Consider the following 57,308-nt stretch of genomic DNA (forward strand, 5'->3'; position numbering starts at 1 on the left):
GAATATGGGGGGACCATCCTCCAAGGCTAAATACTCATCATCGACCGATAGTGAACCAGTACCGTGAGGGAAAGGCGAAAAGAACCCCGGGAGGGGAGTGAAATAGATCCTGAAACCGCATGCTTACAAAAAGTAGGAGCCCTTTGGGGTGACTGCGTACCTTTTGTATAATGGGTCAGCGACTTACATTCAGTGGCGAGGTTAACCGAATAGGGAAGCCGAAGAGAAATCGAGTCCGAATAGGGCGAACAGTCGCTGGGTGTAGACCCGAAACCAGGTGATCTATCCATGGCCAGGATGAAGGTGCCGTAACAGGTACTGGAGGTCCGAACCGACTAATGTTGCAAAATTAGCGGATGAGCTGTGGATAGGGGTGAAAGGCTAAACAAACCTGGAAATAGCTGGTTCTCTCCGAAAACTATTTAGGTAGTGCCTCAGGTATTACCTGCGGGGGTAGAGCACTGTTTTGGCTAGGGGGTCATGGCGACTTACCAAACCAAGGCAAACTCCGAATACCGCAGAGTACAGCCTGGGAGACAGAGCACCGGGTGCTAACGTCCGGACTCAAGAGGGAAACAACCCAGACCGCCAGCTAAGGTCCCTAAAATTGGCTAAGTGGGAAACGAAGTGGGAAGGCTAAAACAGTCAGGATGTTGGCTTAGAAGCAGCCATCATTTAAAGAAAGCGTAATAGCTCACTGATCGAGTCGTCCTGCGCGGAAGATGTAACGGGGCTAAGCCAGTTACCGAAGCTGCGGATGCACAGTTTACTGTGCGTGGTAGGAGAGCGTTCTGTAAGCCTGTGAAGGTGCGTTGTAAAGCGTGCTGGAGGTATCAGAAGTGCGAATGCTGACATGAGTAGCGTTAAAGCGGGTGAAAAGCCCGCTCGCCGTAAGCGCAAGGTTTCCTACGCAACGTTCATCGGCGTAGGGTGAGTCGGCCCCTAAGGCGAGGCAGAGATGCGTAGCTGATGGGAAACAGGTCAATATTCCTGTACCGATTGCAAGTGCGATGTGGGGACGAATCTTAATAGGTGATCCGGGTGTTGGATGTCCCGGTTTAGGCAGAAGTAGGCGTGCAGTAGGCAAATCCGCTGCACATATACCGAGGCTGCCGATCGAGCGAGCATGGCTTGCGAAGTCACTGAACGGGGTTCCAGGAAAAGCCACTAAGCTTCAGCTTGCAACGACCGTACCGCAAACCGACACTGGTGCGCGAGATGAGTATTCTAAGGCGCTTGAGAGAACTCTGGAGAAGGAACTCGGCAAATTGACACCGTAACTTCGGGAGAAGGTGTGCCCTAGTAGTGTGATGAGAGCATCTGAGCATGAACGGGTTGCAAAAAATTGGTGGCTGCGACTGTTTATTAAAAACACAGCACTCTGCAAACACGAAAGTGGACGTATAGGGTGTGACGCCTGCCCGGTGCTGGAAGATTAATTGATGGGGTGCAAGCTCTTGATCGAAGTCCCAGTAAACGGCGGCCGTAACTATAACGGTCCTAAGGTAGCGAAATTCCTTGTCGGGTAAGTTCCGACCTGCACGAATGGCGTAACGATGGCCACACTGTCTCCTCCAGAGACTCAGCGAAGTTGAAATGTTTGTGATGATGCAATCTCCCCGCGGAAAGACGGAAAGACCCCATGAACCTTTACTGTAGCTTTGTATTGGACTTTGAACGGATCTGTGTAGGATAGGTGGGAGGCTTTGAAGGCAGGATGCTAGTTCTGCTGGAGCCGACGTTGAAATACCACCCTGGTGCGTTTGAGGTTCTAACCTAGGTCCCTGAACCGGGACTGGGGACAGTGCATGGTAGGCAGTTTGACTGGGGCGGTCTCCTCCCAAAGCGTAACGGAGGAGTTCGAAGGTACGCTAGTTACGGTCGGACATCGTGACGATAGTGCAATGGCATAAGCGTGCTTAACTGCGAGACTGACAAGTCGAGCAGATGCGAAAGCAGGACATAGTGATCCGGTGGTTCTGTATGGAAGGGCCATCGCTCAACGGATAAAAGGTACTCTGGGGATAACAGGCTGATACCGCCCAAGAGTTCATATCGACGGCGGTGTTTGGCACCTCGATGTCGGCTCATCTCATCCTGGGGCTGTAGCCGGTCCCAAGGGTATGGCTGTTCGCCATTTAAAGAGGTACGTGAGCTGGGTTTAAAACGTCGTGAGACAGTTTGGTCCCTATCTTCCGTGGGCGCTGCAGATTTGAGGAAGCCTGCTCCTAGTACGAGAGGACCGGAGTGGACACACCTCTGGTGTACCTGTTGTCACGCCAGTGGCATCGCAGGGTAGCTAAGTGTGGAAGAGATAACCGCTGAAAGCATCTAAGCGGGAAACTCGTTTCAAGATGAGATCTGCCGGGGGCTTGACCCCCCTGAAGAGTCGTTCTAGACCAGGACGTTGATAGGCTGGATGTGGAAGTGCAGCAATGCATTAAGCTGACCAGTACTAATTGCTCGTGCGGCTTGACCCTATAACTTTGGCTGGAAGAGCCAAGGATGTTATGCCAGGCGCAATCAAGATAAAGAAGCTGATGGATGACTCTATGAATTCGCTGTGCTGCTCGAGCAGCAGCATGGCACCCCGTTAAAGCCTGATGACCATAGCGAGTTGGTCCCACTCCTTCCCATCCCGAACAGGACAGTGAAACGACTCAGCGCCGATGATAGTGCGGATTCCCGTGTGAAAGTAGGTCATCGTCAGGCTACTTACAGCCAGGAAAAGCGCCCCGTGAGCACGGGGCGCTTTTTTGTTTTTGAGGCCTGTCTGCATTGCAGCATCATGCAGATCAACTCTTTATCTTGTAGCCACGATTTCAAATTTGGGGAATCCGCTGGCAAGGCTGCTTTATTGCGCCCAACTTCTCCGCGCTCTCTCTGCATACGAATGCGGCTTGCTAGCAGAGCATCATGTCGCATTTGTTTGATGTTTTTCGTGTTCCATGATCGTTTTGCTTGCCTTCTCTTGAGGCGGTGCCAGTCTCTCGCAGCGCACGGCAATATCAGCTATATGGAAAAATGACGGACGCGCCCGCTGCTTAGCAAAAAGGGGAAAGCCTGAGCTTTCCCCTTGATTTGCGTACGTTAAACTATTTGTGGGCCTTTTCCGTTAAATACCTCCTTATCGTGTTACCAAGAAAATCCTGAGCGCAGAAGTTCGCGGCTCATGTCGGGGTGGCGAGGAACAACGGGCATTGCTTTTGCCCAGCTGCTTTCGTTGTTCACTGCGCTGTTGCTGTTGCTGTTGCTGTTGCTGGTGCTGGTGCTGGTGCTGGTGCTGGTGCTTTCGGGAGCTTCGTCGAGCATTTCCAATTGGAGGAGTTGATAGTTTCCAGCGTCCGTGTCGTTTTCAGGAGTGCATGTGCGGTACCAGTTGAAGCCGTGTGCTGCGGTGAGCCGGGCGGCCAGTGTTTCCACAATGAAGGTCAGTGTGGCGGGGCATTCCCAGCCATGCACGTTCTTCAGGTTCCTTGCCTCTACAAGGACCTTGTAGGTGGTGTCGCCGGTACGTTCAAATGTATTGACCCAGCCCTTTCTGCACAGATCAGGCTGCTAAAGCATAAGCCTCAGCGGGGGTCTTCATACCCAGCGCCTGATGTGGGCGCTGGTGGTTGTAAAAGCGGATCCAGTCGCCAATCACACGACTGGCGTGTTGCAGCGTCTCGAACCGGTGGCGGTGCACGCATTGGTCCTTGAGTGTGCGGATCACGCGCTCGACCATGCCGTTTTGTTCCGGGCTGTACGGCGTGATGAACTCCTGCTGCAGCCCATAGCTTTTGACCAGGGCCGTATAACTGCGGCTGGTGAACACCAGCCCATTGTCCGAGCGCAGCAAGAACGGCTGCTTGACCTTGCCCAAACAGCCATAGCGGGCGATCAAGGCCTGTTCCAGCGCACTTTCTGCCGTTCTGGCCTTGCCGCTGCGGCTCAAGTGCCAGCCCAGCAGTTCCCGACTGTAGCAGTCGATCACCAGAGCCAGAGAGGCCCATCCGTCCTTGCCTGTCCAGGCGCGGCACAAATCTGTCGCCCAGCGCTCATCCGGAGCCTTGGCCACAGACGGCAAGGCCTGGATGCGCGGCCTGAACCCCACGGCCCGCTTCCTCACCTGCCAGCCCTTGAGCTGGAAGATGCGCTGCACCGTGTTCTTGTTCATCCCCAGCAGGTGCGCTACCGTGCGATACCCGAAGGACGGATGCTCCTCTATCAACACCTTGATCGGTGCCACCAAGTGCTCCTGTACCTTCGGGGCAGACTTGACGCTGCGGTAGTACAGCGTGCGGCGAGGCAGATCGAACCAGCGGCACAGCTTCACCAGGCTGACATGGAAACCATCAGCTGCCAGTCCCTGCTGCACATCGAGGATCATTTCTCGTCCTCTTCGCCCAGCAGGGACGCCAGCTTTTTTCTGGCACGCAGCTCCAGCATGGCTTCGCCGTAGGCTTCCTGCAGGTCACTGAGCTTCTTCTCATACTGCTGGCGCACATCAAGCGGGTTCGTACGCAAGGCATTCTCCATGCCACGTTTGCCTTCTTCCACCCATTGCTCCAGCTCTGAAGGCTGCAGGTCAAAGGCACGGCTGGCCTCTGCCACCGTGGTCTTGCCCTGGATGATCTCCAGGACCAAGGCCGTTTTACGCTTGGCCGTCCAGCGCTTGATATCGTCTTCCATCAGGGTACTCATCGTCGTTTCCTTCAACAATAACAACTGTGCAGGAATTCAGTGGGTCAATACACAAAGTGGATCGTGGCATCAAGCAGGAAATCCTTCATGGCATCTGGCCGCATGATGTTCCGGATCTCGAGGCTGAAGTGCGAACTATCCAGGTTCTTGACTAGATCCCTCCATCCTCCTGCGGAGTTGTTGTTGGTTCTGGTGTCCGTGTGGCAGGCGGCGAGTGAGGCATCCATGGTGTGTAGGAAAAAAAATCTATCTGACTATTCGTAACCGGATGAATTACGAAGAGCAACTAATGCACCAATACGAAGAGTACAAAAGGACTCTTCGAAAATTGGATGTAGCATGGTACAAAGATTTTTTTACAGAAAAATTACAACTGTCACTATGCCGCGTGGCATTGTATTGACCCAGCCCTTTCTGCACAGATCAGGCTGCTAAAGCATAAGCCTCAGCGGGGGTCTTCATACCCAGCGCCTGATGTGGGCGCTGGTGGTTGTAAAAGCGGATCCAGTCGCCAATCACACGACTGGCGTGTTGCAGCGTCTCGAACCGGTGGCGGTGCACGCATTGGTCCTTGAGTGTGCGGATCACGCGCTCGACCATGCCGTTTTGTTCCGGGCTGTACGGCGTGATGAACTCCTGCTGCAGCCCATAGCTTTTGACCAGGGCCGTATAACTGCGGCTGGTGAACACCAGCCCATTGTCCGAGCGCAGCAAGAACGGCTGCTTGACCTTGCCCAAACAGCCATAGCGGGCGATCAAGGCCTGTTCCAGCGCACTTTCTGCCGTTCTGGCCTTGCCGCTGCGGCTCAAGTGCCAGCCCAGCAGTTCCCGACTGTAGCAGTCGATCACCAGAGCCAGAGAGGCCCATCCGTCCTTGCCTGTCCAGGCGCGGCACAAATCTGTCGCCCAGCGCTCATCCGGAGCCTTGGCCACAGACGGCAAGGCCTGGATGCGCGGCCTGAACCCCACGGCCCGCTTCCTCACCTGCCAGCCCTTGAGCTGGAAGATGCGCTGCACCGTGTTCTTGTTCATCCCCAGCAGGTGCGCTACCGTGCGATACCCGAAGGACGGATGCTCCTCTATCAACACCTTGATCGGTGCCACCAAGTGCTCCTGTACCTTCGGGGCAGACTTGACGCTGCGGTAGTACAGCGTGCGGCGAGGCAGATCGAACCAGCGGCACAGCTTCACCAGGCTGACATGGAAACCATCAGCTGCCAGTCCCTGCTGCACATCGAGGATCATTTCTCGTCCTCTTCGCCCAGCAGGGACGCCAGCTTTTTTCTGGCACGCAGCTCCAGCATGGCTTCGCCGTAGGCTTCCTGCAGGTCACTGAGCTTCTTCTCATACTGCTGGCGCACATCAAGCGGGTTCGTACGCAAGGCATTCTCCATGCCACGTTTGCCTTCTTCCACCCATTGCTCCAGCTCTGAAGGCTGCAGGTCAAAGGCACGGCTGGCCTCTGCCACCGTGGTCTTGCCCTGGATGATCTCCAGGACCAAGGCCGTTTTACGCTTGGCCGTCCAGCGCTTGATATCGTCTTCCATCAGGGTACTCATCGTCGTTTCCTTCAACAATAACAACTGTGCAGGAATTCAGTGGGTCAATACAGCATTGTTGTAACATTTGTTTTCTTTTGATTGGATTGGTAAGTGTGGCAATGTGCACCTCCCCGAGGGGGATTGGGGGATGGACTCAGTAGTCCGCCCTGAAGATTCCCCAACCCGTTGACATGTCTAAGGTTTTTCCGGTTCATGGGGTACAGAATTTGCTGGAGAATGTGCTTCGGAGATTCGATTCCTTGCAAATCTCGACGGTGTTTCGAAGATGAAGCCACAGCCCACACTGCCTCAGACGCGCGAGTTGTTCCGCCCGCGTCTTGACGAGCAGCTCAACATGAAGCACCCGCTGGTGCGCCTGGCGGATCTGATGAATTGGGAAGAGATTGAACGCAGCTTCTCGGCCCATTTCACTTCCAGCCGGGGACGCCCGGCGCTGCCGCCCAGACTGGTGGCAGGGCTGCTGTACCTGCAGCATGCCAATGACGCATCGGATGAAGCCGTGGTCAACACCTGGCTGGAGAACCCGTACTGGCAGTTCTTCACTGGAGAGACCTACCTGCAGACCGAATTACCGATTGACCCATCCAGTCTCACGCGCTGGCGCAAGCGCATTGGTGAAGAAGGCGTGGAAACGCTGCTGGCTGTCACGATTGAGGCTGCGCATGCGGCAGGCCTGATCAAAAAGAGCAGCTTCGATCGCGTGATCGTGGACACCACCGTCATGCCCAAGGCGGTTGCGCACCCGACCGACAGCCGACTGCTGGAGACAAGCCGTCAACACCTGGTCAAGCTCGCTGCCAGCCATGCGCTCAAGCTGCGCCAGAACTACAACCGCGAGGCCCCGCGCATGGCTGCGCAGATTGGCCGCTATGCCCACGCCAAGCAGTACAAGCGCATGCGCAAGACGCTCAAGGCGTTGCGCACCCGTGTGGGCCGCGTGTACCGTGATGTGGAGCGACAACTGCACGCCTTGCCCGGGCATGCCCGAGACAAGGCTCAGGACTTGCTGCAGCGTGTGCAGCGCATTCTGACGCAAAAGACCAAAGACAAGAACAAGCTGTATGCCCTGCATGCTCCGGAGGTCGAATGCATCTCCAAGGGCAAGGCCAGAACGCCGTATGAATTCGGAGTGAAGGTGAGCACGGCCACGACGCTCAAGGAGGGCGTCGTGGTGGGCATGCGCAGCATGCCGGGCAACCCGTGGGATGGTCACACGCTGGCCGAAACCCTGGAGCAGGTAGGGATCCTGGCGGAACACAAACCCAAAACGGTCATCGTGGACAAGGGCTACCAGGGGGTACAGGTTGAAGGCGTGCAGATTCTGCGCTCAGGGCAGCGCCGGGGAGTGACACGGGCGATGAAGGCGATGATCAAGCGGCGCAGCGCGATCGAGCCGGCGTTCGGGCACATGAAAATGGATGGGCGGCTGGGGCGTAACCCTCTGAAGGGCGCGCTCGGCGATGCGTTGCATGCCGTGCTGTGTGGAGCCGGCCACAACATCCGGATGACCCTCAGGAAGCTGCGGCTTTTTTGTGCCCATATCGGGATGCCCCTCCAGGAGATGCTTGCCCTGCTGCGTCATGCAAACAGGGGTGAGAACCTCGTTGCTGCCTGAAAAGTGAATTGTTTAGGGTGGACTCAGTAGAGTGTCTTGCATCGGGAGGTTCCATGTCGCCTGCACGCGGAAGTTGCCTGGGTTTCCGTTCAGCACCACGCATCGGGCTTGCCATCAGCGGGAGGTTTCTGATTCACGCGGGATACTGCGTGGACGCCCCTCTTCATCGATTGCAACATAAGTGACCATGGCATCGGTCACTTTCAGATATCGTCCCTGATCACTGAAAGTTTCCGCGTAAACCTCCACGCAGATGGTGATGGATGTGTTGCCGATGCGTTGGACGGATGCATAGAACGAGAGGATGTCGCCGACACGTACCGGCTGCTTGAAGATGAATTCCTTGACGGCGACCGTTGCGGTTCGTCCGCGCGTTTTGCGGAAGGCGGCGATGGCGCCTGCGACGTCGACCTGCGCCATCACCCAGCCACCGAAGATATCTCCATTTGCGTTGCAATCTGCAGGCATAGGGACGACTTTGAGAACCAGTTCGTGTGTTTCGGTGGATTCCGGAAGACGGTCGAGGAATGGGCGGTTGGAGGGGGTATTGCGGGCAAATCCCGGCTTGTTGAGGGTCGGGAGGACGTTGGGATGTTGTTCTGTGTTCATGAGCGGCTTTCCTGTGTATTAGGGTGATTGTGCATTGAGGCAGAGCACAGTGGAAGTTTGCGGCGCGAATAGTCTGCCGGCTCTCGATGCCGCGCTTGCACATCGTTCGCATCACTGAATTCGGCGATGCATAGGCGCGATGGAGCATCGTTAGGCTATGCTGGCAGGAATGGTAATGGCTGGCAGCACATGCAGGGAGTGGTGGACATGCGGGGAATGGCGCGAGGAGGGTATGAGGAGGGGGCTTCGGTGCGGCCTGTGAAGCGCAATGACTGGAATACCCTCAAGCGCCTGATCCCCTATCTGTGGGAGTACCGCTGGCGGGTGCTGCTGGCCTTGCTGCTGATGGTCGGGGCTAAGCTGGCGAATATCGGTGTGCCGCTGTTGTTGAAGCAGTTGGTGGACGCGATGAATGTGAAGCCGGGGAGCGCACAGGCCCTGCTGGTGGTGCCGGTGGGCCTGTTGCTGGCCTATGGCTTGTTGCGGCTGGCGACTTCGGTGTTTACGGAGTTGCGCGAGCTGGTGTTTTCCAAGGCGACCGAGGGGGCGGCGCGCAGCATCGCCTTGCGCGTATTCCGGCATCTGCATAGCCTGAGCCTGCGCTTTCATCTGGAGCGGCAGACCGGGGGCATGACGCGGGATATCGAGCGCGGAACGCGCGCCGTGCATTCGCTGGTGTCGTTTTCGCTGTACAGCATTCTGCCTACGCTGATCGAGGTCAGCCTGGTGCTGGGGATTCTGGCGGTGAAATTCGATGCCGGGTTCGCCGTGATTACGGGCGTGGCGCTGGTGGCGTATATCGCCTTTACCGTGACTGTGACGGAGTGGCGTACGGAATTGCGGCGCGAGATGAACCGGCTGGATTCCGTTGCGCACAGCCGGGCGGTGGATGCCTTGCTCAACTACGAAACCGTCAAGTATTTCAACAACGAGGGTTACGAAGCGCGGCGCTACGACGCCCGCCTGCAGGAGTATCGCAAGGCGGCGATCAAGAGCCAGAGCACATTGAGCTTGCTCAACAGCGGACAGCAGCTGATCATTGCCACCGCGCTGGTGGCGATGCTGTGGCGAGCCACGCAGGGGGTGGCCGACGGGCGGCTGACGATTGGCGACCTGGTGATGATCAATGCCTTCATGATCCAGCTGTATATTCCGCTGAATTTCCTGGGGGTGCTGTATCGCGAGATCAAGCAGAGCCTGACGGATCTGGACAAGATGTTCACGCTGGTGGATATGCCAAGGGAAATCGAGGATCGAGCGGATGCGGCGCGGCTACGAATCGATCACGGCCTGCCGGCAATTCGTTTCGAGGATGTATCGTTTGCCTATGATCCGGCGCGCCCGATCCTGCATCGGGTGAGCTTTGAGGTACCGCCAGGCAAGACGGTGGCGGTGGTGGGGCCGTCGGGGGCAGGAAAGTCGACGCTGGCGCGCTTGTTGTATCGCTTCTATGACGTGCAGCAGGGCAGGATCAGTATCGATGGGCAGGATATCCGGGATGTGACCCAGGACAGCTTGCGACGCGCCATCGGCATCGTGCCGCAGGACACGGTGCTGTTCAACGACACGGTGGCGTACAACATCGGCTACGGCGATACGGATGCCGATCAGGAAGCTATCGTGCGGGCGGCCAAGGCTGCCCGGATCCACGATTTCATCGAGCGCACGCCCAAGGGCTATGCCACGATGGTGGGGGAACGCGGGCTGAAGCTTTCCGGAGGGGAGAAGCAGCGGGTGGCGATTGCGCGGGCGTTGCTGAAGAATCCGCCCATCATGGTGCTGGATGAGGCGACTTCGGCACTGGATTCCGCCACGGAGCGCGCGATCCAGGCCGAGCTGCGGCAGGTGGCCGACAACAAGACGACGCTGGTGATTGCCCACCGGCTCTCCACGGTGGTGGATGCGCACGAGATTCTGGTGCTGGATCATGGGCGGATGGTGGAGCGTGGCACGCATGCACAGCTGCTGGCCCGGCAGGGGCAGTATGCGGAGATGTGGGCGCTGCAGCAAAGCAGGGACTTTGCGGATTCTTTTTCAGCAAGTGGCTCTTCACAATAGAAACGGCATGACTTGCTGTTAAGGTGTTGGCGTGTGCGCCCGAAGGCCGGACTGGGGCTGATGGCGCGCCGGAACGTGATTTTCTTGCCGAGGAGTACGGCAATCCGCATGGAGTCAGGGTAAACCTGTACGTTCGTTCGGAAGGTTTGCGCTCTAATCGGTCCCTCTAATTCTTTCCTGACAGGAGTATGACTATGCGCACTCAATTGATGGCTGTCGCTGGCGCGGCAATGCTGGTTCTGGCTGGTTGCGGACAGAAGGATGCGGGCACTTCCGCTCCGGCGTCGGCGGCTGCTGATGCGGGTTCTGCAGCGGCTGCGGCACCTGCTCGCGCGGTTGATACACTGGGCAAGATCAAGTCCAGCGGCGTGGTGAATCTGGGCGTGCGCGAGTCGTCCGGCCTGGGCTATACGCTGGGCAATGGCAAGTACGTGGGCTTCCACACCGAGATGGCCGAGCGCATCGTGGATGACCTCAAGAAGGAGCTGGGCACCGAAGTCAAGATCAACTACCAGCCGATCACTTCGCAGAACCGCATTCCGCTGCTGCAGAACGGCACCATCGACTTCGAGTGCGGCTCCACCACCAATAACCTGGCGCGCCAGAAGGACGTGGATTTTGCCGTGACCACCTACGTGGAGGAGGTGCGCATCGCCACCAAGGCCAACTCCGGCATCAAGGGCATTGCCGACCTGAAGGGCAAGACGGTGGTGACGACGACCGGTACCACTTCCGTGCAGACGCTGCGCAAGAATGACCGTGCGCAGGGCCTGGACTTCAAGGAAGTGATGGGCAAGGATCATGCCGACAGTTTCCTGATGCTGGAGTCCGGCCGTGCAGATGCCTTCGTGATGGATGGCTCCATTCTGGCGGCCAATATCGCCAAGTCCAAGAGCCCGAAGGATTTCGTGCTGGTGGGTGACGCCCTGTCGGTGGAGCCGATCGCGTGCATGCTGCCCAAGGGTGACACCAAGTTCAAGGAGGCCGTGGACAACAGCATCAAGCGCCAGATTGCCGATGGTTCGCTGGCCAAGCTGTATGACCGCTGGTTCCTGCAGCCGATTCCGCCGGCCAACGTGACGATCGGCCTGCCGCTGTCGCAGAGCACCAAGGATGCCTGGGCCAATCCGAACAACAAGCCGATGGAAGATTACGCCAAGAAGTAAACCTTCCGGCCGGGCCTGTACCTGAGGGCAGGAGCAGGCCTCCCGGGAGATCGGGAGGCTGGCTTCTGCCCCCAATGTTTTCCGGGGATGGACATCAGAACAAGAACATGGACAAGGAGTGGCCATGATTGGGAATCTGGATTGGGCGGTGTTCTGCAAGGACATCGTCACGGGCGACCCGATAGCGGGCTGTCTGGGGAGCGGGCGCGACATCAGCTATTTGAACTGGCTGTTTTCGGCCTGGGGGTGGACGGTCGGCGTTTCGGTGACGGCGCTGCTGGTGGCGCTGGTGATGGGGTCCATCATCGGGGTGCTGCGCACCTTGCCGGATTCGCCCTGGCTGGTGCGCTTCGGCAACGCCTGGGTGGAGTGGTTCCGCAACATTCCGCTGCTGGTGCAGATTTTCCTGTGGTACCACGTGCTGCCGGCGCTGGTGCCGCTGGCCAAGAACCTGCCGCCGTTCATTCTGGTGGTGATGGCGCTGGGCCTGTTTACCTCGGCGCGGATTGCCGAGCAGGTGCGCTCGGGCATCCAGGCGCTGCCGAAGGGGCAGCGTTACGCCGGCATGGCGCTGGGGTTTACCACGCCGCAGTATTACCGCTATGTGCTGCTGCCCATGGCCTATCGCATCATCATTCCGCCGCTCACGAGCGAGTCGATGAACATCTTCAAGAACTCGGCGGCGGCGTTTGCGGTGTCGATTCCGGAGCTGACGCAGTTTGCCCTGCAGGCGGGTGAGGAAACGGCGCGCCTGATTGAGGTCTATGTGGCGGTGACGATTCTGTACGTGATTTCTGCGCTGGCCATCAACCGCATCATGGCCACGATCGAGAAGAAGGTGCGCGTGCCCGGCTTTGTCGCTTCGGGTAGCGGGGGAGGGCACTGATCATGAATCTGAGCTTCTCTTTCCTCGATGCCGAGTTTTTCGGCAACTATATTCTCAAGGGCTTGCAGTTCAGCATTCTGCTGACGGTGCTGGCGACCATTGGCGGCATTCTGTTCGGGACCGTGCTGGCGCTGATGCGCCTGTCGGGCAAGAAATGGCTGGATGCGCCGGCTGCGTTCTACGTGAACGGCATGCGCTCGATTCCGCTGGTGATGGTGATCCTGTGGTTCTTTCTGCTGGTGCCGATGGTGATCGGCCGTTCGATCGGCGCCGAGTATTCGGCCATCATCACCTTCATTGCATTCGAGGCGGCCTATTTCAGCGAGATTGTGCGTGCCGGCATCCAGTCGATTCCGCGCGGGCAGGTGTTTGCCGGGCAGGCGCTGGGCATGAGCTACGCCCAGAACATGCGACTGGTGATTCTGCCGCAGGCCTTCCGCAACATGCTGCCGGTGTTCCTGACGCAGACCATCATCCTGTTCCAGGATACGTCGCTGGTGTACGCTATCGGCGCCTACGATCTGCTCAAGGGTTTTGAAACCGCGGGCAAGAACTATGGCCGCACGACAGAAACCTATCTGATGGCGGCGGTGATGTATTTTGTGATCTGCATCAGTCTGTCGTGGGCGGTGAAGCGTCTGAACAAGAAGATTGCGATTATTCGCTGAAAGTGGAGATAGTCAAAAATGTCCGAACACATGATTCAAATCAAGAACGTCTCCAAGTGGTATGGTCCGGTACAGGTGCTGCAGGACTGCAACGTGAATATCAACAAGGGCGATGTGGTGGTGGTGTGCGGCCCGTCCGGCTCGGGCAAATCCACGCTGATCAAGACCGTCAATGGCCTGGAGCCGATCCAGAAGGGCGAGATCATCGTCAATGGCACGTCGCTGACCGACTCCAGGACCAATCTGCCCAAGTTGCGTAGCCAGGTGGGCATGGTGTTCCAGCACTTCGAGTTGTTTCCGCACCTGAGCGTGACCGAGAACCTGACGATTGCGCAGGTGAAGGTGCTGGGCCGCAGCGTGGATGAAGCGAAGACGCGCGGCCTGAAGATGCTGGATCGCGTGGGCCTGATGGCGCACAAGGACAAGTTTCCGGGGCAGCTGTCCGGTGGCCAGCAGCAGCGCGTGGCGATTGCGCGTGCGCTGAGCATGGACCCGGTGGTGATGCTGTTCGATGAGCCGACCTCCGCGCTGGATCCTGAAATGGTGGGCGAGGTGCTGGACGTGATGGTCAACCTGGCCAAGGAAGGCATGACCATGATGGTGGTGACGCACGAGATGGGCTTTGCGCGCAAGGTGGCCAACCGCGTGATCTTCATCGATGTGGGCGGCAAGATCCTGGAGGATTGCAGCAAGGAAGAGTTCTTCGGCAATCCGGAAGCGCGTCAGCCGCGCACCAAGGATTTCCTGAACAAGATCCTGCAGCACTGAGACAGAGGAGTGCGCGGGGGTGCAGTAGATGCGAAAATGGCAGGATGAGCACTCCCACCACCCTGACCATTACCCGACCCGATGACTGGCACCTGCATGTGCGCGATGGTGCCCCGCTAAGTACCGTGGTGCCGCATACTGCGGCTCAGTTCGGCCGCGCCATCATCATGCCCAACCTGAAGCCGCCGGTGACCACGGCGGAGCAGGCGCTGGAGTACAAGCAGCGCATCCAGGCCGCCGTGCCGGCCGGTGTGAGCTTCGAGCCGCTGATGACGCTGTACCTGACCGACAACACGCCGCCCGAGGAAGTGGCGCGCGCCAAGGCTGCGGGTGTGGTGGCTTTCAAGCTGTATCCGGCCGGTGCCACCACCAACAGCGATGCCGGCGTGACGGACATCCGCAAGACGTATGCCACGCTGGAGGCGATGCAGCGCGAAGGCATCCTGCTGCTGGTGCATGGCGAGGTGACGGATCCGGCCATCGACATCTTTGATCGCGAAGCGGTGTTCATCGAGCAGGTGATGCAGCCGCTGCGCCGTGATTTTCCGGAGTTGAAGGTGGTGTTCGAGCACATCACCACCAAGGATGCGGCGCAGTATGTGGTGCAGGCGGGGGCATTTACCGCCGCCACCATCACCGCGCACCACCTGCTGTACAACCGCAATGCGATCTTTACTGGCGGCATTCGTCCGCATTACTACTGCCTGCCGGTGCTCAAGCGCGAGGTGCATCGCCTGGCGTTGGTGGAGGCGGCGACGGGGGGTAGTGACCGTTTTTTCCTGGGGACCGACAGCGCGCCGCATGCCGCACACCTGAAGGAGCATGCCACGGGCTGCGCCGGCTGCTATACCGCGCATGCTGCGATGGAGCTGTATGCCGAGGCGTTCGAGGCAGCGGGTGCGCTGGACAGGCTGGAAGCGTTTGCCAGCTTCAACGGCCCTGCGTTCTACGGCCTGCCGCGCAACCAGGGCAGCATCACCCTGCGCAAGGAAAGCTGGACCACGCCAGAAAGCTACGCCTACGGCGAGGCGGAACTCAAGCCGCTGCGTGGAGGCGAGGAACTGGGCTGGCGGCTGGTGAAGGGCAGTTAAGAGCATTGCGCGATGGTGTTGCCAACCCTCTTGCCGGACTGGGAAGCAGGCTGGCACCGCCCCCTGCTGCCGCTGGGCCGGCGGGTGATGCAGCATTGGCAGCAGACGGGTGACCTCAGTGCCGCGCTCAACGCCTGCAACGGGCCGGCGGGCGTGCGCTTCGTGCCGCAGGAGCGGTTGCCCGAGGGCGTGGCCTACGAGCAGTTCATCTACGACACGCGCCAGGTGCCGACGCGCAGCAACTGGCACGATTTCTTCAACGGCCTGATGTGGCTGCATTTTCCGCTTACCAAGCTGCGCCTCAATGCGCTGCAGGGAGAGGAACTGGCGCGACTGGGCGGTGTGGGCGCTACGCGCGGGCCGGTGCGCGACGCGCTGACCCTGTTCGACGAAAACGTGGCGCTGTTGCAGGCGCCGGATGCGCTGTGGGAAGCGCTGGCCTGGAAGCGCTGGGACGAGGTGTTCGGTTCCCTGCGCGCGCTCTGGGCCGAGAGCCGTCTGGTGCTGTTTGGGCATGCCGCGCTCGAGCAGCTGGTGCAGCCCTTCAAGGGCATTACGGCGCATGTCTACCGCGTGCCGTCCCAGGCGGGCTCTTGCGGGGACGGGCCGGACGGAGCCGTGCACTGGGATGCCTGGCTGGCCGGGGCGCTCACGGCAGACCATTTGCGCAGCAAGCCGTTTGTGCACCTGCCGGTGCTGGGGGTGCCGGGCTGGTGGGCGGCCAATGCCGAGCCGGATTTCTACCGGGACACCAGCGTGTTCCGTCCGCTGCGCCGTCTGCCCAGCGTGCTGCAGGCCTGAGCGCATCGGCGAATTTCTGCCTCGATTCGTGCGGGAATTGGCGCACCCATGCTTGAATTTGACCCGGCTGCCCCTACCATGCGCATTGTCTTTGTCAGGCGGATTGTCCGTCTGGCGGGGCGACTGACTTTCTGAAGGACGCCATGAAACGCATTTTCCTGTTCCTGCTGACCAACGTGGCCGTGGTGGCGGTGCTGGGCATCGTGACCAATCTGCTGGGGGTGAATCACTACCTGACGGCCAACGGCATCAACTACACCAGCCTGCTGGTGTATGCCTTCGTGATCGGCTTCACCGGCGCCATCATCTCGCTGCTGATGAGCAAGACCATGGCCAAGACCAGCATGGGCCTGCACATGATCGACCAGCCGCGCAACGCGGACGAGGCCTGGATCGTGGAGACGGTGCGTAAGCTGGCGACCACGGCGAAGATCGGCATGCCGGAGGTGGGCATTTACGATGGCGAGCCGAATGCCTTTGCCACGGGTGCGTTCAAGAACTCGGCGCTGGTGGGCGTGTCCACCGGCCTGCTGCAGGGCATGACGCGCGACGAGGTCGAGGCGGTGCTGGCCCACGAAGTGGCGCACATTGCCAATGGCGACATGGTCACCATGACGCTGATCCAGGGCGTGATGAACACCTTCGTGGTGTTCCTGAGCCGCGTGATCGGTTCGCTGGTGGACGGTTTCCTGCGCCGTGGGGATGACAACTCCGGCCCGGGGATCGGCTACATGATCACCACCATGGTGCTGGATCTGGTACTGGGCTTCCTGGCCGCCATCATCGTGGCCTGGTTCAGCCGCCAGCGTGAATTCCGCGCCGATGCCGGCTCCGCCCAGCTGATGGGGCAGCGCCAGCCGATGATCAATGCATTGCATCGTCTGGGCGGCATGCATCCGGGCGAACTGCCGAAGAGCATGCAGGCCTTCGGCATTACCGGTGGTTTGGGCAAGCTGTTCTCTACCCACCCGCCGCTGGAGGAGCGTATTGCGCGTCTGCAGCAGGGCTGATCGTGGAGGGCACCGCTTCTCCGGCGCCCGACAGGATCCAGGAAAAACCCGTCTGGTTCAATCCAGACGGGTTTTCTGTTTGTACGCGAGTCTTCGGAGTGGGTACCGTGGCGTTGCTTGCCGGCCCGTGCATCGTGCACGAGCCGAGGCGGCATGCACCGCCAGCGCATCCTGAGTGACCCTCAGGCCGGCAGGAACCCTTCGATTGACAGATAGCGCTCGCCGGTGTCGTAGTTGATGCCCAGCACGCGGGCGTTGTCGGGCAGTTCGGGCAGTTTCTGCGCAATGGCGGCCAGCGTGGCGCCGCTGCTGATGCCGACCAGCAGGCCTTCCTGCGTGGCGGAGCGGCGCGCGTAGTCCATGGCAGCGGGGCCTTCGATCTGGATCACGCCGTCAAGCAGGCTGGTGTCCAGGTTCTTCGGGATGAAACCGGCGCCGATGCCCTGGATCGGATGCGGGCCGGGCTGGCCGCCGCTGATCACGGGTGACAGCGTGGGTTCGACCGCATACACCTTGAGTTGGGGCCACTTGGCCTTGAGCACGCGCGCCACGCCGGTGATGTGGCCACCGGTACCCACGCCGGTGATCAGCACATCCAGGCCTTCGGGGAAGTCGGCGGCGATCTCCTCGGCCGTGGTGCGCGCATGCACTTCGGGATTGGCGGCATTGTCGAACTGCTGGGGAATCCAGGCACCGGGCGTCTGTGCAGCCAGTTCCTCGGCGCGGGCGATGGCGCCTTTCATGCCTTTTTCCTTGGGCGTCAGGTCGAAACTGGCGCCGTAGGCCAGCATCAGGCGGCGGCGCTCGACGCTCATGCTCTCGGGCATCACCAGGATCAGCTTGTAGCCTTTCACGGCCGCGACCATGGCAAGGCCGACACCGGTGTTGCCGGAGGTGGGCTCGATGATGGTGGCGCCAGGCTTGAGTTGGCCGGATTGTTCGGCGGCCTCGATCATGGACAGGGCAATGCGGTCCTTGATGCTGCCGCCGGGGTTGAAACGCTCGGCCTTGATCCACACCTCCTGATTGCCCGGGAACAGGCGGCTGTAGCGGATGTGCGGCGTGCGGCCGATGGTGTCGAGAACGGAACTGGCTTTCATGTTGGGTCCTTTCTGGGGCAGTCCACCGCCAGGAGCCGGTGGAGTTGTTCTTGGGAATGCTGGCATTGTGCCGGTTCTTTTATTACTTTTCATTATGAAATTACGCGCCAATATCCATGCGCTTTTCGCCTTTTCCCTCTATTGCGCAGGGATATTCGCGCAGGCAGAATGAAGCGCATGACACAGACTTCGCCAAGCCCGGTGCCGCCCGATCTGGCTGCCGAACGGGCACAGGAAAAGGCGCGCCAGTTGCGGCGCATGAAGGCCATTGCCCTGGGGGCCTTGCTGCTGGCTGTGGCCCTGCTCGCGCTCAGCCACTATTTCGGGCGGCAGGGCGCCTGGGCCTGGGTCGGTGCATTTGCCGAGGCAGCCACCGTGGGTGCGCTGGCGGACTGGTTTGCCGTGGTGGCGCTGTTCCGTCATCCCATGGGCCTGCCGATTCCACATACGGCCATCATTCCGCGCAACCAGCAGCGCATTGCCGACAATCTGGCGCATTTCGTGCGCGACAAGTTTCTGGACAAGGCGGTGCTGCTGCCGCGGATTGCAGCGTTCAATCCAGCGCAGCGCATCGGCGAGTACCTGAGCCAGCCGGAACGCGTCGCCTATCTGGCGACGCAGCTGCGCAGCTGGGCGCGCCAGTCGCTGGCGGCGCTGGACGACCCTGCCATCGAGCGCGACCTGCTGGCCATCGTCAAACGCCAGCTGCATGACTGGAATGCCGCGCCAACCGCCGCGCAACTGATGCAGCTGCTGACCCATGGCCAGCATCACCAGCGCGTGCTGAATGCGGGATTGGTCAAGGTGGCCGAGTGGGTGAGCGCACCCGAAATCCGTGGCCTGATCTCCGACAAGATGATGTCCATGGCGCGACGCGAATATCCCAAGATGACCTGGTTCACCGACAAGCTGGACCGTACCGAGGAAATCGCCGATCGCCTGGCGGACAAGCTGGCGCAGGCGCTGATCGACGAGGTGGTGGTGGTGTTGAGCGATCCCGAGCATCCGCTGCGCCTGCGTTACGGCGAGGAGGTGGCCCGCATGATGGAGCGCCTGCAGGACGAGCCCGAACTGCAGCAGAAGGTGCAGCAGTTGAAGACGCAGTTGCTGCTGCATCCTGCGCTGCAGGGCTATGTGCAGCAACTGTGGGCGCGCCTGCGTGCCTGGCTGCAGCAGGATCTGGACAGCGAGGACTCGGTGATCGCACGCCATTTCGTCCGGTATGCGCAGCAGCTGGGCGAGCGACTGCGCGATGATCCGGTCTGGCAGGATGCGGCCAACGACCAGCTGCGCATCGCCGTGGAGCATGTGGCCGACCAGTTGCGCGACATCGCTCCCGAGCATATCCGCCGCACGGTGCAGGAATGGGATGCGCGCTACATGGTGCAGGAGATCGAGCGCAGCGTGGGGCGTGATCTGCAGTTCATCCGGCTGAACGGCACGGTGATCGGCGGGTTGGCGGGTGTGGTGCTGTATGCGCTGTTCCGCTACGGGCCGGGGCTGGCTGGCTAGCGGATCAGTGCCACCAGCCGGCATGCAGGCCGGAGGCGTGCACCAGCGTGAGCACGGCCACGCTGCAGGCGGCAGCCACCAGATCATCGAACAGGATGCCCCAGCCACCGCGCCAGCCAAAGCCCTTGAAGCGCTGGTCGGCGCAGCGCACCGGTGGCGGCTTGGCGGCGTCGAAGAAGCGGAATACGGCAAAGGCAAGCGCCTGCCAGATCCAGGCGGCGGTGCTGAAGGGCTCGAGTGCCAGCGCCGGCTGCAGGATCCAGAGCACACCCCAGAATGCCACTACCTCATCCCACACGATGCTGCCGGGGTCTGCCACGCCCATGTTGCGCGCGGTGACCGTGCAGGCCCACCACCCCAGCGGGATGCCGAGCAGCACCAGCCAGCCGAGCGCCGCATGCGGCAGTACCAACTGCAGCAGCAGCCAGGCCGCCCAGGCCCAGAGCGTGCCTGCCGTGCCTGGCGCCTTCGGGCTCAGGCCGGAGCCGAAACCCAGCGCAATCCAGTGCGCAGGATGACGCAGCAGGAACGAGAGGGTGGGGCGGACTGGAGCAAGAGGTGTGGTGGACATGGCGTGGATTGTCGCAGAGCGGTAGCTCCATGAGAGACCATGAGGGGGGAATGACGCAAACCCTTCGGAAGGAATTGATGGTGCCGGTGTCAGGCCCTCAACCGAAATGGTCGAACGCCCTGGCGGCCAGGGAGTGTTGCCTGCCACCCAGATCGACAAAGCGCAGGCCCGCCTCGGTTTCCATGCGTCCGATGCGGCTGGCGCATAGCCCGCAGCGGGCCGCGGCAGCCGCGACGGCATCGCGCCGGTCCCGTGGAGCCGTAAAGACCAGTTCGTAGTCATCCCCGCCGGCCAGCGCCATCTGCAGGGCGACGTCATTCCCCAGCGTGCGCAGCGCCGGGCTGCAGGCATGCAGCAGGCCGTCCGCGCCATCCAGCGCCTGGAGCGTGGCACCCAGGCCCGAGGCCTGCATGATGTGCCCCAGGTCGCCAGTCAGTCCGTCACTCAGGTCGGCGCAGGCGCTGGCGATGCCGCGCAGCGCCAGTCCCAGGGCGATGCGGGGCTGGGGCAGCTCCAGCCGCACCCGCGTCATGTGCAGCAGGTGGTGGCGCATGCGGGGTTCGAGCGTCTGCAGGATGGCGGCAGCGGGGGGTGTGTCTCCGCGCGCCAGCTGCTGCAGTTGCAGCGCCAGGCGCGCGTCACCCAGCCCTTGCAGCGGCGCATGGCTGGCGTAGATGTCGTCGCCGGCGCTGGCGCCACTGCGCAGATGCGCGCTGCCCGGCGGCACGCTGCCAAACACCGTCAGGCTGAGGGTGAGCGGCCCGCGCGTGGTATCGCCGCCCACCAGTTCACAGCCATGGGCATCGGCCAGGGCGAACAAGCCGCTGGCAAAGGCCTCCAGCCAGGCATCGTCCACCGCCGGCAAGGCAATCGCCAGCGTGGCACCCAGCGGCTGCGCGCCGCAGGCGGCCAGGTCGCTCAGGTTCACGGCCAGGGCCTTGTGGCCCAGTGCGGCCGGATCCACGTCCTCGAAAAAATGCCGGCCGGCCACCAGCATGTCGGTGGAGATGGCCAGCTGCTCATCCGGCAAGGGGGCCAGCAGGGCGCAGTCATCCCCGATGCCGACCGTGGCATGGCGCAAGGGCGAAGGGCGGCGGAAATGGCGGTCGATCAGGGCGAATTCGCCGGAGCTGGAGGAGGCAGACATGGACAGGCAAAGAATCAGTTCCCGGCACCATACGTGCCGGAAGGGGAAGGCGTCTTGCGCTTCTTGGGAGGAAAGATGAAGCTCAGGGGAGCATGCAGCAGGCGATAGAGCAGGGCCGAGTTGATGCGGCGGCGATCCACCTGCGGCACGTTGTGCGCCGCCACGGCGGTGCGGAAGGCAAAGTAGAAGCTCACGATGACGTTGATCGGGCCCACCAGCGCGACTCCTGCCAGTGCCAGCCAGAACTCCTGCTGATGCAGCACCGGTGCACCCAGTGTAAAGGCGGCCGCAGCCAGCTGTCCCGCTGCCAGCGTCACGTGGCGTACTTCCAGTCCCAGCCCGAAGAACAGTGCAATGGCAGGGGTCAGCCCCAGCATCAGGCCGAGCGAGATATTGGCGGCAAGCCCGGAGACATGATCGCGCATCCACTGCGCCAGCCGCCGCGCCCGATCCACCCCCAGCAGGCGGCGAAAGCGCGGATGGTGCGCCATGGCCGAATCGAGCCGGTGAAACACGAACCAGTTTTCCGTCCAGCCGGCAATGATGCTGGAGGCAAACAGCAAAGCACCGGTAAAGCCGGCAAACAGCACCGTCGGGCCGAACACATCGAGCGCCCCCATGGACGCCGTGGCTGTCTTCACCGGAATCATCGGCTGCCCCAGACCGTACTGCAGGGCCGCGGAGATCAGCAGCACACAGGGCACAACGGCCAGCAGGTTGCCGACAATGGCAATCACCTGCGAGCGGATCAGGTGCGAGACTTCGTCGACAAAGGCATCGACCGCATTGGGCTGGTCCATGGCCTTGAGTCGTGCCGCCAGGGCGGGCGCCGTCACCGCCGGCTGCTTGGTAGCAATCGTCCAGTGCAATAGCTGGATCAGCACGAAGATCAGCGCGTAGTTGATCCCGGCGACCAGCCCGCTCCAGAAGATCGACAGCGCCAGCGTCCCGATCAGGAACTTGAACCAGACGGCAAAGCCCATGGCAAAGCCGCCTCCCAGGGCATGGCCCAGCATCACGCGCCACTCGCGGAAGTTGCGCGTGATATAGGTTTCGCCGCTTTCGGCATGGCGCTCGGCCACCTTGGCGGCCGTCAGGTGGGAGCTGCTGCGGATCAGGTTGCGCACGCTGCGCCGCTCCTGTCCCACCATGATCAGACGGGCCACCAGCCGTGCCGTCGAATGCGCCGGGTTCTGGCTGAACAGGCAGTCCAGCAATTCGTTCACGCGCTGCACGCGGTCGCGCATCTGGCGCAGGCGGAACACGATGCCCACCGACACCCCTTGCTCGGCCAGATGGGCATACACCGTTCCCGCTGCGCGCCGGCAGTGGGCCAACTGTTCGCGCAGCAGTTCGGTCGCCGCCAGTGTTTCTGGGTGCTTCAGGCCGTGGATGCCGAGCTGTCGCGTCCAGGCATCCATGCTGTGCGCCAGATCATGAAAGGCGTGCTGCGTGTCGGCGTCATCGGCCATGCGCATGCGGATCTCGCTGGCGAAGCCGGTGGCGCCGATCTGGCTCACGCTGTACATGATGGCCTCGATCAACTCGTTCTGCCAGTAGCTGGCCACCGGCTGGCCCCAGGCGCTGGCCGTGGTGGCCAGCACGATGTGGGGCGGCGGGCTGACAGGCTCCCGGGCCGGCTCTTCCCACAGGCCGGGTTGCATTTCGAGCGCGGGCGGCCCCTGTTCCGGGGAGGCAAACAGCAGGCGCTGCGCATGCTGCAGCGTGGCCGGGTCGACGGCGCGAATCCACTGCGCATCGAAGGCCTGCGGAAACAACAGGTGGAACAGCTGCGACAGATCCGTGGTCTCCGGCGTTGGCGGCAGCCACTTGCGCAGCAGCCGGTGCCCCAGCTCGCTGGCAAACGCCGTGCGCGGCGCAAAGCCGTAATCCGCCAGCAGGGGGGTGGCATCCACATGCGTGATGAACTGCTGCCACCAGGCGCGCCAGCGCGGCGGCCAGTCCGGCATGCGGCCGACGGCTGCCAGAATCTGGCGCACGCGACCCACGGCCGCCTGCACATCCTGCGCATCGCCGCGAATCCATTCCAGCACGTCATGCAGCCACAGATGCCGCTCCACCTGGTCGGCATCCGGGTCGATGCGGCCAAGCAGGGCCTCGATCTCGATCTTGCGTGCTGCCATGCAGTCTCAATGCAGGGTGTGGGACTGCACCGGCGTGGAGCCGCCCTCGGGTGCCACCAGCGCAAACGGACCGATGGGCGCCTCGAAACGCTCGCCATCCACGGCCACGCAGAAATAGCTGCCACGCATTACGCCATGCGAGGTACGCAGCGGCGTGCCACTACTGTACTCGAACTTCTCGCCCGGCTTGAGCACCGGCTGGTAGCCCACCACTGCCAGGCCCTTTACCTGCTCCTCGCGCCCCTCGCCATCGGTGATGATCCAGTGGCGCGACACCACCTGCGCTGCCACCCGGCCCGTATTCGTGATCGTCACGTGATAGGCGAACACATAGCGATCGGCCGCCGGCTCTGACTCATCGGGCAGGTATTCCGGGCGGACCTCCACGGTCAGCTGGTAATCGGCATCGGGCGGGGTAGTGGTGAAATCTGGCATGGGCGCTATGGTAGCGGCAAAGCCTGACAGTCGTGCCGGACGCCCCCGCGATGCGCGACAATACCGGTCATGACCACCTACCGCATCGCCCCCTCCATCCTCTCGGCCGACTTTGCCCGTCTGGGCGAAGAGGTCCGCAACGTGATTGCCGCCGGCGCCGACTGGATCCATTTCGACGTGATGGACAACCATTACGTGCCCAACCTCACCTTCGGCCCCATGATCTGCCAGGCCATCAAGCCGCACGCCGTCACGCCCGACGGCAAGCCGGTGCCGATGGACGTGCACATGATGGTGCAGCCGGTCGATGCGCTGGCCCAGGCCTTCGCCCAGGCTGGCGCCGACCTGATCAGCTTCCATCCTGACGCCAGCAGCCACGTGCACCGCAGCATCCAGGCCATCAAGGGCGCCGGCTGCCAGGCGGGGCTGGTATTCAACCCGGCCGAGCCACTCGACGTGCTCGACTGGGTCATTGACGATATCGACCTGATCCTGCTGATGAGCGTCAACCCCGGCTTCGGCGGCCAGAGCTTCATCGACAGTGCGCTGCGCAAGATCGAGGCCGTGCGCAAGCGCATCGACGCCTGCGGCAAGGATATCCGGCTGGAGGTGGATGGCGGCATCAAGGCCGACAACATCCGCCGCGTGGCCGATGCCGGCGCCGACACCTTCGTGGCAGGCAGCGCCATCTTCGGCAAGCCCGACTACGCCGCCGTCATCGCCGACATGCGCAAGGCGCTGGCATGAGCGCGGACGTGCCGATGCCGTCCGTTTCCGCCACGAAACCTGCCACCGCCGTCCGCCTGCGCTGGCCCGGTGCCACGCAGGCGCTGGAAGTGCAGGCCGCCATGGTCGATCTGGACGGCACCATGGTCGACACCCTGGGCGATTTCGAGGTCGCGCTCAATCGCATGCTGGCCGAACTGCAGCTGCCGCCGGTGTCGCGCGACTTCATCAGCCGCACGGTCGGCAAGGGCTCCGAGCACCTGATCCGCAGCGTGCTGGCCGAGCAGATGCGCCAGGCCAGCCTGACCGCCTGCGACAGCAGCTGTCCCGCCACGCAGCCGGAAGCGCGTTATGAACAGGCCTGGCGCTCTTACCAGCGGTACTACGGCGTGATCAACGGCCAGTTTGCCGAGCCCTTCGCCGGTGTGCGCGAAGGCTTGCAGGCCCTGTATGCCGCCGGACTGCCCATGGCCTGCCTCACCAACAAGCCGCAGGCCCACGCCGAAGCGCTGCTCGAGGCGCTCGACCTGCGCCAGTACTTCCGCGTGGTGTTCGGTGGCGATGCCTTCCCGCGCAAGAAGCCCGATCCCATGCCCCTGCTCGAAACCGCCCGCGCACTCGGCACCGTGCCGGCTGTCACCCTGATGCTGGGCGACTCCAGCAACGACGCGCAAGCCGCACATGCTGCCGGCTGCCCGGTGCTGCTGCTGAGCTATGGCTACAACCATGGCCAGCCCGTGCGTGAAGTGCCGGCGGACGGCTATCTGGACAGTCTGATGGAGCTTGTGGTGGTGCCCCATGCTGCGGCGTAATGCGGCCGGCAGCCACCCAGCCAACCAGCGACTGCCAGGAGCGCCGACCACGGCACACACGGTTGCGGGAAAGCACCGCTGCATTGCGACAAAAAGTTTGCTAGACTGATCTAATGTTCATTCATCGAAACACCACCACAGGTTGCAGTGACCGGGGAGCCTGGCCCTGGCGTCCCTGCCATGCCTTTGGCGCGGCCTGAGCCGCGCCGGTGTTTCCTGCCCGATCCTGCCAAGGCCAGCGCAGACGGGCGCCATCCTCCGGGGCTGGCTGTCATCGTGGTGCACGATGCAGCCGCTAGCATGCAAGGCGATCTGCGCCTGCCTGCCGGTGTGCGCAACAGCCCCCAGCACAAGGTGAATCCTTCATGATGACTGAACTCGAATTCAACAGCCTGGTCGCCCAGGGTTACAACCGCATCCCGCTCATGCTCGAGGCCTTTGCCGACCTCGAGACACCGCTTTCCCTCTACCTCAAGCTGGCCCACGCCGAATATGGCGGCAGCAACAGCTTTCTGCTCGAATCGGTGGTGGGCGGCGAACGCTTCGGCCGCTACAGCTTCATCGGCCTGCCGGCGCGCACGCTGCTGCGTGCGACCGGCTTCGGCGCCGAAGCGAAAACCGAGGTCGTCACCGACGGCCAGGTGGTCGAAACCGCCACCGGCAATCCACTCGACTTCATTGCCAGCTACCAGCAGCGTTTCAAGGTCGCGCTGCGCCCGGGCATGCCGCGCTTCTGCGGCGGCCTGGCCGGCTATTTCGGCTACGACGCCGTGCGCTACATCGAGAAAAAGCTCGAAGCCTCCTGTCCGCCCGACGAACTCGGCACGCCCGACATCCTGCTGCTGCAATGCGAGGAAGTCGCAGTGATCGACAACCTTTCCGGCAAGCTCTACCTGCTGGTCTACATCGATCCCAAGCAGCCCGAAGCCTTCAACCGCGGCAAGCTGCGCCTGCGTGAACTCAAGGACCGCCTGGCCCAGCCCGCCATCGCGCCGCCCGCCGGCATCTTCAAGAGCGAGCCGATCGAGCGCAACTTTGCCAAGGACGACTACCTCGCTGCCGTGCAGCGCGCCAAGGACCTGATCGCCGCCGGCGACTTCATGCAGGTCCAGGTCGGCCAGCGTCTGAAAAAGCGCTTCGCCGCGCACCCGCTCAACCTGTACCGTGCGCTGCGCTCGCTCAACCCGAGCCCCTACATGTACTACTACCACTTCGGCGATTTCCAGGTGGTAGGTGCCTCGCCCGAAATCCTGGTGCGGCACGAGCATGCGTCAGACGGCACGCAAACCCTCACCATCCGCCCGCTCGCCGGCACCCGCCCGCGCGGTGCCACGCCCGAGGCCGATCTGGCGGCTGAACAGGAACTGGTCAACGATCCCAAGGAGCGCGCCGAGCACGTCATGCTGATCGACCTGGCGCGCAACGACATCGGCCGCATCGCCACCACGGGCTCGGTGCAGGTCACCGAAGCCTTCGTGGTCGAGCGCTACAGCCACGTGATGCATATCGTGAGCAACGTGCAGGGCACGCTGCAGGACGGCATGAGCAATATGGACGTGCTGCGCGCCACCTTCCCGGCCGGCACGCTCACCGGTGCGCCCAAGGTGCACGCGATGGAGCTGATCGACGAGCTCGAACCCGTCAAGCGCGGCATCTATGGCGGCGCCTGCGGTTACCTGAGCTATGCCGGCGACATGGACGTGGCCATCGCCATCCGCACCGCCATCGTCAAGGACGGCATGCTGTACGTGCAGGCCTCCGCCGGAGTGGTCGCCGACAGCATTCCCGAGATGGAGTGGAAAGAAACCGAACACAAGTCGCGCGCCCTGATGCGCGCGGCCGAACTGGTCGAGGAGGGCCTGCAATGAGCGACAAGACCAAGGTCCTGATGGTGGACAACTACGACAGCTTCACTTACAACATTGTTCAGTATTTCGGCGAGCTGGGCGCCGAGGTGATCGTGCACCGCAACGACGAAATCACGCTGGAGCAACTCGATGCACTCTTCCAGCAAGGCGCGTTCGACCGCCTCTGCATCTCGCCCGGCCCCTGTTCGCCGAACGAGGCAGGCGTGTCCGTCCCGGCGATCCAGCACTTCGCCGGCAAGCTGCCCATTCTTGGCGTCTGTCTCGGCCACCAGTCCATTGGCGCAGCTTTCGGCGGCACCATCATCCGTGCGCAGGAGTTGATGCACGGCAAGACCAGCGTCATCACCACCACGCAGACCGGCGTGTTCCGCAACCTGCCGCGCCGTTTCACCGTCAACCGCTACCACTCGCTGTCGATCGAACGCGCCAGCCTGCCGGCAGAGCTGGAAATCACCGCCTGGACCGACGACGGCGAAATCATGGGCGTGCGCCACAGGACGCTGGACATCGAAGGCGTCCAGTTCCACCCCGAAAGCATATTGACCGAGCACGGCCACGCCATGCTCAAGAATTTCCTGGAGCGAGCATGATCAAGCCAGTCCACATCACCCCGCAGGAAGCCCTGCAGCGCACCATCGAACACCGCGAAATCTTCCATGACGAGATGCTGAGCCTGATGCGCCAGATCATGACCGGAGAAATTTCGCCGGTCATGACGGCCGCAATCATGACCGGCCTGCGCGTGAAAAAGGAAACTATCGGCGAGATCAGCGCGGCCGCCAAGGTCATGCGCGAGTTCTCCAGCAAGGTGCAGATCGACGACAAGACGCATCTGGTCGACATCGTCGGCACCGGCGGCGACGGCGCCCAGACCTTCAACATCTCCACCTGCGCCATGTTCGTGGCGGCGGCCGCCGGTGCGCGCATCAGCAAGCATGGCGGGCGCAGCGTCAGCAGCAAGTCGGGCAGCGCCGACGTGATCGAGGCACTGGGTGCCAGCTTGGACATGACGCCGGCCGACATCGCGCGCAGCGTGCAGGAAACCGGCATCGGCTTCATGTTCGCGCCCAACCACCATCCCGCCATGATGCACGTGGCCCCGGTGCGGCGCGAACTGGGCGTGCGCACCATTTTCAACATTCTCGGCCCGCTCACCAACCCGGCCGATGCCCCCAACATCCTGATGGGCGTCTTCCACGCCGACCTGGTCGGCATCCAGGTGCGCGTGCTGGAAAAGCTGGGTGCGGAACACGCCATCGTGGTCTATGGCCGCGACAACCTGGACGAGATCAGCCTGGGCGCCGCCACCCTGGTGGGCGAACTCAGGAACGGCGTGGTGACCGAGTACGAGATCCACCCCGAAGACTTTGGCCTGACCATGCGCAGCACGCGTGCCCTGCAGGTGAAAACGCCCGAGGAGTCGCGCCAGATGCTGGTTGGCGTGCTGGAGGGGCAGGAGGGCGCGCCACGCGACGTGGTGCTGATGAACGCCGGCATGGCGCTGTACGCTGCCAACGTGGCCGAAAGCATGGAGCAGGGCATCGAAATGGCGCGCAAGGCGATCGATTCCGGCGCCGCCCGCGCCAGGCTCGACCAGTTCGTCAAGCTCAGCTGCGAACTGTCCAAGGTGCTGTAAGCATGCCGGCCTGGATGCAGGCCGATGGCGCCTGGATCGCCTTTGCGGTCACTGCCATCACCATTGTGGCCGCCATCGTCATGCACCGGGTCATCCTCAAGGTGCTGCATACGCCGCCACCTGATTCTCCCGAAGAACCCGACAAGAACTAGACATGTCCGATATCCTGCAGAAAATCGTTTCCGTCAAGCATGAAGAGGTGGCGGCCGCCCTCAAGAAGAAATCGCTGGCCGAGATGCGTGCCGATGCCGAAAGCCGCGTGCTCACGCGCGACTTTGCCGGCGCCATGCGCGCGAAGATCGCGGCCGGCCAGCCCGCCATCATTGCCGAAGTGAAGAAGGCCAGCCCGTCCAAGGGGATCATCCGCGAGGACTTCATTCCGGCCGACATCGCACAGAGCTATGCGGAGGGCGATGGCAAGCTCTCCGCCGCCTGCCTGTCGGTACTGACCGACCGCCAGTTCTTCCAGGGCAGCAACGACTACCTCAAGCAGGCCCGCGCCAGCTGCGACCTGCCCGTGCTGCGCAAGGACTTCATGGTGGACCCCTACCAGATCTACGAGGCGCGCAGCATTGGTGCCGATTGCATCCTGTTGATTGCCGCCTGCCTGGATGATGCGCAGATGCGCGACTTCGCCCGCATCGCGCACGACCTGGACATGGCGGTGCTGGTCGAGGTGCATGACGAGGCCGAAATGGAACGTGCGCGCAAGGTGGCCGCCGAGGCGCGCCAGCCCGACAAGCTGCTGCTCGGCGTCAACAATCGCAACCTGCGCACCTTCGAAGTCGACATCCAGACAACGATTCGCCTCAGGCAGGGGCTGCCGGCAGAACAGCTGCTGGTTGCCGAAAGCGGCATCCAGACGCGTGAAGACGTGCAAGTGTTGCGCGAAGCCGGCATCCAGGCCTTTCTGGTGGGAGAAAGTTTCATGCGGGCCGAAGAACCGGGGCTGGCTCTGGCACAATTGTTTGCCTGACGCGAACGCCACGTGTCACTGCGACAAGCGATGATTCCGAAAAAATTCGGAATGCTTGTAAAAACGCCGAAAACCGTGGCATAATTCGAGTCTTGCTGTGGAGAGGTGGCCGAGTGGTTAATGGCAGCAGACTGTAAATCTGCCCTCTTACGAGTACGCTGGTTCGAATCCAGCCCTCTCCACCACGGTTTTGATGCAGAGTGCGGCGCTGCCGCGGCTTGAGGGTTAGGCTCTGGCGCCATCAAGTGCGCGGGAGTAGTTCAATGGTAGAACCTTAGCCTTCCAAGCTAATGACGCGGGTTCGATTCCCGTCTCCCGCTCCAGACGGTCTGCGGCAAAGCTGTTTCCAGTGCGAATTTCGCCCATGTGGCTCAGTGGTAGAGCACTCCCTTGGTAAGGGAGAGGTCGCGGGTCCGATTCCCGCCATGGGCACCATTCATGGCTTGTGCTAGCATGCCGTGGTTTCTTACCTCAACACACACTAGTTTTTCGGAGTCGAAAAAATGGCCAAGGAAAAGTTTGAACGGACCAAGCCGCACGTGAACGTCGGCACGATCGGTCACGTGGACCACGGCAAGACCACTCTGACTGCGGCAATCGCCACGGTGCTGTCCAAGAAGTTCGGCGGCGAAGCCAAGGACTACAGCCAGATCGACAACGCGCCTGAAGAGAAGGCCCGCGGCATTACCATCAACACCTCGCACGTCGAGTACGAGACGGCCAACCGCCACTACGCGCACGTTGACTGCCCCGGCCACGCCGATTACGTGAAGAACATGATTACCGGTGCTGCCCAGATGGACGGCGCCATCCTGGTGTGCTCCGCCGCTGACGGCCCGATGCCACAGACGCGTGAACACATCCTGCTGAGCCGCCAGGTGGGCGTGCCCTACATCATCGTGTTCCTGAACAAGTGCGACATGGTCGATGACGCCGAGCTGCTGGAACTGGTCGAGATGGAAGTGCGCGAACTGCTGAGCAAGTACGACTTCCCCGGCGACGACACCCCGATCATCAAGGGTTCCGCCAAGCTGGCGCTGGAAGGCGACACGGGCGAGCTGGGCGAAGGCGCCATCATGCAGCTGGCCGAGGCGCTGGACTCCTACATCCCTGCTCCCGAGCGTGCTGTTGACGGCGCGTTCCTGATGCCGGTGGAAGACGTGTTCTCCATCTCCGGCCGCGGTACCGTGGTGACCGGTCGCGTCGAGCGCGGCATCATCAAGGTCGGCGAGGAAATCGAGATCGTCGGTATCAAGGAAACCCAGAAGACGACCTGCACGGGCGTGGAAATGTTCCGCAAGCTGCTGGACCAGGGCCAGGCTGGCGACAACGTCGGTATCCTGCTGCGCGGCACCAAGCGTGAAGACGTCGAGCGCGGCCAGGTGCTGTGCAAGCCGGGTTCCATCAAGCCGCACACGCACTTCACCGCCGAGGTGTACGTGCTGTCCAAGGACGAAGGTGGCCGTCACACGCCGTTCTTCAACAACTACCGTCCCCAGTTCTACTTCCGTACGACTGACGTGACCGGCGCGATCGAGCTGCCGGCCGACAAGGAAATGGTGATGCCGGGTGACAACGTGTCGATCACCGTGAAGCTGATCGCCCCGATCGCCATGGAAGAAGGTCTGCGCTTCGCCATCCGCGAAGGCGGCCGTACCGTCGGTGCCGGCGTGGTTGCCAAGATCATCGAATAAGGTGATTCGTAGGGGTATAGCTCAATTGGCAGAGCGTCGGTCTCCAAAACCGAAGGTTGGGGGTTCGATTCCCTCTGCCCCTGCCACATGATATGTGGTAAATAGGTAAAGCCCGCTTCACGCGGGCTTTACTGTCTTGTCTTTCTGGGCTACAATATTTGGCTTCGCCTCTAGAAGGCTTGCCACGCGCATCTGCTTGCGCGCTGCGCCCGAATCCAGGAAAAGTGGAATTGCCTCATGGCTACATCTCAGGTTGAAACGGTCACCACAGGTGCCGACAAGGCCAAGCTCGCAGTGGCTGTGCTGCTGGTGCTGGCAGGCTTCGTTGCCTATTTCATGCTTGCTCCGCAGGGTGTGTATGCCCAGTGGGGTGCGCTGCTGGTCGGCGTGCTGGCTGGCGTGGCGGTGTTCCTGCAGTCCGCTGCAGGCAAGGGGCTGGTCGGCTTCGGCCGTGAATCCTCGCGCGAGCTGCGCAAGGTGGTATGGCCCACCCGCAAGGAGGCAACGCAGACCACCATGTTCGTGTTTGCGTTTGCGCTGGTGATGTCGCTGTTCCTGTGGCTGACGGACAAGACCCTGGAATGGGTGTTGTACAGCCTGGTGCTGGGCTGGAGGTAATGCATGTCTGAAAACCAAATGCTGGAAGCAGCTGCCAATCCCGATTTCCGCTGGTACGTCGTGCAGGCGTATTCCGGCATGGAGCGCGCCGTCGAGCGCAATATCCGGGAGCGCATTGCGCGTGCGGGCATGGAAGAGAAATTCGGCCGCATCCTGGTGCCGACCGAAGAAGTGGTCGAAGTCAAGAACGGCCAGAAGAAAACGACCGAGCGCAAGTTCTTTCCGGGCTATGTGCTGGTCGAGATGATCATGGACGACGATGCCTGGCACCTGGTCAAGCAGACCAGCAAGGTCACGGGTTTCGTTGGTGGTGCGCGCAACCGTCCCACGCCGATTTCCCAGGCCGATGTGCAGAAGATCGTCAGCCAGATGCAGGAAGGCAGCGAGAAGCCGCGCCACAAGGTGGAATTCGAAGTGGGCGAGATGGTGCGCGTCAAGGAAGGTCCGTTTGCGGACTTCAACGGCAGCATCGAGGAAGTCAACTACGAGAAGAACAAGCTGCGCGTGTCGGTCACGATCTTTGGTCGCGCTACGCCGGTCGAGCTGGAGTTTTCCCAGATCGAGAAGACCTGAGCGGTCTGAGTCATTTTCGGGTGCTGCGTTCCTGATCCGCGCAGCACCGTCATTCCAGGATCTTTAACCCCCGGGGAGCCTGCAAACACAGGCGTTACAACCCGCAAGGAGAAATAGCATGGCGAAGAAAATCGTCGGCTTTATCAAGCTGCAAGTGCCGGCTGGCAAAGCCAACCCGTCGCCGCCGATCGGTCCCGCTCTGGGCCAGCGCGGTCTGAACATCATGGAATTCTGCAAGGCGTTCAACGCCCAGACCCAGGGCGTCGAGCCCGGTCTGCCGCTGCCGGTGGTGATTACCGCCTTCGCGGACAAGAGCTTCACGTTCATCATCAAGACCCCTCCGGCTGCCACGCTGATCAAGAAGGCAATCAAGCTGGACAAGGGCTCCGCCAAGCCGCATACCGACAAGGTTGGCAAGATCACCCGCGAACAGCTGGAAGAAATCGCCAAGACCAAGATGAAGGATCTGACTGCTGCCGATCTGGACGCCGCCGTGCGTACCATCGCTGGCTCCGCCCGTTCCATGGGCGTGACTGTGGAGGGTGTGTGAGATGGCCAAGCTGACCAAGAAACAGAAAGCCCTCGAGGGCAAGGTGGAAGCCACCAAGCTGTACGCCATCGCTGACGCGCTGGCTCTGGTGAAAGAGTGCGCCAACGCCAAGTTCGATGAGTCCATCGACGTGGCCGTGCAACTGGGCGTGGACGCCAAGAAATCCGACCAGGTGGTGCGTGGCGCCGTCGTGATGCCCAACGGCACCGGCAAGACCAAGCGCGTTGCCGTGTTCGCCCAGGGCGCCAAGGCTGAAGAAGCCAAGGCCGCTGGCGCCGACGTGGTGGGCATGGACGACCTGGCTGCCGAAGTCAAGGCCGGCAACATGCCGTTCGACGTTGTCATCGCCGCTCCCGACGCCATGCGCGTGGTGGGTACGCTGGGCCAGATCCTGGGCCCGCGCGGCCTGATGCCGAACCCCAAGGTCGGCACCGTGACTCCCGATGTTGCTACCGCCGTCAAGAACGCCAAGGCTGGCCAGGTCCAGTTCCGCGTCGACAAGGCCGGCATCATCCACGGCACCATCGGCCGTCGTTCCTTCGACAACGAGAAGCTGCAGGGCAACCTGCTGGCGCTGATCGAGGCCCTGAACAAGGCCAAGCCGGCTTCCAGCAAGGGTGTCTACCTGCGCAAGGTGGCTGTGTCCTCTACCATGGGTGTGGGCGTTCGCGTCGATACCCAGTCCCTGACGGCTTAAGCGCCAGGGCGAAGAATCTGCGCCGGGCAACCGGCGCATGTGGTGGGTCGCGGCGGGCTGCAAAGTCTGCTGCGGGTCATCCAAGACCGTTGGCGTGCCGGCAGTTGTGGCACTTAATTCACCAGCCAACGCAGATGGCGATCCCGCACCCGAAGGTTAGCGCGGTGCAGGCGGCAAGCCTGCATCGCACCTGAAAGTGAGTTGGTCGCTGCAACAAGGGCGTGCGCAGGGATATTCCCGGTGCACATATTAAGGAGTAGATCTTGAGTCTCAATCGCAGTGAGAAAGAAGCGGTCATCAACGAAGTGACCGAACTCGCCGCTAAAGCTCAAACGCTCGTGATGGCGGAATACCGTGGCATCACGGTGGCCCAGATGACCGAGCTGCGCAACCAGGCACGCAGCAACGGCGTGACGCTGAGCGTGTTGAAGAACACGCTGGCTCGCCGTGCAGTGGCTGGCAGCAGCTTTGAATCGGCCGCCGAGCAGATGACCGGTCCGCTGATCTATGGCTTTTCCGAAGACGCAGTTGCCGCCGCCAAGGTGGTAGCCGAGTTCGCCAAGACCAACGACAAGCTGGTCATCCGTGGCGGCGTGTACGACGGCAAGGCTCTGGATGCCAACGGCGTTAAGCAACTGGCCAGCATTCCTACCAAGGAAGTCCTGCTGTCCCAGCTGTGTGGCTTGCTCATGTCGCCCGTTTCGCGCACTGCGCGCGTGCTGGCGGCTCTGGCAGAGAAAAAAGGCGAAGTGGCTGCTGCCTAAGGCGCAGGCGTTCGTCCAACCAATTCATTTTTTAGGATAAACAAAATGGCATTCGATAAAGACGCATTTTTGACCGCCCTGGACACGATGTCGGTCATGGAACTCAACGAGCTGGTGAAAGCCATCGAAGAGAAGTTTGGCGTGAGCGCAGCTGCCATGGCTGCTCCCGCTGCTGGTGGCGCTGCTGGCGGCGCTGCTGCTGCTGAAGAAAAGACCGATTTCGATCTGGTCCTGACCGAAGCTGGCGCCCAGAAGGTTGGCGTCATCAAGGTGGTGCGCGAAATCACCGGCCTGGGCCTGAAAGAAGCCAAGGACCTGGTGGACGGCGCTCCCAAGACCATCAAGGAAGCCATGCCCAAGGCCGACGCAGAAGCCGCTCAGAAGAAGCTGGTGGAAGCTGGCGCCAAGGCAGAACTCAAGTAATTGGGTTTTTCCGGGGCTGGAACGCCTGCAAGGGTGTTCCAGCCTTTGGTGTTTCTGTCTTGCGGCGGATTTGCAGTACGAAATCCCCGCGAGGCAGCCAGAACACACCTTCAAGCGCAGCCTGCACCAGGCTCAACAAGGATGTGCTTGAACGTGTCTTCTGTTCCCGATGGCGGAAGACCCTTGGTTCGGGTTGCGTGCAACGCGCAACCGTCTGCCAATGGCTGGTAGGGGCCAGCCACCAAGCTTTGCCGGGCAAGCGCAGCCCGGTCCCACATTCGAGGAAAGACTGAGGACAAAGTCCTTGCCGCCCACGTCTTCACCTGGAGAGTTCATGTCTTACACGTATACCGAACGCAAACGCATCCGCAAGAGTTTCGGCAGCCGCGACAGCGTGCTGAAGATCCCGTATCTGCTGCAAATGCAGCGTGACGCCTACACGGCGTTCCTGCAGAAGGATGTGCCACCCCAGAAACGCAAGCCGGAAGGCCTGCAGGCCGCGTTCGAATCGGCATTCCCCATTGTCTCCCACAATGGCTATGTCGAGATGAAGTTCATCGAGTACAACCTGGCCAAGCCCGCGTTCGACGTGCGCGAGTGCCAGACGCGTGGCCTGAGCTTCGGCTCCGCCGTGCGTGCCCGCGTGCAGCTGATCATCTATGATCGCGACGCATCCACCGCCCAGTCCAAGGTGGTGAAGGAAGTGAAGGAGCAGGAAGTCTACATGGGCGAAGTGCCCTTGATGACGGACAAGGGTTCCTTCATCATCAACGGTACCGAGCGCGTCATCGTGTCGCAGCTGCACCGTTCGCCCGGCGTGTTCTTCGAACACGACAAGGGCAAGACGCACAGCTCGGGCAAGCTGCTGTTCAGCGCGCGCATCATTCCCTACCGCGGCTCCTGGCTGGACTTCGAATTCGATCCGAAGGACATCCTGTACTTCCGCGTCGACCGCCGCCGCAAGATGCCGGTCACCATCCTGCTCAAGGCCATCGGCCTGAACCCCGAGCAGATTCTGGCCAACTTCTTCGTGAACGACCATTTCCGCCTGATGGACAGCGGTGCCCAGATGGAACTGGTGCCGGAGCGTCTGAAGGGTGAAGTCGCCCGTTTCGACATCACGGACAAGGACGGCAAGGTCATCGTCGCCAAGGACAAGCGCATCACCGCGCGCCACATCCGTGAGCTGGAAGCCGGCAATACCAGCCACGTCAGCGTGCCCGAGGATTTCCTGCTTGGCCGCGTGGTCGCGAACAACATCATCGACGAAGAAACCGGCGAGATCATCGCCAAGGCCAACGACGAACTGACCGAAGCGCTGCTGAAGAAGCTGCGTGAAGCCGGCGTGCAGGACATCGCCGCCATCTTCACCAACGAGCTGGACCAGGGCGCCTACATCAGCCAGACCCTGCGCACCGACGACACGGCCGACGAGTTCGCCGCGCGCGTCGCCATCTACCGCATGATGCGCCCCGGCGAGCCGCCGACCGAAGACGCCGTGCAGGCGCTGTTCCACCGCCTGTTCTACAGCGAGGACAGCTACGATCTGTCGCGCGTGGGCCGCATGAAGTTCAACGCCCGCATCGGCCGCGACGAGGCCGAAGGCGCCATGGTGCTGTCCAACGAGGACATCATGGCCGTGGTCAAGACGCTGGTCGACCTGCGCAACGGCCGTGGCGAAGTCGACGACATCGACCACCTGGGCAACCGCCGCGTGCGCTGTGTGGGCGAGCTGGCCGAGAACCAGTTCCGCACCGGTCTGGCGCGTATCGAGAAGGCCGTGAAGGAGCGTCTGGGCCAGGCCGAGCAAGAGCCGCTGATGCCGCACGACCTGATCAACTCCAAGCCGATTTCTGCGGCCCTGAAGGAGTTCTTCGGTGCCTCCCAGCTGAGCCAGTTCATGGACCAGACCAACCCGCTGTCCGAGATCACGCACAAGCGCCGTGTCTCCGCACTGGGCCCGGGTGGCCTGACGCGCGAGCGCGCCGGCTTCGAGGTGCGTGACGTGCACGTGACGCACTACGGCCGCGTCTGCCCGATCGAAACGCCGGAAGGTCCGAACATCGGTCTGATCAACTCGCTGGCGCTGTATGCCCAGCTGAACGAATACGGCTTCATCGAGACCCCGTACCGCCGCGTGGTGGACTGCAAGGTGACCGACCAGGTCGACTACCTGTCTGCCATCGAGGAAGGCAAGTACATCATTGCCCAGGCCAACGCCACGCTGGACGAGGAAGGCCGCCTGACGGGCGAGCTGGTGTCCGCCCGCGAAAAGGGTGAATCCGTGCTGGTCGATCCGACCGAAGTGCAGTACATGGACGTGTCCCCCGCGCAGATCGCCTCCGTGGCGGCCGCGCTGGTGCCGTTCCTGGAGCACGATGACGCGAACCGTGCCCTGATGGGCGCCAACATGTCGCGCCAGGCTGTGCCTGTGCTGCGTCCCGAGAAGCCCATGGTGGGTACCGGCATCGAGCGCGTGGCCGCGGTCGACTCCGGCACCGTGGTGACGGCCCAGCGCGGCGGCGTGGTCGATTATGTCGACGCCACCCGCATCGTGGTGCGTGTCAACGACAACGAAGCCGTGGCCGGCGAAGTGGGCGTGGACATCTACAACCTGATCAAGTACCAGCGTTCCAACCAGAACACCAACATCCACCAGCGCCCGATCGTCAAGCGCGGCGACGTGCTGGCCAAGGGTGACGTGATTGCCGACGGCGCTTCGACCGACCTGGGCGAGATCGCCATCGGCCAGAACATGCTGATCGCGTTCATGCCCTGGAACGGCTACAACTTCGAGGACTCGATCCTGATCAGCGAGCGCGTGGTGGCCGATGACCGCTACACCTCCATCCACATCGAGGAATTGGTGGTGATGGCGCGCGACACCAAGCTGGGTGCCGAGGAAATCACGCGTGATATCCCGAACCTGAGCGAAGTGCAGCTGAACCGTCTGGACGACTCCGGCATCATCTACGTGGGCGCGGAAGTGAACCCCGGCGACGTGCTGGTGGGCAAGGTCACACCCAAGGGCGAGACCACGCTGACGCCGGAAGAGAAGCTGCTGCGTGCGATCTTCGGCGAGAAGGCTTCCGACGTGAAGGACACCTCGCTGCGTGTGGACCAGGGTTCCAGCGGCACCGTGATCGACGTGCAGGTGTTCACCCGCGAAGGCATCCAGCGCGACAAGCGCGCCCAGCAGATCATCGACGACGAGCTGAAGCGTTTCCGCCTGGACCTGAACGACCAGATGCGAATCGTGGAAGCCGATGCCATGGACCGTCTGCGCAAGATCCTGATCGGCAAGACTGCCAACGGCGGCCCGCAGAAGCTGGCCCGTGGCAGCACGATCGAGGCTGCCTACCTGGATGGCCTGGACAAGTACCACTGGTTCGACATCCGTCCGGCCGACGAATCCGTTGCCGACCAGCTGGAAAGCATCAAGAAATCGCTGGAAGCCACGCGCCACAATTTCGACCTGGCGTTCGAAGAGAAGCGCAAGAAGCTGACCCAGGGCGACGAGCTGCCCGCCGGCGTGCTGAAGATGGTCAAGGTCTACCTGGCCGTCAAGCGCCGTCTGCAGCCGGGTGACAAGATGGCTGGCCGTCACGGCAACAAGGGTGTGGTCTCCAAGATCCTGCCGGTCGAAGACATGCCCTACATGGCCGATGGCACGCCGTGCGACATCGTGCTGAACCCGCTGGGCGTGCCCTCGCGCATGAACATCGGCCAGGTGCTGGAAGTGCACCTGGGCTGGGCCGGCAAGGGCATCGGCCAGCACATTGGCGACATGCTGCAGGCAAATGCCAAGGCCGCCGAAGTGCGCCAGTACCTGGAAGACGTGTACAACCGCTCGGGCCGCAAGGAAAACCTGGCCAAGCTGTCTGACGACGAGCTGATGGGCATGGCGAAGAACCTGACGGGCGGCATGCCGTTCGCCACGCCGGTGTTCGACGGTGCGTCCGAGCAGGAAATCCGCGACATGCTGAAGGTCGCCTATTCCGACGAGGAAGCGAAGGCCAAGGGCCTGACCGAAAGCCGTACCCAGGCCTGGCTGCACGACGGCCGTACCGGCGAGCGTTTCGAGCGCCCGACCACCATCGGCTACATGCACTACCTGAAGCTGCACCACCTGGTGGACGACAAGATGCACGCCCGCTCGACCGGTCCGTACTCGCTGGTGACGCAGCAGCCGCTGGGCGGCAAGGCCCAGTTCGGTGGCCAGCGTTTCGGCGAGATGGAAGTGTGGGCGCTGGAAGCCTATGGCGCCAGCTACGTGCTGCAGGAAATGCTGACCGTGAAGTCGGACGACGTGCAGGGCCGTACCAAGGTGTACGAGAACATCGTCAAGGGCGAGCATGCCATCGACGCCGGCATGCCGGAATCGTTCAACGTGCTGGTCAAGGAAATCCGCTCGCTGGGTATCGATATCGAGCTGGAACGCGGCTGACCGGGCAGGGCACTGCGGTGCCCGCCCTCCCGTGTTCCCCTTGTTGCATCCCCATTTAGGAAAGAGTCATCATGAAATCTTTGCTCGACCTGTTCAAACAAATCAAGCCCGATGAGCATTTCGATGCCATCAAGATCGGCCTGGCATCGCCCGAGAAAATCCGTTCCTGGTCCTTCGGCGAAGTGAAGAAGCCCGAGACCATCAACTACCGTACCTTCAAGCCCGAGCGTGACGGCCTGTTCTGCGCCAAGATCTTCGGCCCGATCAAGGACTACGAGTGCCTGTGCGGCAAGTACAAGCGCCTGAAGCACCGCGGCGTGATCTGCGAGAAGTGCGGCGTGGAAGTGACCCAGACCAAGGTGCGCCGCGAGCGCATGGGCCACATCGATCTGGCTGCGCCCTGTGCCCACATCTGGTTCCTGAAGAGCCTGCCGTCCCGTCTGGGCCTGGTGCTCGACATGACGCTGCGCGACATCGAGCGCGTGCTCTACTTCGAAGCCTATGTGGTGACCGACCCCGGCATGACCCCGCTGAAGAAGTTCAGCATCATGTCCGAGGACGACTATGACAAGAACGTCATGGAATACGGCGACGAATTCCAGGCCAAGATGGGTGCCGAGGGCATCAAGGAACTGCTCGAGAACATGGACATCGAGTCCGAGATCGAGCGCCTGCGCGGCGACCTGACCGGCTCCGAAGTCAAGGTCAAGAAGAACGCCAAGCGCCTGAAGGTGCTGGAAGCGTTCAAGAAGTCCGGCATCAAGCCCGAGTGGATGATCATGGAAGTGCTGCCGGTGCTGCCGCCGGACCTGCGTCCGCTGGTGCCGCTGGATGGCGGCCGTTTCGCCACCTCCGACCTGAACGACCTGTACCGCCGCGTCATCAACCGCAACAGCCGTCTGCGTCGCCTGCTGGAGCTGAAGGCTCCGGAAATCATTGCGCGCAACGAGAAGCGCATGCTGCAGGAATCCGTGGACAGCCTGCTGGACAACGGCCGCCGTGGCAAGGCCATGACGGGCGCCAACAAGCGCGCGCTGAAGTCGCTGGCCGACATGATCAAGGGCAAGAGCGGCCGCTTCCGCCAGAACCTGCTGGGCAAGCGCGTCGACTACTCCGGCCGTTCCGTGATTACCGTGGGCCCGACCCTGAAGCTGCACCAGTGCGGTCTGCCCAAGCTGATGGCGCTGGAACTGTTCAAGCCCTTCATCTTCGCCCGTCTGGAACAGATGGGCATCGCCACCACCATCAAGGCGGCGAAGAAGGAAGTGGAGAACAACAACCCGATCGTGTGGGACATCCTGGAAGAGGTGATCAAGGAGCACCCGGTGCTGCTGAACCGTGCGCCGACGCTGCACCGCCTCGGTATCCAGGCCTTCGAGCCGATCCTGATCGAAGGCAAGGCGATCCAGCTGCACCCGCTGGTCTGCTCCGCGTTCAACGCCGACTTCGACGGTGACCAGATGGCCGTGCACGTGCCGCTGTCCGTCGAGGCACAGCTGGAAGCGCGCACCCTGATGCTGGCATCGAACAACGTGCTGTTCCCCGCTTCGGGCGAGCCGTCCATCGTGCCGTCGCAGGATATGGTGCTGGGTCTGTACTACACGACCCGCGAGCGCATCAACGGCAAGGGCGAGGGCATGGTGTTCACCGACATCGGTGAAGTCGAGCGCGCGCTGGAAGCGAAGGAAGTGGAACTGACCAGTCGCATCAGCGTGCGTCTGACCGAGTACAGCAAGGACAAGGCTACCGGTGAATTCATCCCGTCCACCAAGCTGGTCGAGACCACCGTGGGCCGTGCGCTGCTGAGCGAGATCCTGCCCAAGGGCCTGCCGTTCAGCGTGCTGGACAAGCCGCTGAAGAAGAAGGAAATCTCCAAGCTGATCAACGCCTCGTTCCGCAAGTGCGGCCTGAAGGAAACCGTGGTGTTTGCCGACAAGCTGCTGCAGAACGGTTTCCGCCTGGCAACCAAGGCCGGTATCTCCATCGCCATCGGCGACATGCTGGTGCCGCCGGAGAAGGCCGAGATCATCGGTCGCGCCGAAGCGGAAGTGAAGGAGATCCAGCAGCAGTACGCCTCCGGTCTGGTGACCGCGGGCGAGCGCTACAACAAGGTGGTGGACATCTGGGGCAAGGCCGGTGACGAAGTCTCCAAAGTGATGATGAGCCAGCTGGCCAAGCAGAAGACCACCGACCGCCACGGCAAGGAAGTGGACCAGGAATCGTTCAACTCCATCTACATGATGGCCGACTCCGGTGCGCGAGGTTCCGCCGCGCAGATCCGCCAGCTGGCCGGCATGCGTGGCCTGATGGCCAAGCCGGACGGCTCCATCATCGAGACGCCGATTACCGCGAACTTCCGCGAAGGCCTGAATGTGCTGCAGTACTTCATCTCGACTCACGGTGCCCGTAAAGGTCTGGCGGATACGGCCCTGAAGACGGCCAACTCCGGTTACCTGACGCGCCGTCTGGTCGACGTGACGCAGGATCTGGCCGTGACCGAAGAGGATTGCGGTACCCATGACGGCCAGGTGATGCGCGCCATCGTCGAAGGCGGTGAGGTGATCGAATCGCTGCGCGAGCGTATCCTGGGCCGTACGGCTGCGGACGACGTGCTGCACCCCGAAACGCAGGAAGTGGTGACCCGTGCCGGCGAAATGTTCGACGAGGACATGATCGACGCCCTGGAGGCTGCCGGCGTGGACGAGGTGAAGGTGCGCACTGCGCTGACCTGCGAAACCCGCTTCGGCCTGTGCGCCAAGTGCTACGGCCGTGATCTGGGCCGCGGTGGCCTGGTGAACGTGGGCGAGGCGGTCGGTGTGATCGCCGCCCAGTCCATCGGTGAACCGGGTACCCAGCTGACCATGCGTACCTTCCACATCGGTGGTGCGGCATCGCGTGCAGCCATTGCCAGCAGCGTGGAAGCGCGCTCCAACGGCTACATCGGCTTCAACTCGACCATGCGTTACGTGAGCAACAGCAAGGGCGACCTGGTGGTGATTTCCCGTTCCGGCGAGATCATCATCGTGGACGACAACGGCCGCGAGCGTGAACGCCATAAAGTGCCTTACGGTGCCATCCTGTCGATCAAGCCCGACCAACAGGTCAAGGCCGGTACCATCCTGGCCAACTGGGATCCGCTGACGCGCCCGATCATTACCGAATACGCCGGTCAGGTGAAGTTCGAGAACATCGAGGAAGGCCTGACGGTGGCCAAGCAGGTCGACGAAGTGACCGGTCTGTCCACGCTGGTGGTGATCGATCCCAAGCGCCGCGGCTCCACCAAGGTGGTGCGTCCGCAGGTGAAGCTGATCGACGCCGAAGGCAAGGAAGTGAAGATTCCGGGTACCGACCACTCCGTGACCATCGGCTTCCAGGTGGGCGCCCTGATCCAGGTGCGCGACGACCAGGAAGTGGGCCCCGGTGAGGTGCTGGCGCGTATCCCGATGGAAGGCCAGAAGACCCGTGACATCGTGGGTGGTCTGCCGCGCGTGGCCGAGCTGTTCGAAGCCCGTACGCCGAAAGACAAGGGCGTGCTGGCCGAGATGACCGGTACCATCTCCTTCGGCAAGGAAACCAAGGGCAAGGTGCGCCTGCAGATCACCGATCCGGAAGGCAAGGTCTGGGAAGAACTGGTGCCCAAGGAGAAGAACATCCTGGTGCACGAAGGCCAGGTGGTGAACAAGGGCGAGAGCATCGTCGACGGTCCGGCCGATCCGCAGGACATCCTGCGTCTGCTGGGCATCGAGGAGCTGGCCCGCTACATCGTGGACGAGGTGCAGGACGTGTACCGCCTGCAGGGTGTGAAGATCAACGACAAGCACATCGAGGTGATCGTGCGCCAGATGCTGCGCCGTGTCGTGGTCGAGAACCCCGGCGATTCCGGCTACATCGCTGGTGAACAGGTCGAGCGCAGCGAGATGCTGAACACCAACGACGCGCTGCGTGCCGAGGACAAGATGCCGGCCACCTACAGCAACCTGCTGCTGGGTATCACCAAGGCTTCGCTGTCCACCGACTCCTTCATCTCTGCGGCTTCCTTCCAGGAAACCACGCGCGTGCTGACCGAGGCTGCCATCATGGGCAAGCGCGACGAGCTGCGCGGCCTGAAGGAAAACGTGATCGTGGGTCGCCTGATTCCGGCCGGTACCGGCATGGCCTACCACCAGGCACGCAAGGCCAAGGACGAGATGGACGAGGCCGAACGCCGCGCCATCGCCGAGGCCGAGGAGCTGTCGCTGCAGGAAGCCATGGAAGCGGCCGAGTCCGGCGACGCGGCTCCGGCTTCCGACGCGCCGGTGGCTGACGGTTCGGAAGACTGATGGCGCGGGCCGCACGGTGTTGACTGTCGCGGCCCTGCCTGCTACCGGATGACGGATGTCATATCCCCGACCCGGGTTGCTGCGGCAGCCCGGGTTTTTTTCTTGCTGATCGAGGAAGCCCGCCCATGAGTGAACAAGCCCCGCACAAGTCATCGACCAAGGCGGCGCCGCTGTGGCAGCAGCTGCAGCAGGTGGCGCTGGTCGTGCAGCAGGTGCAGGCCGGCGGCAGCACCACGCAGGCGCTGGAACAGGTGCCGGCGGGGTTGCGACCTGGCGTGCAGGCGCTGGCGTACCGCGTGCTGCGCGGGCTGGGCATCGGCCGCTGGCTGCGCGAGCAGCTGGTGCCGAGAAAGCCGGCGCCGCTGCTCGATGCCTTGCTGTGCAGTGCGCTGGTGCTGGCCTGGCGGGCGCGGCAGGAAGCGGGGAGCGAGGCCGATGGCTATACCGATTTCACGCTGGTGAACCAGGCGGTGGAGGCGGCCAAGCGCCATCCCAGGCTGAAGCACCAGGGTGCATTGGTCAATGCCGTATTACGGCGCTTCCTGCGTGAGCGGGAAGCATTGGAGGTAGCCTGTGCTGCCGCCAGCCCGGAGCACGATCCGGAGCTGCTGAACCTGCCGCGCTGGTGGTGGCAGCGGCTGCAGCAGGATTACGGCGCACAGGCCGCCGGCATCGTGCACCAGGCGCTGCGCCCGGCACCGCTGACCCTGCGCGTGAACGCACGCCACATGACGGCGCGCGACTATCTGGACAAGCATCTGCGCCCGGCGGGCATGGGTGGGATTCTGAATGGCGCCTACGGCGTGACGCTGCACGAGGCCTGTCCGGTGCAGCAGCTGCCCGGGTTTGCGCAGGGCTGGGTGTCGGTGCAGGATGCGGCGGCCCAACTGGCTGCGCCCTTGCTGCTGGGCGAAGCCGGAGAAGCAGGGCGTCAGAATGCGGCTGCCGGAGCAGCGCCTGCGGAAAGTGGCAGCAGCCCGCATGCCGCTGCCGCGCGCCCGCTGCGCGTGCTGGATGCCTGCGCTGCTCCGGGAGGCAAGACGGCCCATCTGCTGGAACTCGGCGACCACGCCGTGACCGCGCTGGACGTGGACCCCGCGCGCTGCCAGCGCATCCACGACAACTTGCAGCGCCTGGGCCTGCAGGCCACCGTGCTCGCAGCCGATGCGGGCGATCCCGCCAGCTGGTGGGATGGCGAGCCCTTCGATGCCATCCTGCTGGATGCCCCTTGCACGGCAGCCGGCATCGTGCGCCGCCATCCGGACGTGCCCTGGCTGCGACGCGCGCAGGACGTGCCGCAGCTGGCCGCACAGCAGCGCCGCCTGCTGGAAGCGCTCTGGCCCCTGCTGGCCCCGGGCGGACGCCTGCTGTACTGCACCTGCTCGGTGTTCAGGGAAGAGGGCTCCGCTCAGGTCGATGCGTTCCTGCAGCGCCACGCCGATGCGCATGCACGCCCGGCTCCGGGGCACCTGTTGCCCACACACCACAGCCAGGGCGACGGAGTGGGCGAGAATGGGACACTGGGGGCTGGAGTTGACCCTGCTCCCCTGATTGATCACGATGGGTTCTTCTATGCGCTGCTTGCCAAACAGTCCTGAACGGCAACTGTGTGCCCCTGCCGGCACGCGGTGGCTGCGGGCGTGGCTGGCCGGCCTGGGCCTGTTGCTGGCGCTGTGGATGCTGCTTGTTCCCACAGTCGCGCGCGCTGATAACGCGTCCATCACCGATGTGCGCTTCGAGCTGACCGACGACGCCATCCGCATGACAGGGAACGTGAAGTTCAATCTGTCGGAGTCGGTCAAGGACACGCTCGACAAGGGCGTGCCCGTCTATTTCATGTTCGAGACCAGCACGCTGCGCTACCGCTGGTACTGGTCGGACAAGGAAGTCTCCAGCTACAAGCGCTACATCCGCCTCATGTATCTGCCGCTCACGCGCAAGTGGCGCGTCAACGTGAGCACCGAGCCGTTCAACCGCAGCGGGGTTGCTACCGGGGTGGTGCTCAACCAGCACTACGATTCGCTGCAAGGAGCCTTGGCCACCATCCAGCGCATTTCCAGCTGGAAAGTGCTGGATCGGGAAGACTGGAGCAATGACTCCAGCTACTCCGTCGATGTCAGCTTCAAGCTCGACGTGACGCAGCTCCAGCGCCCGCTGCAGATCGGCGCCACCGGCCAGTCGGACTGGGCGCTGAGCGCCCAGCGCTCCTACCGCCTGACCCCGCAGATCCTGGGCAAGCCGGCCGGCTGAGAGGGTAGGCCGGCCCATGCTGCAAGCTTTCCGCTCCTTCTGGCGCAGCTCGCGCAACCTGCGCTGGAGCGTGATGGTCGGGCTGTCGCTGCTGCTGTCGATCGCGCTGGTGCTGATGTTCCTGCTGGCGCAGGCCACGGGCAACCGCGAAGTCTACGAGCGCAACTTCGAGCGCCTGCTGCTCATCAATCTGGTGGTGGCGGCCATGCTGTTCGCGGTCATCAGCTGGATGGCCTGGCGCGTCTGGTCGCGCTACCGGCGCGGCAAGTTCGGCAGCCGGCTGCTGCTGAAGCTGGCTGCGGCATTCGTGCTGGTGGCCAGCGTGCCGGGCGCGCTGATCTATCTGGTGTCCTACCAGTTCGTCACGCGCTCCATCGAAAGCTGGTTTGACGTGCGGGTGGAAACCGCGCTGGACGCCGGCCTGAACCTGGGGCGCAATCTGCTCGATCAATATGCCCGTGATACCGGCATCAAGACCGAATCTGCCGCCGAGCAACTGGTGGTGGTGCCCCGCTTCAACCTGGCCCAGGAGCTGGAGCGCCTGCGGCTGCAGCAGCATACGGATCATATGGTGCTGTGGAGTCTGCAGGGAGAGCGGATTGCCAGCGCCAGCAGCTCGGAACTGACCGCGCCCCAGTTGTCGCCCTCCCGGGAGGTGCTGCAGCAACTGAAGGACGATGCGGTCGTGACCGTGATGGAGGGGCTGGATGACGAGGAGGGCGTTTCATCCCCAAGCAGCAAGCCGGCGCCAGCGCTGGACAGTCGCGCCAGGGTCGTGTCCTATACCGTGGTCCGGCCCAGTCACTTCTTCCTGCAGGATGACGTGTGGGTGCTGCAGGTGGTGCAGGCCATTCCTGCCGACCTGCTGGATAATGCCCTCATGGTGCAGGAGGCCAACCGCGAGTATCAGGAGCGGGCGCTGGCGCGCACCGGCATGTCGCGCATGTTCATCGGCACGCTCACGCTGACGCTGATCCTGGCGATTTTCGGGGCGGTGCTGCTGGCGGCGATGCTGGCCACGCAACTGGCGCGCCCCTTGCTGATGCTGGCCGAAGGCGTGCGCCAGGTGGCAGCCGGCGATCTGCGGCCCAAGAGCATCTACAAGGGCAATGACGAGCTGGGCGGCCTGACGCAGTCCTTCGCCGCCATGACGCAGCAACTGGCCGACGCGCGCCAGGCATTGACCAACAGCGTGGCCGAACTCGATGCCTCGCGCTCGGAGCTGCAGACCATTCTGGACAACCTGAGCACGGGCGTGATGCTGCTGACTGCGGACGGCTCGGTGATTTCCGCCAACCCGGCTGCCAGCCGCATCCTCGGGGTGGAGGAGCCGCAGTTGCTGGGCTACAGGTTGGAGGACATCCCTGCCTTGCAGGCCGTGGGCGAGACGGTGCAGCAGCAGTTTGAGGGCCTGATCGAGCATGAGCAGCAGACCGCGACGGCCGACGGCAGCGAATCGGCTGGCGCCGGGCAGGAGCCGGTGGACGAGCGCTGGGCCAGCAAGACCACGCATGATTACTGGCAGCACACGCTGGAGCTGAACCCGCCCTCGCACGAGGGGCTGCAGCACGACGCCATCTCGCTGGTGTTGCGCGGCGCCCTGCTGCCCGGTACCGCCATCAGCAATGTGCGCCTGCTGGTGTTCGAGGACGTCTCCGCGCTGATCTCGGCACAGCGCACGCAGGCCTGGGCCGAAGTGGCGCGCCGGCTGGCGCATGAGATCAAGAACCCGCTCACGCCGATCCAGCTCTCGGCCGAACGCCTGGAGATGAAGCTGATGGATTGCCTGGAGCCGCGCGAGCAGGCGGTGCTGGCCAAGTCGGTGCGCACCATCGTCGACCAAGTCGATGCCATGAAGCGGCTGGTGAACGAGTTCCGCGACTATGCACGCCTGCCGGCCGCGCATCTGGAACCAACCGACCTCAATGCCCTGGTGGCCGACATCCTGCACCTGTACGGTGAGGAGAATACGCCGGTCCCCATCGAGGCCGAGCTCGATCCGGATTGCCGTCTGATCATGGCCGATGCGCAGCAGTTGCGCCAGGTCATCCACAACCTGCTGCAGAACGCGCAGGACGCGCAGGAGCAGGCCGGCCACACGGCGGAGCCGGTGCTGATCCAGACCCAGTGGCGCCCGGCGACCCAGCGGGTGCGCCTGAGCGTGCAGGACCATGGCGCGGGCTTTCCGGAGAACATCCTGCAGCGTGCCTTCGAGCCTTATGTGACTACCAAGGCCAAGGGCACCGGACTGGGACTGGCGGTGGTCAAGAAGATTGCCGATGACCATGGTGCCAGACTGGCCATCAGCAACCGCCAGCAGGATGGCGAGGTGGCCGGTGCCCAGGTAACGCTGCTGTTCCCCGCAGCGGAGCCGGTGCAGGACGCCTGAATCACGCGGGCAAGCACGGAAGCGGCAGGCGTTTTCGGCTGCGGGGCTGTCATGTCCGGCATTTCGCTGTATCATTGCCGCAACAAGTCCGTATCTTGGAAAGGCGATGCACGACGATGGCAAACATTCTGGTAGTGGATGACGAACACGGCATTCGTGAGCTGCTTTCGGAGATCCTGAATGACGAAGGGCATTCGGTGGATCTGGCCGAGAACGCGGCCGAGGCGCGCAAGGCGCGTTCCGAGAACAACTATGACCTGGTCCTGCTCGATATCTGGATGCCGGATACGGACGGCGTGACGCTGCTCAAGGAATGGGCGGGCCAGGGGCTGCTGACCATGCCGGTGATCATGATGAGCGGCCACGCCACCATCGACACCGCGGTGGAGGCCACGCGCATCGGTGCCCAGTCCTTCCTGGAAAAACCCATCACCATGCAGAAGCTGCTCAAGGCCGTGCAGCAGGGGCTGGTGCGCGAACCGGCACGCCGTCCTGCGGCGGCGCCGGTGGCGGCCGCTCCCATGCTGGTGGGCGGTGCAGCCAGCGCACCGGTGGCCCAGGTGGTGCATACGTCCCATGTTGAAGGGCAGGCCCTGGCGGCTGCGCCGGCCTATGCTCCCGTGGCCCCGGTTGCGGCTCCCTCGCCGCTGGCGACCGGCAGCCAGAGCTTCGACCTGGACAAGCCGCTGCGCGAGGCGCGCGACGAATTCGAGCGCGCCTACTTTGCCTTCCACCTGCAGCGCGAGAACGGCTCGATGACGCGTGTGGCGGAAAAGACCGGCCTGGAGCGCACCCACCTGTACCGCAAGCTCAAGCAACTGGGCGTGGACATCGGCCGCGAGAAAAAATCGGCCGCCGCAAGCTGACGGCAGAAAAAATGCAAAAAGTTGGCGGGGCTTGAGAGAAACGTAAAAACCTTGCTATAATTTCAGCTTCAGGCTCGGTAGCTCAGTTGGTAGAGCAGCGGATTGAAAATCCGCGTGTCGGTGGTTCGATTCCGCCCCGAGCCACCACTTTTACAGTGGTGCAAGATTCAAAGCGCCCAGGTTGCAGAACCTGGGCGCTTTTTCTTTACCTGATCGCCACTCTACGGCAGCAGTGTGGCGATCGTGTGTCAGTGGGGTCAGTTTTTCTGCAGCTTCAGGCTGGGGAACAGGATGCGCTCGCCCTTGCCGAACATCGCCTCCTTGCCCTTGCTCCAGAGGATGTAACCGTCGGCATCCTGGTATTTGGCGCCGGAGGCGGCCGGCACCTGCTTGAGGTAATGGATCCGGCCGGAGGCAAGATGCTTGACCGTGATTTCTCCCGGGCCGTCCGAGAGCACGCGCAGCACCGGCTTGCCCTGGGCGTTGGCAAAGACCGGACCGCCATCGCCGTAGCTGGTGGGCGGTGTGGCTTCCTGTGCCGCAGGTTGGGGCTGAACGGCTTGCATGGCCGGCTTGGCCTGTGGGGCAGAAACAGCGCCGCTGCCGGCACAGCCACTCAGGCCCAGTGCCAGCGCGGCGGCGGTCAGCAGGAAGACGGGTTTTGCAGGTGGCAGCATGGATTCTCCTTTCTGAATGAGGGCAATCTCAGGCACGGCTTTTCGCAGCGAGCGGCCGGGAGCCGGGGCTGATCGCAGCGCGCGGCTGCGTGCGCTGGTAGCGGTCCAGTGCCAGCCCCTCGGTGCGGATCGCCGGCTGGCGGCCGGTGATCAGGTCGGCCAGCAACTGGCCGGAGCCGCAGGCCATGGTCCAGCCAAGGGTACCATGGCCGGTGTTGAGGAACAGGTTGTCGTAGCGCGTGGCGCCAATCACCGGTGTGCCGTCCGGCGTCATGGGGCGCAGGCCGGTCCAGAAAGTGGCCTGCGGCAGGTCGCCGCCCGGGAACAATTCCGAGGTCACCATTTCCAGCGTGGCGCGGCGGCGCGGGTTCAGGCGCAGATCGAAGCCGCCGATTTCGGCCATGCCGCCCACGCGGATGCGCTGGTCGAAGCGGGTGAGGGCGATCTTGTAGGTTTCGTCCAGCACGGTGGATTGCGGCGCACGCGCGGCATCGCGCAGCGGGATGGTCAGCGAATAGCCCTTGAGCGGATAGACCGGCAGTTTCAGCTGCAGCGGCTCCAGCAGGGCGCGCGAGTAGCTGCCGAAGGCCAGCACGTAGCGGTCGGCGGTCAGTACTTCGCCGTCGGGCGTATCGAGTTCGACCCCGCAGATGCGCCCGCCCGCCAGTTGCAGGCGCCTGACCGGCGTGTCGTAGCGGAACTGCACGCCCAGCTCCTGCGCCAGCTCGGCCAGGCGCGTGGTGAACAACTGGCAATCGCCGGTTTCATCGTGCGGCAGGCGCAGGCCGCCGGCCAGCGTGGCGCTGGCATGGGCCAGGCCGGGTTCCACGCGGTTGAGTCCGTCGCGGTCCAGCATCTCGAAGGGCACGCCGCAGGCCTGCAGCACTTCGGTATCGCGCGCCGCGTTGTCCAGTTGCTGCTGGGTGCGGAACAGTTGCACCGTGCCGCCGGTGCGCTGCTCGTAGGCAATGCCGGTTTCGGCGCGCAGCTCGCGCAGGCAGTCGCGGCTGTACTCGGCCACGCGCATCATGCGCTCCTTGTTGATCGCGTAGCGCTCGCTGGTGCAGTTGCGCAGCATGGCGGCCATCCACTGCAGCTGGAACAACGAGCCATCCGGCCGGATGGCAAGCGGCGCATGCTGCTGGAACAGCCACTTCATGGCCTTGAGCGGAATGCCGGGCGCAGCCCAGGGAGTGGAATAGCCCGGCGATACCTGGCCGGCGTTGGCAAAGCTGGTTTCGAGCGCGGCGGCGGGCTGGCGGTCGATCACGACCACTTCGGCGCCGGCGCGGGCCAGATAGTAGGCGGTGGTGATGCCGATCACGCCGCTGCCGAGTACTGCAATCTTCATGTCCTGTCTCCTCCGGGAATCTCGCTATGGACGTGAAGTGTAGGAAAGACGGTGCAGCAAAAAATCGTGTTATATGGGATGATTGCAGAAAAAATCCCTGTGTTTTGGCAGCAATGCAACGGAGCCGCAGCAAATGCACGAACTGGACCGCATCGACCGCAAGATTCTGGACATCCTGCAGCGCCAGGGGCGCATGTCCATGACCGAACTGGGCTCGGAAATCGGCCTGTCCACCTCGCCCTGCGCGGAGCGGGTGCGGCGGCTGGAGCGCAGCGGCATCATCACCGGCTACCACGCCCATGTCAGCCCGCAGGCGCTGGGCCGGACGGTGCTGGTGTTCGTGGAGCTGACGCTGAGCACCAAGTCCGGCGAGATTTTCGACAAGGTGCGCAAGGAGCTGATGCACATGCCCGAGGTGCTGGAGTGCCATCTGGTGTCGGGGCGCTTCGACTATCTGGTCAAGGCGCGGCTGCAGGCCATGCGCGAATATCGCGATCTGCTGGGCAACATCCTGCAGCGCATTCCGGTGCCGTGCCAGTCGGACAGCTATGTGGTGATGGAGGAGATCAAGGAGACCCTTGTGCTGGAACTGCGCTGAAGGCAGCCATACCCCGACGCAAGAAGCAGACAGGCCGCATCAGCGGCCTGTCCGGGTTTCAGGAGATGCCTTGGCGCATCATGCCTCGGCAGCTGTCGGCACCAGTCTGGGGGTGGGGCGCGCTTCCAGGCCCACCAGTTCGTAGGTGCGCTGTGCCATGACCCATTCCTCGTTGGTCGGCTCCACGCCAATGGTGAAGGCGCTGTCGGCCGACGAGATGACGGGGCTGTTGGCCGCGTTGGCGGCCGGATCCAGCCTGGCGCCCAGCCAGCCCAGCTCCTCGCACACGCGCTCGCGGATGATGGCGTTGTTCTCGCCCACACCGGCCGTGAATACCAGCAGGTCGATCCCCTTGGTGACCGTGGCCAGCGCCGCGATTTCCTTGGCGATGCGGCGCACGTACAGCGCCAGCGCAATGCGCACGCGCTCGTTCCCGGCTTCCAGCGGCAGCAGCACCTGGGTGTCGTCCGACACGCCGGAGATGCCCTTCAGGCCGGAGTTGTGGTACAGCACGCGGCCGGCTTGTTCCAGCGTGAGCTTCTCGATCTCCATCATGTAGAGCACGGCGCCGGGGTCGAGCGCGCCGGTGCGGGTGCCCATCATCAGGCCGTCCAGTGCGGAAAAGCCCAGGGTGGTGGCCACGCTTTCCAGGTTCTGCATGGCGCACAGGCTGGCACCGCTGCCGATGTGGGCCACGATGGTACGGCCGCGCGCCAGGTCGCCATGGCGCTCGAGCAGGGCAAAGCGCATGAAATCGTAGGACAGGCCGTGGAAGCCGTAGCGGCGCACGCCGTTTTCCCAATAGGACCAGTTGAGCGGCAGGATCTGTTCCACCATCGGCAGGGTGTGGTGAAAACCCGTGTCGAAGCAGGCTACCTGCGGCAGGCGCGGGTACATGCCGAGCAGCACGTCGATGGCTTCCAGCGCGAACGGCTGGTGCAGCGGCGCCAGCGGGATGTAGGTGCGCAGGTCGGCCAGCACCTCGCCGGTGATCACGACCGGGGCGAAGTACTTGGAGCCGCCATGCACCACGCGGTGCGCCACGGCGGACAGGCGGCGCTCGCCCTGTTCCTGCACCACCATGTTGCGGATGTGCTCAAGCGCGGAGTGGTAGGGCTTGGCGGGATCCAGTTGCAGCGGTGCCTTGGCGCTGCGGCTGGTGTCATAGGTGGGGTTCTGGCCGGTGATGCCGTTGACCTTGCCGCCCCAGGTCTTCTGGCGGGGCACGCCGTTGGCGTCGGTCTCGTACAGGGCGAACTTGATGCTGGATGATCCGCAGTTCAATACGAGGATGAGGTGGTTCATGCGATGCTCTCTTGTTCTGGATGGGGACTGCAGGTGCACAAACGGCCGCACAGGGCGGCCGCCGGCACGGGCCCGCGCCTAGGAAGGCAGCGGGCCACTACGGAACGGAAGCCGCGCTCAGGGAGGGGAGACGCGGTAGTGGTGGGCCAGCAGCACGGCCAGCGCGCAGGAAGCGATGCGGGACTCTTCGGAGTCGGCACGGCTGGTCAGGATGATGGGCATCTTGGCGCCCAGCACCACGCCGGCGCTGTGGGCACCGGCCAGGTGGTCCAGCGCCTTGAACAGCATGTTGCCGCTTTCCAGATCCGGCACCATCAGGATATCGGCCTGGCCGGCCACCGGAGACTTGATGCCCTTGATGCGGGCGGCTTCGGGCGAGACGGCGTTGTCGAAGGCCAGCGGGCCGTCGAGCACGGCACCGGTGATCTGGCCGCGGTCGGACATCTTGCACAGGGCGGCAGCGTCGAGCGTGGCCTGCATGCCGGCGTTGATGGTTTCCACGGCGGCCAGGATGGCGACCTTGGGCTCGTCCACACCGATCACGTGGGCCAGATCGATGGCGTTCTGGATGATGTCGGCCTTGGCGCCCAGATCGGGAGCGATGTTGATGGCGGCATCGGTGATGATGAACGGGCGCGGATAGGCGGCGGTTTCCATCAGGAAGCAGTGGCTGATGCGGCGCTTGGTGCGCAGGCCGGCGTCCTTGGCGACGATGGCGGACATCAGCTCATCCGTGTGCAGGCTGCCCTTCATCACGGCTTCGACCTTGCCGGCCTTCACCAGCTGCACGGCGGTTTCGGCGGCGGCATGGCTGTGCGGCACGTCCTCGATCTCGACGCCGTCCAGCGACAGGTTGTTTTCGGCGGCAACGGCTTCGAGCTTGCTGCGCGGAGCGACCAGGATCGGGTTGATCAGGCCCAGCTTGCGGGCTTCCAGGGTGGATTCCAGGCTGACGGCGTCGCAGGGGTGCACCACGGCAACCTTGATCTCGCCCAGGCTGCGGGCATGCTCGATCAGGCGGCGCGGGCCGTCCTGGCGCGGGATCAGGCGCACTTCGGGAATGTCGTGCGGCGTCCATTCGATGTGCTCGGCCGGCGGGATCACCTCGGCGTCGCCGGAGATCACGACCTTGCCCTTCTGGTTCGTGCACACGCACTCGAGCGTGGCCCACTTTTTCTCGGCGTCGAGCGACTTGACGGTCAGCTTCACGGTCAGGGTGTCGCCCACGCGCACCGGGGCGGAGAAGCGCAGCGTCTGGCTCAGGTAGATGGTGCCGGGGCCGGGGAACTGGGTGCCCAGCAGGGCGGAAATCATGGAAGCGCCCCACATGCCGTGGGCGATCACCGTCTTGAACGGCGTCTTGGCGGCGTATTCGGCGTCGAGGTGGGCCGGGTTCAGGTCGCCGGAGGCCAGTGCGAACAGCTGGATATCCTCATTGGAGATCGTGCGCTCCATGACGGCGAAGTCGCCGATCTTCAGTTCGCTGAACGTGGTGTTGCGCATGGTGCCGTCTTCGTTGGGCTTGACTGCCGCTGCTTGCGGCTGCATGGAGGTGAGTTCTTTGGTTGCGATGTCCATGATGGATTCCTGAATGAGAGAAACGGGTACGCTGCCGGCGCAGCCGGCAGCGGAGGAGTCGGGGCGGGAGGCCATGGCCGGCAGCCGGTCAGCGCTCCAGCACGTACAGGCCGGGCGCGTCTTCGAGCACGGGGTAGCCGCCCTTGGCAGCACCAATGGCCGGGGGCGCGGTGGGTTCGCCGGAGCGGGCGTTCAGCCACTTGTCCCAGGACAGCCACCAGGAGCCATCCGTGACGGGCGTGGTCTGGGCCCATTCTTCGGCCGACATGAACTTGCCGTTGTGCTCGCGCGTGAGTTCGCGGAAGTAGCGGCGCGGGTGACCCGGCTCGCTCACGATGCCGGCGTTGTGGCCGCTGTTGGTCAGTACGAAGGTGATTTCTGCATCGGACAGCAGGTGGATCTTGTAGACCGACTTCCAGGGGGCGACGTGGTCGCTCTCGGTGCCGACCACGTAGATGGGCAGCTTGAGGTCGTTCAGCACCACCGGACGGCCGCCCACCAGGTACTTGCCGCGGGCCAGGTCGTTGTGCAGGAACATCTGGCGCAGGTAGTCGGTGTGCATGCGCGCGGGCATGCGGGTGGAGTCGGCGTTCCAGGCCATCAGGTCCATGCTGCGGGCGCGGTCGCCCAGCAGGTATTCGTTGACCATGCGCGACCACACCAGGTCGAAGGAACGCAGCCAGACGAAGGCGGCGGCCATCTGGTTGGAATCCAGGTAGCCGGTTTCGGCCATCTGTGCTTCCAGCAGGTTGAGCTGGCTTTCGTCGATGAACAGCGCCAGTTCGCCCGGCTCGGAGAAGTCGGTCTGCGCGGCGAACAGCGTCATGGAGGCGAGACGGTCGTCGTCATCGCGCGCCATGGCGGCGGCGCCGATGGCCAGCAGGGTGCCGCCCAGGCAGTAGCCGGTGGCGTGGATCTTCTTCTCGGGCACGATGGCATTGATGGCATCGATTGCCGCGAACAGACCGCGCTCCAGATAGTCTTCCATGCCCAGGTTGTGCTCGGCCAGACCGGGGTTCTTCCAGGAAATGGCGAATACGGTGTGGCCCTGGTCGACCAAGTACTTGATCATGGAGTTGTGCGGCGACAGGTCCAGGATGTAGTACTTCATGATCCAGGCCGGCACGATCAGCACCGGCTCGGGGCGCACCTGCTTGGTGGTGGGCGTGTACTGGATCAGCTCCATCAGGTTGTTGCGGAACACCACCTTGCCGGGGGTGGCGGCAATGTCCTTGCCAATCTGGAATTCCTCGCTGATGGCCGGCGGCGAGTGCGCCAGCTGGCGCTGCGTGTCTTCCAGCAGGTTGCGGAAACCGCGCTGCAGGTTGGCGCCGTTTTCCTGCATGGTGCGCTTGATCACCGTGGGGTTGCTCCACGGGAAGTTGGAGGGCGACAGCATGCTCAGCCACTGGTGAGCCGAAAAGGACACCCACTCGGAGTGGTGCGGGTTGACGCCGCGCACGTCACGCGTGGCTTCCTGCCACCACTTTTCCTGCATCAAGTAGGCCTGCTGCAGCACGTTGAAGGGGAACTGGCTCCAGTCCGGATCCTTGAAGCGGCGGTCACTGATCGGCACGGGAATCGGCTCGCTCGGTGCGGGCGAGGGCTGGTTGCCGCGCAGGGCCTTGGACATGCTGGTTTCCATGCCGAGGGCGACGCTTTCGATCGCCAGGCTCTGCAGTTGCTGCAGGTGCTGCTGGGCCAGCTGGGCCAGCACGAGCTGCTTGCCGGGAGAAACCATCAGGTGGATGGCCCAGTCGAAGAAGGCCATGGTGTTCAGGGCCGGCGACTGCGAACCGGTGAGCTTGGCCACGGAGGCCTGGAACTTCTGGTCGAGCAGGCGGGCCGCCTGGTCAGACACGGTGAGCTGGGGGAGAGAGGGAATTGTGGGACTGCGCATACTCTTACTCGTACTTTCCCTAAGATTGATGAATACCCAATATGCTATAGGTGCTTTGTGTCATTTGGGTAACTAATGCGATTACTGTTGCACTGCAACAAATCTTTTACACGTTTTTGGCCATTTTTTCGCATTTGCTGTATGCAGATGCAGCCCTACGGCCACGTTTCCGGTTTTCTCCATGCCCACACGTTTGAGTGCCAACCTGAGTCTGCTGTTCCCGGATCTGCCCTTTCGTGAACGTTTTGCCGCTGCCGCGGCGGCGGGATTCGATGCGGTGGAGTGCCAGTTTCCCTATGAACTGCCGGCGGCCGAGCTGGCACGGCTGCTGAGGGAGTATGGGCTGACTCTGGAGCTGATCAACCTGCCGGCCGGCGACTGGGCGGCGGGCGAGCGCGGCATTGCCATGCTGCCGCAGCGCCGGGACGAATTCCGCGCGGGCGTGGAGCGGGCGCTGGAGTA

General features: G+C 62.8%; 50 protein-coding genes, 5 tRNA genes and 2 rRNA genes (2 of these 57 only partly in view). 40 read left to right on the forward strand and 17 right to left on the reverse strand.

What is annotated here, in order from left to right:
- Positions 1–2,480: ribosomal RNA gene (locus KKQ75_RS00080) — 23S ribosomal RNA — on the forward strand (it extends 395 nt beyond the left edge of the window).
- Positions 2,481–2,599: 119 nt separating this feature from the next.
- Positions 2,600–2,712, forward strand: a 5S ribosomal RNA gene (gene rrf, locus KKQ75_RS00085).
- 423 nt (positions 2,713–3,135) lie between these two features.
- Here the strand turns inward: rrf and KKQ75_RS00090 are convergent.
- The 6 genes from KKQ75_RS00090 to KKQ75_RS00115 form a co-directional block, all read right to left on the reverse strand.
- Entirely contained in the window at positions 3,136–3,462 is a 327-nt protein-coding gene (locus KKQ75_RS00090) for a hypothetical protein (protein WP_213358631.1), read from the reverse strand.
- Between the two features lie 88 nt (positions 3,463–3,550).
- A complete protein-coding gene (locus KKQ75_RS00095) occupies positions 3,551–4,372 on the reverse strand; it encodes an IS3 family transposase (protein WP_213358633.1) in 822 nt (273 codons plus the stop codon).
- The gene (locus tag KKQ75_RS00100; RefSeq protein ID WP_091818459.1) at positions 4,369–4,686 is read right to left on the reverse strand and encodes a DUF1153 domain-containing protein; all 318 of its coding nucleotides are present in this window, start codon (positions 4,684–4,686) and stop codon (positions 4,369–4,371) included. Before KKQ75_RS00100 ends, KKQ75_RS00095 begins: the two co-directional genes overlap by 4 nt.
- Positions 4,687–4,730: 44 nt before the next feature.
- Positions 4,731–4,913 (reverse strand): hypothetical protein, encoded by a 183-nt coding sequence (locus KKQ75_RS00105; protein ID WP_213358634.1) that lies wholly within the window; start codon positions 4,911–4,913, stop codon positions 4,731–4,733.
- A gap of 196 nt (positions 4,914–5,109) precedes the next feature.
- Entirely contained in the window at positions 5,110–5,931 is an 822-nt protein-coding gene (locus tag KKQ75_RS00110) for an IS3 family transposase (protein ID WP_213358633.1), read from the reverse strand.
- Positions 5,928–6,245: a DUF1153 domain-containing protein gene (locus KKQ75_RS00115; protein WP_091818459.1), complete on the reverse strand. Its 318-nt coding sequence runs from the start codon at positions 6,243–6,245 to the stop codon at positions 5,928–5,930. Before KKQ75_RS00115 ends, KKQ75_RS00110 begins: the two co-directional genes overlap by 4 nt.
- 268 nt (positions 6,246–6,513) lie before the next feature.
- Between KKQ75_RS00115 and KKQ75_RS00120 the strand changes: the two genes are divergently transcribed.
- Entirely contained in the window at positions 6,514–7,863 is a 1,350-nt protein-coding gene (locus KKQ75_RS00120) for an IS5 family transposase (protein ID WP_213358636.1), read from the forward strand.
- 114 nt (positions 7,864–7,977) lie between these two features.
- Here the strand turns inward: KKQ75_RS00120 and KKQ75_RS00125 are convergent, their stop codons facing one another.
- On the reverse strand, positions 7,978–8,472 hold the full coding sequence (locus KKQ75_RS00125; protein ID WP_213358638.1) for an acyl-CoA thioesterase: 495 nt from the start codon (positions 8,470–8,472) through the stop codon (positions 7,978–7,980).
- A 216-nt stretch (positions 8,473–8,688) separates the two neighbouring features.
- On the opposite strand from KKQ75_RS00125, the gene KKQ75_RS00130 reads away from it, so the two are divergent.
- From KKQ75_RS00130 to htpX, 8 genes are all read left to right on the forward strand, one after another.
- Positions 8,689–10,530 (forward strand): ABCB family ABC transporter ATP-binding protein/permease, encoded by a 1,842-nt coding sequence (locus tag KKQ75_RS00130; RefSeq protein ID WP_213362587.1) that lies wholly within the window; start codon positions 8,689–8,691, stop codon positions 10,528–10,530.
- A 230-nt stretch (positions 10,531–10,760) separates the two neighbouring features.
- The gene (locus KKQ75_RS00135) at positions 10,761–11,696 is read left to right on the forward strand and encodes an amino acid ABC transporter substrate-binding protein (RefSeq protein ID WP_434087728.1); all 936 of its coding nucleotides are present in this window, start codon (positions 10,761–10,763) and stop codon (positions 11,694–11,696) included.
- A gap of 124 nt (positions 11,697–11,820) precedes the next feature.
- The gene (locus tag KKQ75_RS00140) at positions 11,821–12,582 is read left to right on the forward strand and encodes an amino acid ABC transporter permease (RefSeq protein WP_213358642.1); all 762 of its coding nucleotides are present in this window, start codon (positions 11,821–11,823) and stop codon (positions 12,580–12,582) included.
- Between the two features lie 2 nt (positions 12,583–12,584).
- On the forward strand, positions 12,585–13,250 hold the full coding sequence (locus KKQ75_RS00145) for an amino acid ABC transporter permease (RefSeq protein WP_213358644.1): 666 nt from the start codon (positions 12,585–12,587) through the stop codon (positions 13,248–13,250).
- Positions 13,251–13,280: 30 nt separating this feature from the next.
- Positions 13,281–14,018 (forward strand): amino acid ABC transporter ATP-binding protein, encoded by a 738-nt coding sequence (locus tag KKQ75_RS00150; protein ID WP_213358646.1) that lies wholly within the window; start codon positions 13,281–13,283, stop codon positions 14,016–14,018.
- Between the two features lie 44 nt (positions 14,019–14,062).
- Complete coding sequence (gene pyrC, locus KKQ75_RS00155) at positions 14,063–15,109, forward strand: dihydroorotase (protein ID WP_213358648.1); 1,047 nt, start codon at positions 14,063–14,065, stop codon at positions 15,107–15,109.
- A gap of 12 nt (positions 15,110–15,121) precedes the next feature.
- Entirely contained in the window at positions 15,122–15,910 is a 789-nt protein-coding gene (locus tag KKQ75_RS00160) for a DUF3025 domain-containing protein (RefSeq protein WP_250130943.1), read from the forward strand.
- A gap of 143 nt (positions 15,911–16,053) precedes the next feature.
- A complete protein-coding gene (gene htpX / locus KKQ75_RS00165) occupies positions 16,054–16,920 on the forward strand; it encodes a protease HtpX (RefSeq protein WP_213358650.1) in 867 nt (288 codons plus the stop codon).
- A gap of 182 nt (positions 16,921–17,102) precedes the next feature.
- On the opposite strand, the gene cysK is transcribed toward htpX, so the two are convergent.
- The gene (gene cysK, locus KKQ75_RS00170; RefSeq protein WP_213358652.1) at positions 17,103–18,020 is read right to left on the reverse strand and encodes a cysteine synthase A; all 918 of its coding nucleotides are present in this window, start codon (positions 18,018–18,020) and stop codon (positions 17,103–17,105) included.
- Between cysK and KKQ75_RS00175 the strand changes: the two genes are divergently transcribed.
- A complete protein-coding gene (locus tag KKQ75_RS00175; protein ID WP_213358654.1) occupies positions 18,019–18,192 on the forward strand; it encodes a hypothetical protein in 174 nt (57 codons plus the stop codon). The two genes, cysK and KKQ75_RS00175, sit on opposite strands and share 2 nt — an antisense overlap.
- A 5-nt stretch (positions 18,193–18,197) precedes the next feature.
- Positions 18,198–19,532: a DUF445 domain-containing protein gene (locus KKQ75_RS00180; protein ID WP_213358655.1), complete on the forward strand. Its 1,335-nt coding sequence runs from the start codon at positions 18,198–18,200 to the stop codon at positions 19,530–19,532.
- 4 nt (positions 19,533–19,536) lie between these two features.
- On the opposite strand, the gene KKQ75_RS00185 is transcribed toward KKQ75_RS00180, so the two are convergent.
- The 4 genes from KKQ75_RS00185 to apaG form a co-directional block, all read right to left on the reverse strand.
- Positions 19,537–20,103, reverse strand: a complete 567-nt coding sequence (locus tag KKQ75_RS00185) for a phosphatidylglycerophosphatase A family protein (RefSeq protein WP_213358657.1) — start codon at positions 20,101–20,103, stop codon at positions 19,537–19,539.
- Between the two features lie 97 nt (positions 20,104–20,200).
- Positions 20,201–21,250 (reverse strand): thiamine-phosphate kinase, encoded by a 1,050-nt coding sequence (gene thiL, locus KKQ75_RS00190; protein WP_213358659.1) that lies wholly within the window; start codon positions 21,248–21,250, stop codon positions 20,201–20,203.
- A 14-nt stretch (positions 21,251–21,264) separates the two neighbouring features.
- Entirely contained in the window at positions 21,265–23,394 is a 2,130-nt protein-coding gene (locus KKQ75_RS00195; protein ID WP_213358661.1) for a site-specific recombinase, read from the reverse strand.
- 6 nt (positions 23,395–23,400) lie between these two features.
- Positions 23,401–23,829, reverse strand: a complete 429-nt coding sequence (gene apaG / locus KKQ75_RS00200; RefSeq protein ID WP_213358663.1) for a Co2+/Mg2+ efflux protein ApaG — start codon at positions 23,827–23,829, stop codon at positions 23,401–23,403.
- Positions 23,830–23,898: 69 nt separating this feature from the next.
- Here apaG and rpe point away from each other — a divergent pair, with 69 nt between their 5' ends.
- The 25 genes from rpe (at position 23,899) to KKQ75_RS00325 (ending at position 49,584) form a co-directional block, all read left to right on the forward strand.
- The gene (rpe, locus tag KKQ75_RS00205) at positions 23,899–24,576 is read left to right on the forward strand and encodes a ribulose-phosphate 3-epimerase (RefSeq protein ID WP_213358665.1); all 678 of its coding nucleotides are present in this window, start codon (positions 23,899–23,901) and stop codon (positions 24,574–24,576) included.
- Positions 24,573–25,367: a phosphoglycolate phosphatase gene (gene gph, locus KKQ75_RS00210; protein ID WP_434087714.1), complete on the forward strand. Its 795-nt coding sequence runs from the start codon at positions 24,573–24,575 to the stop codon at positions 25,365–25,367. Before rpe ends, gph begins: the two co-directional genes overlap by 4 nt.
- 365 nt (positions 25,368–25,732) lie before the next feature.
- A complete protein-coding gene (trpE, locus tag KKQ75_RS00215) occupies positions 25,733–27,235 on the forward strand; it encodes an anthranilate synthase component I (protein ID WP_213358667.1) in 1,503 nt (500 codons plus the stop codon).
- Complete coding sequence (locus KKQ75_RS00220) at positions 27,232–27,825, forward strand: anthranilate synthase component II (protein ID WP_250130944.1); 594 nt, start codon at positions 27,232–27,234, stop codon at positions 27,823–27,825. The genes trpE and KKQ75_RS00220 overlap by 4 nt, the downstream gene beginning before the upstream one ends.
- Positions 27,822–28,871 (forward strand): anthranilate phosphoribosyltransferase, encoded by a 1,050-nt coding sequence (trpD, locus tag KKQ75_RS00225; protein ID WP_213358669.1) that lies wholly within the window; start codon positions 27,822–27,824, stop codon positions 28,869–28,871. Before KKQ75_RS00220 ends, trpD begins: the two co-directional genes overlap by 4 nt.
- 2 nt (positions 28,872–28,873) lie before the next feature.
- Positions 28,874–29,023, forward strand: coding sequence for a hypothetical protein (locus KKQ75_RS00230; protein WP_213358671.1), 150 nt, complete (start codon positions 28,874–28,876; stop codon positions 29,021–29,023).
- 2 nt (positions 29,024–29,025) lie between these two features.
- Entirely contained in the window at positions 29,026–29,847 is an 822-nt protein-coding gene (gene trpC / locus KKQ75_RS00235) for an indole-3-glycerol phosphate synthase TrpC (RefSeq protein ID WP_213358673.1), read from the forward strand.
- Positions 29,848–29,946: 99 nt separating this feature from the next.
- A tRNA-Tyr gene (locus KKQ75_RS00240) sits at positions 29,947–30,032 on the forward strand.
- A 64-nt stretch (positions 30,033–30,096) separates the two neighbouring features.
- Positions 30,097–30,170: transfer RNA gene (locus KKQ75_RS00245), tRNA-Gly, on the forward strand.
- Positions 30,171–30,207: 37 nt separating this feature from the next.
- Positions 30,208–30,282 (forward strand) — tRNA-Thr (locus KKQ75_RS00250).
- A 68-nt stretch (positions 30,283–30,350) separates the two neighbouring features.
- Positions 30,351–31,541, forward strand: coding sequence for an elongation factor Tu (tuf, locus tag KKQ75_RS00255; RefSeq protein ID WP_213358675.1), 1,191 nt, complete (start codon positions 30,351–30,353; stop codon positions 31,539–31,541).
- 10 nt (positions 31,542–31,551) lie between these two features.
- Positions 31,552–31,627: transfer RNA gene (locus KKQ75_RS00260), tRNA-Trp, on the forward strand.
- A 151-nt stretch (positions 31,628–31,778) separates the two neighbouring features.
- Complete coding sequence (gene secE / locus KKQ75_RS00265; protein WP_213358677.1) at positions 31,779–32,159, forward strand: preprotein translocase subunit SecE; 381 nt, start codon at positions 31,779–31,781, stop codon at positions 32,157–32,159.
- A 3-nt stretch (positions 32,160–32,162) separates the two neighbouring features.
- Positions 32,163–32,732 (forward strand): transcription termination/antitermination protein NusG, encoded by a 570-nt coding sequence (gene nusG, locus KKQ75_RS00270; RefSeq protein WP_250130945.1) that lies wholly within the window; start codon positions 32,163–32,165, stop codon positions 32,730–32,732.
- Positions 32,733–32,850: 118 nt separating this feature from the next.
- Positions 32,851–33,282, forward strand: a complete 432-nt coding sequence (rplK, locus tag KKQ75_RS00275) for a 50S ribosomal protein L11 (protein ID WP_091815619.1) — start codon at positions 32,851–32,853, stop codon at positions 33,280–33,282.
- Position 33,283: 1 nt separating this feature from the next.
- Positions 33,284–33,979 carry a 50S ribosomal protein L1 gene (gene rplA / locus KKQ75_RS00280; protein WP_213358679.1) on the forward strand — a complete coding sequence of 232 codons (696 nt, stop codon included), beginning with the start codon at positions 33,284–33,286 and terminating at the stop codon, positions 33,977–33,979.
- A 263-nt stretch (positions 33,980–34,242) separates the two neighbouring features.
- Entirely contained in the window at positions 34,243–34,743 is a 501-nt protein-coding gene (gene rplJ / locus KKQ75_RS00285; RefSeq protein WP_213358681.1) for a 50S ribosomal protein L10, read from the forward strand.
- A gap of 45 nt (positions 34,744–34,788) precedes the next feature.
- On the forward strand, positions 34,789–35,166 hold the full coding sequence (gene rplL, locus KKQ75_RS00290; RefSeq protein ID WP_091815627.1) for a 50S ribosomal protein L7/L12: 378 nt from the start codon (positions 34,789–34,791) through the stop codon (positions 35,164–35,166).
- A 334-nt stretch (positions 35,167–35,500) separates the two neighbouring features.
- Positions 35,501–39,613, forward strand: coding sequence for a DNA-directed RNA polymerase subunit beta (rpoB, locus tag KKQ75_RS00295; protein ID WP_213358683.1), 4,113 nt, complete (start codon positions 35,501–35,503; stop codon positions 39,611–39,613).
- A gap of 71 nt (positions 39,614–39,684) precedes the next feature.
- Positions 39,685–43,932 carry a DNA-directed RNA polymerase subunit beta' gene (gene rpoC / locus KKQ75_RS00300; protein ID WP_213358685.1) on the forward strand — a complete coding sequence of 1,416 codons (4,248 nt, stop codon included), beginning with the start codon at positions 39,685–39,687 and terminating at the stop codon, positions 43,930–43,932.
- Between the two features lie 125 nt (positions 43,933–44,057).
- Positions 44,058–45,530: a 16S rRNA (cytosine(967)-C(5))-methyltransferase RsmB gene (rsmB, locus tag KKQ75_RS00305; protein WP_213358687.1), complete on the forward strand. Its 1,473-nt coding sequence runs from the start codon at positions 44,058–44,060 to the stop codon at positions 45,528–45,530.
- Positions 45,531–45,609: 79 nt separating this feature from the next.
- Positions 45,610–46,182 (forward strand): DUF4390 domain-containing protein, encoded by a 573-nt coding sequence (locus tag KKQ75_RS00310; protein WP_213358689.1) that lies wholly within the window; start codon positions 45,610–45,612, stop codon positions 46,180–46,182.
- A 16-nt stretch (positions 46,183–46,198) separates the two neighbouring features.
- Positions 46,199–48,571 (forward strand): sensor histidine kinase, encoded by a 2,373-nt coding sequence (locus KKQ75_RS00315; protein ID WP_213358691.1) that lies wholly within the window; start codon positions 46,199–46,201, stop codon positions 48,569–48,571.
- Between the two features lie 116 nt (positions 48,572–48,687).
- Positions 48,688–49,437, forward strand: coding sequence for a response regulator (locus KKQ75_RS00320; RefSeq protein WP_213358693.1), 750 nt, complete (start codon positions 48,688–48,690; stop codon positions 49,435–49,437).
- 71 nt (positions 49,438–49,508) lie between these two features.
- Positions 49,509–49,584: transfer RNA gene (locus KKQ75_RS00325), tRNA-Phe, on the forward strand.
- Positions 49,585–49,694: 110 nt separating this feature from the next.
- On the opposite strand, the gene KKQ75_RS00330 is transcribed toward KKQ75_RS00325, so the two are convergent.
- The gene (locus tag KKQ75_RS00330; RefSeq protein ID WP_213358695.1) at positions 49,695–50,114 is read right to left on the reverse strand and encodes an MliC family protein; all 420 of its coding nucleotides are present in this window, start codon (positions 50,112–50,114) and stop codon (positions 49,695–49,697) included.
- A gap of 28 nt (positions 50,115–50,142) precedes the next feature.
- Positions 50,143–51,465, reverse strand: a complete 1,323-nt coding sequence (locus tag KKQ75_RS00335; RefSeq protein ID WP_213358698.1) for a D-amino acid dehydrogenase — start codon at positions 51,463–51,465, stop codon at positions 50,143–50,145.
- A 133-nt stretch (positions 51,466–51,598) separates the two neighbouring features.
- On the opposite strand from KKQ75_RS00335, the gene KKQ75_RS00340 reads away from it, so the two are divergent.
- Entirely contained in the window at positions 51,599–52,063 is a 465-nt protein-coding gene (locus tag KKQ75_RS00340; RefSeq protein ID WP_213358700.1) for a winged helix-turn-helix transcriptional regulator, read from the forward strand.
- A 78-nt stretch (positions 52,064–52,141) separates the two neighbouring features.
- On the opposite strand, the gene KKQ75_RS00345 is transcribed toward KKQ75_RS00340, so the two are convergent.
- The 3 genes from KKQ75_RS00345 to KKQ75_RS00355 form a co-directional block, all read right to left on the reverse strand.
- Entirely contained in the window at positions 52,142–53,368 is a 1,227-nt protein-coding gene (locus KKQ75_RS00345; protein WP_213358702.1) for an acetate/propionate family kinase, read from the reverse strand.
- Positions 53,369–53,485: 117 nt separating this feature from the next.
- Positions 53,486–54,946 carry a bifunctional enoyl-CoA hydratase/phosphate acetyltransferase gene (locus tag KKQ75_RS00350; protein ID WP_371686304.1) on the reverse strand — a complete coding sequence of 487 codons (1,461 nt, stop codon included), beginning with the start codon at positions 54,944–54,946 and terminating at the stop codon, positions 53,486–53,488.
- Between the two features lie 88 nt (positions 54,947–55,034).
- A complete protein-coding gene (locus KKQ75_RS00355) occupies positions 55,035–56,846 on the reverse strand; it encodes a PHA/PHB synthase family protein (RefSeq protein WP_213358704.1) in 1,812 nt (603 codons plus the stop codon).
- 181 nt (positions 56,847–57,027) lie between these two features.
- Between KKQ75_RS00355 and KKQ75_RS00360 the strand changes: the two genes are divergently transcribed.
- Positions 57,028–57,308: the 5' portion of a hydroxypyruvate isomerase family protein gene (locus KKQ75_RS00360; RefSeq protein WP_213358706.1), read on the forward strand. 535 nt of this gene lie beyond the right edge of the window; 281 of the gene's 816 nt are visible here — the first part of the coding sequence; its start codon is at positions 57,028–57,030; the stop codon falls past the right edge of the window.

This window comes from Brachymonas denitrificans (assembly GCF_907163135.1).
Classification (GTDB): domain Bacteria; phylum Pseudomonadota; class Gammaproteobacteria; order Burkholderiales; family Burkholderiaceae_C; genus Brachymonas; species Brachymonas denitrificans_A.

Coding starts and splice junctions, on each gene's coding strand:
- thiL (WP_213358659.1), bottom strand. CDS start 21,250: ATGTCTGCCTCCTCCAGCTCCGGCGAATTCGCCCTGATCGACCGCCAT.
- KKQ75_RS00110 (WP_213358633.1), bottom strand. CDS start 5,931: ATGATCCTCGATGTGCAGCAGGGACTGGCAGCTGATGGTTTCCATGTC.
- KKQ75_RS00125 (WP_213358638.1), bottom strand. CDS start 8,472: ATGAACACAGAACAACATCCCAACGTCCTCCCGACCCTCAACAAGCCG.
- KKQ75_RS00115 (WP_091818459.1), bottom strand. CDS start 6,245: ATGAGTACCCTGATGGAAGACGATATCAAGCGCTGGACGGCCAAGCGT.
- KKQ75_RS00180 (WP_213358655.1), top strand. CDS start 18,198: ATGACACAGACTTCGCCAAGCCCGGTGCCGCCCGATCTGGCTGCCGAA.
- pyrC (WP_213358648.1), top strand. CDS start 14,063: ATGAGCACTCCCACCACCCTGACCATTACCCGACCCGATGACTGGCAC.
- gph (WP_434087714.1), top strand. CDS start 24,573: ATGAGCGCGGACGTGCCGATGCCGTCCGTTTCCGCCACGAAACCTGCC.
- KKQ75_RS00105 (WP_213358634.1), bottom strand. CDS start 4,913: ATGGATGCCTCACTCGCCGCCTGCCACACGGACACCAGAACCAACAAC.
- KKQ75_RS00135 (WP_434087728.1), top strand. CDS start 10,761: ATGCTGGTTCTGGCTGGTTGCGGACAGAAGGATGCGGGCACTTCCGCT.
- KKQ75_RS00310 (WP_213358689.1), top strand. CDS start 45,610: ATGCTGCTTGTTCCCACAGTCGCGCGCGCTGATAACGCGTCCATCACC.
- rpoC (WP_213358685.1), top strand. CDS start 39,685: ATGAAATCTTTGCTCGACCTGTTCAAACAAATCAAGCCCGATGAGCAT.
- trpC (WP_213358673.1), top strand. CDS start 29,026: ATGTCCGATATCCTGCAGAAAATCGTTTCCGTCAAGCATGAAGAGGTG.
- KKQ75_RS00120 (WP_213358636.1), top strand. CDS start 6,514: ATGAAGCCACAGCCCACACTGCCTCAGACGCGCGAGTTGTTCCGCCCG.
- KKQ75_RS00335 (WP_213358698.1), bottom strand. CDS start 51,465: ATGAAGATTGCAGTACTCGGCAGCGGCGTGATCGGCATCACCACCGCC.
- secE (WP_213358677.1), top strand. CDS start 31,779: ATGGCTACATCTCAGGTTGAAACGGTCACCACAGGTGCCGACAAGGCC.
- trpE (WP_213358667.1), top strand. CDS start 25,733: ATGATGACTGAACTCGAATTCAACAGCCTGGTCGCCCAGGGTTACAAC.
- KKQ75_RS00145 (WP_213358644.1), top strand. CDS start 12,585: ATGAATCTGAGCTTCTCTTTCCTCGATGCCGAGTTTTTCGGCAACTAT.
- rpoB (WP_213358683.1), top strand. CDS start 35,501: ATGTCTTACACGTATACCGAACGCAAACGCATCCGCAAGAGTTTCGGC.
- KKQ75_RS00220 (WP_250130944.1), top strand. CDS start 27,232: ATGAGCGACAAGACCAAGGTCCTGATGGTGGACAACTACGACAGCTTC.
- tuf (WP_213358675.1), top strand. CDS start 30,351: ATGGCCAAGGAAAAGTTTGAACGGACCAAGCCGCACGTGAACGTCGGC.
- KKQ75_RS00330 (WP_213358695.1), bottom strand. CDS start 50,114: ATGCTGCCACCTGCAAAACCCGTCTTCCTGCTGACCGCCGCCGCGCTG.
- rplL (WP_091815627.1), top strand. CDS start 34,789: ATGGCATTCGATAAAGACGCATTTTTGACCGCCCTGGACACGATGTCG.
- rplA (WP_213358679.1), top strand. CDS start 33,284: ATGGCCAAGCTGACCAAGAAACAGAAAGCCCTCGAGGGCAAGGTGGAA.
- KKQ75_RS00130 (WP_213362587.1), top strand. CDS start 8,689: ATGGCGCGAGGAGGGTATGAGGAGGGGGCTTCGGTGCGGCCTGTGAAG.
- KKQ75_RS00100 (WP_091818459.1), bottom strand. CDS start 4,686: ATGAGTACCCTGATGGAAGACGATATCAAGCGCTGGACGGCCAAGCGT.
- KKQ75_RS00150 (WP_213358646.1), top strand. CDS start 13,281: ATGATTCAAATCAAGAACGTCTCCAAGTGGTATGGTCCGGTACAGGTG.
- KKQ75_RS00195 (WP_213358661.1), bottom strand. CDS start 23,394: ATGGCAGCACGCAAGATCGAGATCGAGGCCCTGCTTGGCCGCATCGAC.
- KKQ75_RS00160 (WP_250130943.1), top strand. CDS start 15,122: ATGGTGTTGCCAACCCTCTTGCCGGACTGGGAAGCAGGCTGGCACCGC.
- rplK (WP_091815619.1), top strand. CDS start 32,851: ATGGCGAAGAAAATCGTCGGCTTTATCAAGCTGCAAGTGCCGGCTGGC.
- nusG (WP_250130945.1), top strand. CDS start 32,163: ATGTCTGAAAACCAAATGCTGGAAGCAGCTGCCAATCCCGATTTCCGC.
- KKQ75_RS00230 (WP_213358671.1), top strand. CDS start 28,874: ATGCCGGCCTGGATGCAGGCCGATGGCGCCTGGATCGCCTTTGCGGTC.
- KKQ75_RS00095 (WP_213358633.1), bottom strand. CDS start 4,372: ATGATCCTCGATGTGCAGCAGGGACTGGCAGCTGATGGTTTCCATGTC.
- KKQ75_RS00340 (WP_213358700.1), top strand. CDS start 51,599: ATGCACGAACTGGACCGCATCGACCGCAAGATTCTGGACATCCTGCAG.
- KKQ75_RS00185 (WP_213358657.1), bottom strand. CDS start 20,103: ATGTCCACCACACCTCTTGCTCCAGTCCGCCCCACCCTCTCGTTCCTG.
- trpD (WP_213358669.1), top strand. CDS start 27,822: ATGATCAAGCCAGTCCACATCACCCCGCAGGAAGCCCTGCAGCGCACC.
- KKQ75_RS00350 (WP_371686304.1), bottom strand. CDS start 54,946: ATGGACATCGCAACCAAAGAACTCACCTCCATGCAGCCGCAAGCAGCG.
- KKQ75_RS00140 (WP_213358642.1), top strand. CDS start 11,821: ATGATTGGGAATCTGGATTGGGCGGTGTTCTGCAAGGACATCGTCACG.
- KKQ75_RS00315 (WP_213358691.1), top strand. CDS start 46,199: ATGCTGCAAGCTTTCCGCTCCTTCTGGCGCAGCTCGCGCAACCTGCGC.
- KKQ75_RS00320 (WP_213358693.1), top strand. CDS start 48,688: ATGGCAAACATTCTGGTAGTGGATGACGAACACGGCATTCGTGAGCTG.
- apaG (WP_213358663.1), bottom strand. CDS start 23,829: ATGCCAGATTTCACCACTACCCCGCCCGATGCCGATTACCAGCTGACC.
- KKQ75_RS00355 (WP_213358704.1), bottom strand. CDS start 56,846: ATGCGCAGTCCCACAATTCCCTCTCTCCCCCAGCTCACCGTGTCTGAC.
- rsmB (WP_213358687.1), top strand. CDS start 44,058: ATGAGTGAACAAGCCCCGCACAAGTCATCGACCAAGGCGGCGCCGCTG.
- KKQ75_RS00175 (WP_213358654.1), top strand. CDS start 18,019: ATGTTGGGTCCTTTCTGGGGCAGTCCACCGCCAGGAGCCGGTGGAGTT.
- htpX (WP_213358650.1), top strand. CDS start 16,054: ATGAAACGCATTTTCCTGTTCCTGCTGACCAACGTGGCCGTGGTGGCG.
- KKQ75_RS00345 (WP_213358702.1), bottom strand. CDS start 53,368: ATGAACCACCTCATCCTCGTATTGAACTGCGGATCATCCAGCATCAAG.
- rpe (WP_213358665.1), top strand. CDS start 23,899: ATGACCACCTACCGCATCGCCCCCTCCATCCTCTCGGCCGACTTTGCC.
- cysK (WP_213358652.1), bottom strand. CDS start 18,020: ATGAAAGCCAGTTCCGTTCTCGACACCATCGGCCGCACGCCGCACATC.